53 protein-coding genes and 3 pseudogenes (1 of these 56 only partly in view) are annotated in these 55,623 nt (G+C 69.9%); 34 read left to right on the top strand and 22 right to left on the bottom strand.

Annotation, left to right across the window (positions count from 1 at the left end; genetic code table 11):
* On the bottom strand, positions 1 to 628 hold the 5' portion of the coding sequence (locus tag ABZ479_RS32905; RefSeq protein ID WP_500464961.1) for a TetR/AcrR family transcriptional regulator. It extends 2 nt beyond the left edge of the window; only the first 628 of its 630 coding nucleotides appear in the window; it begins with the start codon at positions 626 to 628; the stop codon is cut by the window's left edge — 1 of its three bases falls inside, at position 1.
* Positions 629 to 1,154: 526 nt separating this feature from the next.
* On the opposite strand from ABZ479_RS32905, the gene ABZ479_RS32900 reads away from it, so the two are divergent.
* The 5 genes from ABZ479_RS32900 to ABZ479_RS32880 all read left to right on the top strand — a co-directional run bounded on the left by ABZ479_RS32900 (position 1,155) and on the right by ABZ479_RS32880 (position 5,296).
* The gene (locus ABZ479_RS32900; protein WP_500464960.1) at positions 1,155 to 2,198 is read left to right on the top strand and encodes a zinc-binding dehydrogenase; all 1,044 of its coding nucleotides are present in this window, start codon (positions 1,155 to 1,157) and stop codon (positions 2,196 to 2,198) included.
* A 287-nt stretch (positions 2,199 to 2,485) separates the two neighbouring features.
* Positions 2,486 to 3,400: an NADP-dependent oxidoreductase gene (locus ABZ479_RS32895; RefSeq protein WP_500464959.1), complete on the top strand. Its 915-nt coding sequence runs from the start codon at positions 2,486 to 2,488 to the stop codon at positions 3,398 to 3,400.
* Positions 3,401 to 3,499: 99 nt separating this feature from the next.
* Entirely contained in the window at positions 3,500 to 3,841 is a 342-nt protein-coding gene (locus ABZ479_RS32890) for a GNAT family N-acetyltransferase (protein WP_500464958.1), read from the top strand.
* A 13-nt stretch (positions 3,842 to 3,854) separates the two neighbouring features.
* Positions 3,855 to 4,484, top strand: a complete 630-nt coding sequence (locus ABZ479_RS32885; RefSeq protein WP_500464957.1) for a TetR/AcrR family transcriptional regulator — start codon at positions 3,855 to 3,857, stop codon at positions 4,482 to 4,484.
* Positions 4,485 to 4,909: 425 nt separating this feature from the next.
* Entirely contained in the window at positions 4,910 to 5,296 is a 387-nt protein-coding gene (locus ABZ479_RS32880) for a nuclear transport factor 2 family protein (protein WP_500464956.1), read from the top strand.
* 64 nt (positions 5,297 to 5,360) lie between these two features.
* On the opposite strand, the gene ABZ479_RS32875 is transcribed toward ABZ479_RS32880, so the two are convergent.
* The gene (locus ABZ479_RS32875; protein WP_500464955.1) at positions 5,361 to 6,107 is read right to left on the bottom strand and encodes an SDR family oxidoreductase; all 747 of its coding nucleotides are present in this window, start codon (positions 6,105 to 6,107) and stop codon (positions 5,361 to 5,363) included.
* A gap of 359 nt (positions 6,108 to 6,466) precedes the next feature.
* Between ABZ479_RS32875 and ABZ479_RS32870 the strand changes: the two genes are divergently transcribed.
* The gene (locus ABZ479_RS32870) at positions 6,467 to 7,132 is read left to right on the top strand and encodes a GntR family transcriptional regulator (protein ID WP_500464954.1); all 666 of its coding nucleotides are present in this window, start codon (positions 6,467 to 6,469) and stop codon (positions 7,130 to 7,132) included.
* A gap of 76 nt (positions 7,133 to 7,208) precedes the next feature.
* On the opposite strand, the gene ABZ479_RS32865 is transcribed toward ABZ479_RS32870, so the two are convergent.
* The 4 genes and pseudogenes from ABZ479_RS32865 to ABZ479_RS32850 all read right to left on the bottom strand — a co-directional run bounded on the left by ABZ479_RS32865 (position 7,209) and on the right by ABZ479_RS32850 (position 10,927).
* Positions 7,209 to 8,204, bottom strand: a complete 996-nt coding sequence (locus ABZ479_RS32865) for a nucleotidyl transferase AbiEii/AbiGii toxin family protein (RefSeq protein WP_500464953.1) — start codon at positions 8,202 to 8,204, stop codon at positions 7,209 to 7,211.
* The gene (locus ABZ479_RS32860; RefSeq protein ID WP_500464952.1) at positions 8,201 to 8,860 is read right to left on the bottom strand and encodes a hypothetical protein; all 660 of its coding nucleotides are present in this window, start codon (positions 8,858 to 8,860) and stop codon (positions 8,201 to 8,203) included. The genes ABZ479_RS32865 and ABZ479_RS32860 overlap by 4 nt, the downstream gene beginning before the upstream one ends.
* Before the next feature lie 151 nt (positions 8,861 to 9,011).
* Positions 9,012 to 9,164: pseudogene (locus ABZ479_RS32855) on the bottom strand (TetR family transcriptional regulator); the annotation flags it as partial.
* 128 nt (positions 9,165 to 9,292) lie between these two features.
* Complete coding sequence (locus ABZ479_RS32850; RefSeq protein WP_500464951.1) at positions 9,293 to 10,927, bottom strand: ABC-F family ATP-binding cassette domain-containing protein; 1,635 nt, start codon at positions 10,925 to 10,927, stop codon at positions 9,293 to 9,295.
* Positions 10,928 to 11,666: 739 nt separating this feature from the next.
* Between ABZ479_RS32850 and rpmF the strand changes: the two genes are divergently transcribed.
* Positions 11,667 to 11,843: a 50S ribosomal protein L32 gene (rpmF, locus tag ABZ479_RS32845; RefSeq protein ID WP_500464950.1), complete on the top strand. Its 177-nt coding sequence runs from the start codon at positions 11,667 to 11,669 to the stop codon at positions 11,841 to 11,843.
* Positions 11,844 to 12,025: 182 nt separating this feature from the next.
* A complete protein-coding gene (gene arfB / locus ABZ479_RS32840; protein WP_500464976.1) occupies positions 12,026 to 12,457 on the top strand; it encodes an alternative ribosome rescue aminoacyl-tRNA hydrolase ArfB in 432 nt (143 codons plus the stop codon).
* Between the two features lie 78 nt (positions 12,458 to 12,535).
* On the opposite strand, the gene ABZ479_RS32835 is transcribed toward arfB, so the two are convergent.
* The 5 genes and pseudogenes from ABZ479_RS32835 to ABZ479_RS32815 form a co-directional block, all read right to left on the bottom strand.
* On the bottom strand, positions 12,536 to 12,781 hold the full coding sequence (locus ABZ479_RS32835) for a DUF2283 domain-containing protein (protein ID WP_500464975.1): 246 nt from the start codon (positions 12,779 to 12,781) through the stop codon (positions 12,536 to 12,538).
* A 99-nt stretch (positions 12,782 to 12,880) separates the two neighbouring features.
* Positions 12,881 to 13,090, bottom strand: a pseudogene (locus ABZ479_RS32830) (IS5/IS1182 family transposase); the annotation flags it as partial.
* 34 nt (positions 13,091 to 13,124) lie between these two features.
* On the bottom strand, positions 13,125 to 13,868 hold the full coding sequence (locus ABZ479_RS32825; RefSeq protein ID WP_500464949.1) for a GNAT family N-acetyltransferase: 744 nt from the start codon (positions 13,866 to 13,868) through the stop codon (positions 13,125 to 13,127).
* A gap of 221 nt (positions 13,869 to 14,089) precedes the next feature.
* A complete protein-coding gene (locus tag ABZ479_RS32820) occupies positions 14,090 to 14,932 on the bottom strand; it encodes a GNAT family N-acetyltransferase (RefSeq protein ID WP_500464948.1) in 843 nt (280 codons plus the stop codon).
* 1,276 nt (positions 14,933 to 16,208) lie between these two features.
* Entirely contained in the window at positions 16,209 to 16,754 is a 546-nt protein-coding gene (locus ABZ479_RS32815) for a hypothetical protein (protein ID WP_500464947.1), read from the bottom strand.
* A gap of 362 nt (positions 16,755 to 17,116) precedes the next feature.
* On the opposite strand from ABZ479_RS32815, the gene ABZ479_RS32810 reads away from it, so the two are divergent.
* Positions 17,117 to 18,469 carry a helix-turn-helix domain-containing protein gene (locus ABZ479_RS32810; RefSeq protein ID WP_500464946.1) on the top strand — a complete coding sequence of 451 codons (1,353 nt, stop codon included), beginning with the start codon at positions 17,117 to 17,119 and terminating at the stop codon, positions 18,467 to 18,469.
* An 832-nt stretch (positions 18,470 to 19,301) separates the two neighbouring features.
* Here ABZ479_RS32810 and ABZ479_RS32805 read toward each other — a convergent pair.
* Complete coding sequence (locus ABZ479_RS32805; RefSeq protein ID WP_500464945.1) at positions 19,302 to 20,426, bottom strand: transthyretin-like family protein; 1,125 nt, start codon at positions 20,424 to 20,426, stop codon at positions 19,302 to 19,304.
* 361 nt (positions 20,427 to 20,787) lie between these two features.
* Here ABZ479_RS32805 and ABZ479_RS32800 point away from each other — a divergent pair.
* Positions 20,788 to 21,042 (top strand): annotated as a pseudogene (locus ABZ479_RS32800) (hypothetical protein); the annotation flags it as partial.
* A 37-nt stretch (positions 21,043 to 21,079) separates the two neighbouring features.
* Here ABZ479_RS32800 and ABZ479_RS32795 read toward each other — a convergent pair.
* Positions 21,080 to 21,919, bottom strand: coding sequence for an SMI1/KNR4 family protein (locus tag ABZ479_RS32795; RefSeq protein WP_500464944.1), 840 nt, complete (start codon positions 21,917 to 21,919; stop codon positions 21,080 to 21,082).
* A gap of 144 nt (positions 21,920 to 22,063) precedes the next feature.
* On the opposite strand from ABZ479_RS32795, the gene ABZ479_RS32790 reads away from it, so the two are divergent.
* The 9 genes from ABZ479_RS32790 to ABZ479_RS32750 all read left to right on the top strand — a co-directional run bounded on the left by ABZ479_RS32790 (position 22,064) and on the right by ABZ479_RS32750 (position 28,500).
* Positions 22,064 to 22,282, top strand: coding sequence for a hypothetical protein (locus tag ABZ479_RS32790; RefSeq protein WP_499605833.1), 219 nt, complete (start codon positions 22,064 to 22,066; stop codon positions 22,280 to 22,282).
* The gene (locus ABZ479_RS32785; protein ID WP_500464943.1) at positions 22,266 to 22,637 is read left to right on the top strand and encodes a fic family toxin-antitoxin system, toxin component; all 372 of its coding nucleotides are present in this window, start codon (positions 22,266 to 22,268) and stop codon (positions 22,635 to 22,637) included. The genes ABZ479_RS32790 and ABZ479_RS32785 overlap by 17 nt, the downstream gene beginning before the upstream one ends.
* 183 nt (positions 22,638 to 22,820) lie before the next feature.
* On the top strand, positions 22,821 to 23,012 hold the full coding sequence (locus ABZ479_RS32780; protein WP_499605836.1) for a hypothetical protein: 192 nt from the start codon (positions 22,821 to 22,823) through the stop codon (positions 23,010 to 23,012).
* A 147-nt stretch (positions 23,013 to 23,159) separates the two neighbouring features.
* Positions 23,160 to 23,597, top strand: coding sequence for a hypothetical protein (locus tag ABZ479_RS32775; protein WP_500464942.1), 438 nt, complete (start codon positions 23,160 to 23,162; stop codon positions 23,595 to 23,597).
* Positions 23,598 to 23,908: 311 nt separating this feature from the next.
* On the top strand, positions 23,909 to 24,538 hold the full coding sequence (locus ABZ479_RS32770; RefSeq protein WP_500464941.1) for a cysteine hydrolase family protein: 630 nt from the start codon (positions 23,909 to 23,911) through the stop codon (positions 24,536 to 24,538).
* A 36-nt stretch (positions 24,539 to 24,574) separates the two neighbouring features.
* Complete coding sequence (locus tag ABZ479_RS32765; protein ID WP_500464940.1) at positions 24,575 to 26,818, top strand: FUSC family protein; 2,244 nt, start codon at positions 24,575 to 24,577, stop codon at positions 26,816 to 26,818.
* A gap of 189 nt (positions 26,819 to 27,007) precedes the next feature.
* Positions 27,008 to 27,376 (top strand): GNAT family N-acetyltransferase, encoded by a 369-nt coding sequence (locus ABZ479_RS32760; RefSeq protein WP_500464939.1) that lies wholly within the window; start codon positions 27,008 to 27,010, stop codon positions 27,374 to 27,376.
* A 255-nt stretch (positions 27,377 to 27,631) separates the two neighbouring features.
* On the top strand, positions 27,632 to 27,937 hold the full coding sequence (locus ABZ479_RS32755; protein ID WP_500464938.1) for a DUF427 domain-containing protein: 306 nt from the start codon (positions 27,632 to 27,634) through the stop codon (positions 27,935 to 27,937).
* Positions 27,938 to 28,026: 89 nt separating this feature from the next.
* Complete coding sequence (locus ABZ479_RS32750) at positions 28,027 to 28,500, top strand: GNAT family N-acetyltransferase (RefSeq protein ID WP_500464937.1); 474 nt, start codon at positions 28,027 to 28,029, stop codon at positions 28,498 to 28,500.
* Positions 28,501 to 28,572: 72 nt separating this feature from the next.
* Here ABZ479_RS32750 and pdxR read toward each other — a convergent pair whose 3' ends face one another.
* Positions 28,573 to 29,970, bottom strand: coding sequence for a MocR-like pyridoxine biosynthesis transcription factor PdxR (pdxR, locus tag ABZ479_RS32745; RefSeq protein ID WP_500464936.1), 1,398 nt, complete (start codon positions 29,968 to 29,970; stop codon positions 28,573 to 28,575).
* A gap of 551 nt (positions 29,971 to 30,521) precedes the next feature.
* Between pdxR and ABZ479_RS32740 the strand changes: the two genes are divergently transcribed.
* The 12 genes from ABZ479_RS32740 to ABZ479_RS32685 all read left to right on the top strand — a co-directional run bounded on the left by ABZ479_RS32740 (position 30,522) and on the right by ABZ479_RS32685 (position 42,487).
* Positions 30,522 to 31,760 carry an MFS transporter gene (locus ABZ479_RS32740; RefSeq protein ID WP_500464935.1) on the top strand — a complete coding sequence of 413 codons (1,239 nt, stop codon included), beginning with the start codon at positions 30,522 to 30,524 and terminating at the stop codon, positions 31,758 to 31,760.
* Between the two features lie 276 nt (positions 31,761 to 32,036).
* Positions 32,037 to 33,887 carry an AfsR/SARP family transcriptional regulator gene (locus tag ABZ479_RS32735; protein WP_500464934.1) on the top strand — a complete coding sequence of 617 codons (1,851 nt, stop codon included), beginning with the start codon at positions 32,037 to 32,039 and terminating at the stop codon, positions 33,885 to 33,887.
* 163 nt (positions 33,888 to 34,050) lie between these two features.
* Positions 34,051 to 34,512, top strand: a complete 462-nt coding sequence (locus tag ABZ479_RS32730; RefSeq protein WP_500464933.1) for a DUF5709 domain-containing protein — start codon at positions 34,051 to 34,053, stop codon at positions 34,510 to 34,512.
* 209 nt (positions 34,513 to 34,721) lie between these two features.
* On the top strand, positions 34,722 to 35,435 hold the full coding sequence (locus ABZ479_RS32725; RefSeq protein WP_500464932.1) for an RNA polymerase sigma factor: 714 nt from the start codon (positions 34,722 to 34,724) through the stop codon (positions 35,433 to 35,435).
* A gap of 94 nt (positions 35,436 to 35,529) precedes the next feature.
* The gene (locus ABZ479_RS32720; RefSeq protein WP_500464931.1) at positions 35,530 to 36,447 is read left to right on the top strand and encodes an NADP-dependent oxidoreductase; all 918 of its coding nucleotides are present in this window, start codon (positions 35,530 to 35,532) and stop codon (positions 36,445 to 36,447) included.
* Between the two features lie 131 nt (positions 36,448 to 36,578).
* Positions 36,579 to 36,962 carry an MmcQ/YjbR family DNA-binding protein gene (locus ABZ479_RS32715; RefSeq protein ID WP_500464930.1) on the top strand — a complete coding sequence of 128 codons (384 nt, stop codon included), beginning with the start codon at positions 36,579 to 36,581 and terminating at the stop codon, positions 36,960 to 36,962.
* 52 nt (positions 36,963 to 37,014) lie between these two features.
* Positions 37,015 to 37,902 (top strand): SDR family oxidoreductase, encoded by an 888-nt coding sequence (locus ABZ479_RS32710; RefSeq protein ID WP_500464929.1) that lies wholly within the window; start codon positions 37,015 to 37,017, stop codon positions 37,900 to 37,902.
* 433 nt (positions 37,903 to 38,335) lie between these two features.
* Positions 38,336 to 38,890 carry a carboxymuconolactone decarboxylase family protein gene (locus tag ABZ479_RS32705; protein ID WP_500464928.1) on the top strand — a complete coding sequence of 185 codons (555 nt, stop codon included), beginning with the start codon at positions 38,336 to 38,338 and terminating at the stop codon, positions 38,888 to 38,890.
* Between the two features lie 114 nt (positions 38,891 to 39,004).
* Positions 39,005 to 39,829, top strand: coding sequence for an isocitrate lyase/PEP mutase family protein (locus ABZ479_RS32700; protein WP_500464927.1), 825 nt, complete (start codon positions 39,005 to 39,007; stop codon positions 39,827 to 39,829).
* Positions 39,830 to 39,887: 58 nt separating this feature from the next.
* Positions 39,888 to 40,535 carry a nitroreductase family protein gene (locus tag ABZ479_RS32695; protein ID WP_500464925.1) on the top strand — a complete coding sequence of 216 codons (648 nt, stop codon included), beginning with the start codon at positions 39,888 to 39,890 and terminating at the stop codon, positions 40,533 to 40,535.
* A gap of 201 nt (positions 40,536 to 40,736) precedes the next feature.
* The gene (gene lpdA, locus ABZ479_RS32690; protein WP_500464924.1) at positions 40,737 to 42,122 is read left to right on the top strand and encodes a dihydrolipoyl dehydrogenase; all 1,386 of its coding nucleotides are present in this window, start codon (positions 40,737 to 40,739) and stop codon (positions 42,120 to 42,122) included.
* A gap of 134 nt (positions 42,123 to 42,256) precedes the next feature.
* Positions 42,257 to 42,487 carry a hypothetical protein gene (locus ABZ479_RS32685; RefSeq protein ID WP_499605870.1) on the top strand — a complete coding sequence of 77 codons (231 nt, stop codon included), beginning with the start codon at positions 42,257 to 42,259 and terminating at the stop codon, positions 42,485 to 42,487.
* Here the strand turns inward: ABZ479_RS32685 and ABZ479_RS32680 are convergent.
* Positions 42,484 to 42,843, bottom strand: coding sequence for a DUF7638 domain-containing protein (locus ABZ479_RS32680; protein ID WP_500464923.1), 360 nt, complete (start codon positions 42,841 to 42,843; stop codon positions 42,484 to 42,486). The two genes, ABZ479_RS32685 and ABZ479_RS32680, sit on opposite strands and share 4 nt — an antisense overlap.
* A 287-nt stretch (positions 42,844 to 43,130) precedes the next feature.
* On the opposite strand from ABZ479_RS32680, the gene ABZ479_RS32675 reads away from it, so the two are divergent.
* The 3 genes from ABZ479_RS32675 to ABZ479_RS32665 all read left to right on the top strand — a co-directional run bounded on the left by ABZ479_RS32675 (position 43,131) and on the right by ABZ479_RS32665 (position 45,443).
* Positions 43,131 to 44,066: an SDR family NAD(P)-dependent oxidoreductase gene (locus tag ABZ479_RS32675; RefSeq protein ID WP_500464922.1), complete on the top strand. Its 936-nt coding sequence runs from the start codon at positions 43,131 to 43,133 to the stop codon at positions 44,064 to 44,066.
* Between the two features lie 205 nt (positions 44,067 to 44,271).
* Positions 44,272 to 44,928 carry a TetR/AcrR family transcriptional regulator gene (locus ABZ479_RS32670; RefSeq protein ID WP_500464921.1) on the top strand — a complete coding sequence of 219 codons (657 nt, stop codon included), beginning with the start codon at positions 44,272 to 44,274 and terminating at the stop codon, positions 44,926 to 44,928.
* 125 nt (positions 44,929 to 45,053) lie between these two features.
* On the top strand, positions 45,054 to 45,443 hold the full coding sequence (locus tag ABZ479_RS32665; RefSeq protein WP_500464920.1) for a hypothetical protein: 390 nt from the start codon (positions 45,054 to 45,056) through the stop codon (positions 45,441 to 45,443).
* A 125-nt stretch (positions 45,444 to 45,568) separates the two neighbouring features.
* Here the strand turns inward: ABZ479_RS32665 and ABZ479_RS32660 are convergent, their stop codons facing one another.
* The 7 genes from ABZ479_RS32660 to ABZ479_RS32630 form a co-directional block, all read right to left on the bottom strand.
* A complete protein-coding gene (locus ABZ479_RS32660; RefSeq protein WP_499605880.1) occupies positions 45,569 to 46,735 on the bottom strand; it encodes an ROK family protein in 1,167 nt (388 codons plus the stop codon).
* 281 nt (positions 46,736 to 47,016) lie between these two features.
* A complete protein-coding gene (locus ABZ479_RS32655) occupies positions 47,017 to 50,343 on the bottom strand; it encodes a PQQ-dependent sugar dehydrogenase (protein WP_500464919.1) in 3,327 nt (1,108 codons plus the stop codon).
* Between the two features lie 116 nt (positions 50,344 to 50,459).
* Positions 50,460 to 51,428 (bottom strand): sugar phosphate isomerase/epimerase family protein, encoded by a 969-nt coding sequence (locus tag ABZ479_RS32650; RefSeq protein ID WP_500464918.1) that lies wholly within the window; start codon positions 51,426 to 51,428, stop codon positions 50,460 to 50,462.
* A 94-nt stretch (positions 51,429 to 51,522) separates the two neighbouring features.
* Complete coding sequence (locus ABZ479_RS32645) at positions 51,523 to 52,473, bottom strand: hypothetical protein (RefSeq protein ID WP_499605885.1); 951 nt, start codon at positions 52,471 to 52,473, stop codon at positions 51,523 to 51,525.
* A gap of 956 nt (positions 52,474 to 53,429) precedes the next feature.
* Entirely contained in the window at positions 53,430 to 53,885 is a 456-nt protein-coding gene (locus ABZ479_RS32640; protein ID WP_500464917.1) for a DUF6069 family protein, read from the bottom strand.
* A 137-nt stretch (positions 53,886 to 54,022) separates the two neighbouring features.
* Positions 54,023 to 55,060 (bottom strand): RNA polymerase subunit sigma-70, encoded by a 1,038-nt coding sequence (locus ABZ479_RS32635; RefSeq protein WP_500464916.1) that lies wholly within the window; start codon positions 55,058 to 55,060, stop codon positions 54,023 to 54,025.
* Positions 55,061 to 55,241: 181 nt separating this feature from the next.
* Positions 55,242 to 55,460 carry a hypothetical protein gene (locus ABZ479_RS32630; protein WP_500464915.1) on the bottom strand — a complete coding sequence of 73 codons (219 nt, stop codon included), beginning with the start codon at positions 55,458 to 55,460 and terminating at the stop codon, positions 55,242 to 55,244.
* Positions 55,461 to 55,623 lie beyond the last annotated feature (163 nt).

Raw genomic sequence — 55,623 nt, 5'->3', positions numbered from 1 at the left:
ACTCCACGACGAAGGAGCGTACGTAGGTCAGCGCCATCTGCATGGAGGCGCGCATCGGCTCGACGTCCTGCGCGGTCTGGGCCAGCAGATAGCCACCCTGCAGGGCGGCCATGACGGCGGTGGCGAGCTGCTCCGGGTCCGCGTCCTCACGCAGCGAGCCGTTCTCCTGCATACGCTTCAGGCCTGCCGAGATGAGCCGTTGCCACTCGGCGAAGGTGTCGGCCAGCTTGCTCCTCGACGTCGGGTCCTGCGCCGCCCGCGCGCTGACCAGCGAGCCCAGCGCGCACCCGTAGGCACCGTCCTGCAAGGAGTTGAGGTGGATGAGCTTGTCGCTCCACCGTTCGAGCGCGCGGAGGGAATTCATCCGCTCCAGCATTTGGCGATCACGGTTCAGGACCTGCTCGGTCCGCAGCGCGATGACGCTGTGGACAAGCTGGTCCTTGTCCGCGAAGTGGCGATAGAGCTGGGATTTGCTCGTCCCGCTTGTCGCCCGTACGTCGTCGAGTGAGACCGCGTTGACACCCCTCACGTAGAACAGGTCGGCAGCGGCCTGAACAATGCGGTCGCGGGTGACAGCCCCACGCGAGGTCAGGCGCCGCTCTTGCCTGGGAGCATCGTCTACGGACATGTAGCCGATATTACTACGCGCGATCACCGGGGCCGTCGAAGTGCCGGGAGCCTGCCGCCCCACGCTCGGGCGGATGAGTCGACTGCTCCCTGCCCACGGGGTGTCGAGCGCATGAGGCGCGGCCTTCGCGGGTGTGCGTGACGCGTCTGTCCCGCGGACCACCGCGACAACAGCTGGGCGGCGGCCCGCGCCGGTACGCACCAGGTTCCCGTGAGCGCGGTGAGGACCCCGACGATCGCGGCATCCTCAGGCGATCACCACATGGACTACATAGTCCCTTCGTCTGTGCTATCACGGAAGGGGAACGCGTGCTCCACGTCTGGTGGAGTTGACAACCGGCGATCAACGGTGGCGCTCCGGCGCCGACGAAAGCGCGTCGAGAATCCCGGCCGCGACATCAGCCGGAACACCGAACGGCTCTGTTTCCGCAATCGGCGTTTCCGCTGTGCGTGACGCGGTGGCGCTGCGTGGCCGGCCGATGCGCACTGTCATTCCCATCGGTGCCACCTGGAAAGGGAGTATCACGATGCGTGCAGCACTCATGTACGGCGCCGGCGACGTCCGCGTCGAGGACGTGCCCGACTCCGTCATCAAGCACCCGACCGACGCCCTGGTGCGGATCGCCGCATCCTGCGTCTGCGGCACAGATCTGTGGCCGTACGCCTCGCTGAAGCCCGAGGACGGTCCCGCACGGATGGGCCACGAGTTCATCGGCATCGTCGAGGACACCGGCGCGGAGGTGACCACCGTCGAACGTGGCGACCTGGTCGTCTCGCCGTGGAGTACCTCCGACAACACCTGCGAGTTCTGCCGTCAGGGTCTGTCCAGCTCCTGCGTCCACCCACAGGCGAACTTCTGGGACGGCGAGGCGGAGGAGGGCGCCCAGGCCGAGGCCATCCGCGTCCCTCTGGCCGACGGCACCCTCGTCAGGCTCCCCGTCGCCGCGGACTCGGCGCTCATTCCCTCCCTGCTGACGCTCTCCGACGTCTTCTGTACCGGCCACCACGCTGCCGTGTCGGGCGGAGTCGGCGAGCGCACCCGTGTCGCCGTCATCGGCGACGGCGCCGTCGGCCTGATGGCGGTCCTGTCCGCCAGGCGGCTGGGCGCCGAGCAGATCGTCCTCATGGGCCGGCATCAGGCGCGTACCGACCTCGGCCGTGAGTTCGGTGCGACCGAGGTCGTCTCCGCCCGCGGCGAAGAAGGTGTCGAAGCGGTCCGCGAGCTCACTGGCGGGTACGGCCCGCACGTGGTCCTGGAGGCCGTCGGCACCAGGCCCGCCTACGACCAAGCCCTTGGCATCATCCGACCGGGCGGGGTCATCAGCCGCGTCGGCGCCCCGCAGTACGAGGAAGCCCCCATCGGCATCGCCAGCCTCTTCCGCCACAACATCCGCCTGGCCGGCGGCCCCTCACCGGCGCGCGCCTACATCGAGGACCTTCTGCCCGACGTCCTCGGCGGCACCATCGAGCCCGGGAAGGTCTTCGACGCCACCACCGAGCTCGAAGGCGTCCCGACCGGCTACCAGGACATGGCCGACCGCAGGTGCCTGAAGGTGCTCATCAGGTTCTGACCACGGACGACGGGGGCGGGGTGTGGCCTGTCGCCACCCCGCCCTGTGGGAGGGCGGTCCGTCGTCACCAGCGTCCCGGAAACCCGACCGCAGGCGCCGGCGTGTCCGGACCGCTCCTCGGATGACGTGCGCAGAGAACAGTAGGGGACTATCTCGTCCAGTCTTGGACTTGAGTATGCTGTTGTAGTGCAGATGGCAACCATGTTGTGGACCATCAAGTTCACTTTTGAAAGCTCTCAGCGCCCGCATGCGGAGCGTTCGACGGCGAGATACGCGGAGGTAACCCGATGAAGGCGATCGTTGTGACCGATCAGGCCGCGGGGACGGCCGGGATGAGGCTGGCGGAGCGCCCCATACCCGAGGCGGCGGGGAACGATGTGCTGGTCGAGGTTCACGCGTCCGGCTTCACCCCGGGGGAGCTGACGTGGCCCTCGAACTGGACGGACCGCCTCGGCCGCGACCGCACACCGTCGATCCCCGGCCATGAGCTCGCCGGAGTGGTCAGTGCCCTGGGCTACGGAACGAGGGGACTGTCCGTGGGGCAGCGAGTCTTCGGCCTCACGGACTGGACGCGTGACGGCACACTGGCGGAGTACGCGGTCGTCGAGGCACGCAACCTCGCGCCACTGCCCGGCGACGTCGACTTCACGGTCGGCGCGAGCCTGCCGATCTCGGGCCTGACGGCGTGGCAGGGGCTGTTCGAGCACGGTCGGCTTCAGCCGGGGCAGAGCGTCCTCGTGCACGGCGCGGCCGGTGGGGTCGGATCGATCGTGACGCAGCTCGCCCGCGAGGCGGGTGCTCACGTCATCGGTACCGGACGTGCCGCCGATCGTCCGGCGGCGCTCGACCTCGGCGCGACGGAGTTCGTCGACCTGGACGGCGACACGCTGGAAGACGTCGGTGGAGTGGACCTGGTGTTCGACGTCATCGGTGGTGACATCGGGAAGCGGTCCGCGAGCCTGGTCCGCCCCGGAGGAACGCTGGTGACCATCGCCGGCCCGCCGGAGGCGCGACCTGCGGACGGTCTGGCCGTCGACTTCGTCGTCGAGGCTGATCGCGTCCAACTGCGCGAACTGGTCCAGCGGGTGCGCGACGGGCGGCTGCGCACGGTCATCGGCACCGTGGCGACGCTCGATGACGCCGTCGCGGCCTTCAACCCGAACGAGCGGGTCAGGGGAAAGACCATCATCCGCGTCCGCTGAAGGCTCACCGACCCTCCAAGAGGACGATCTCGTCCACTGGTGAGCGAGAGGAGTGCCCCGTCAACCAGGCGGGGCCGGCACAAGGTGACAGGAACGGCGATGCCCAAGGTGCTGTGGAGTGACACGAGCGGCTCGATCAGAGTCCTCAAGGACGACGACAACAGGTTCTACGAGGTTCAAGAGGACGGCAACTACGCGGGGCTGCTCGCCTACGAGCGCAAGGGCACCCGGTACAGCCTGACGCACACGTACGTCCAGGAGGGTTACCGTGGCCGCGGCCTGGGAACCGCGTTGATCCGTGAGGCGCTGTGCGACCTGGTGAAGGAGCGCGCGGCAGTCACCAACCGCTGCCCCGTCGTGGACCGCTTCATCGAGAAGCACCCTCAGTTCTGCGAGCTGTTCGACCTCGGGCGGCAGCCAGTCGACGACGTCCACGACTGAGACGCCCGAGCCCATGGCCGAAGACGACGACGCTCTGCCGAAGAGGCGCCTCACGGCGCGCGGAGCAGTAACACGTGATCGCTTGATCCAGGCCGCCGCGGACCTCTTCTACGTCAAGGGTGTCCACTCGGTGACCTTGGATGACGTGCGAGCGGTGAGCGGGACCAGCAAGTCCCAGTTCTACCGTCATTTCGCAGACAAGGACGAGCTTGTGCACAGTGTGATCGAGTTGCGTGCCCGACAGATTCTCGAACGCGACCGACAGTACTTGGAACGGATGAACTCCTTCCCTGCCCTGGAACGCTGGAGCGATGCGATCATCCGCTTCAATTCCCTCCAGGACGGGGCCTACGGATGCGCCCTGGGCGCACTGGTCGGATCCCGCGCCGCTCAAGACCCGGAGGCCCGGAACCTGCTCGCTGAGAAGTTCGGCGAATGGCAGGAGTTGATCGCCGCCGGCCTGCGCCGCATGCAGGAGAACGGCTCGCTCAAGGAGGAAGCCGATCCCGCGAAGCTCGCACTGTCCGTGATGGCGGCCCTGCAAGGAAGCTACTTGCTCGCTCAGATGGCACGCGACGTCGAGCCCATGCGGATCGCCATGGACATGGCGTTGGCCCACGTGAAGACGTACACCGTGGGCTGATGCGGGCCCGTCGGCTTGCCGGCTCCGTTCGGTCGTGGTCCAGCACGGCAAAGGCGCCGGGGCCGGCACGCGGGGGTATGCCGCCGGCGGTCGTGTCGCTCTTGGCAATTCCACCATCAAGAGGACTTGACAGTCTCGTTCGTGATTGCGAGGCTTGGTGATAGTTCGGCCGTAATGGGTGGATTTCGCTCGGAGCGGGAGCTGCCCGGCTGACTCCCGGCGTCCGGGCCCCGTGAGGCGGCAGTCGAATGCCGGCACCACTTGTTCAGATCGCGACGGCTGTTGCATTCCACGGCGAACGCGAAGCGTTCCCACGTGCGGTGCTCCCTCTGATGACGGCCTCGTTCGCCGACAGCGCGTACACGGCGCCGGAGCAGCAGCCCACCTGCAGCGAACGCCGCAACACGCAGAGAAGGAACAAGAAAGTGAACGACACCAACACCAAACAGTCCAGTGAGGACCTGGCGATCCTCGAGCAGCTCAACAACGACTACGTCCACTCCGACCAGTTCAACGACGTCCAGCGCTTCAGCGAGCTGCTCGCCGAGGACTTCGTCGTGCAGACCCCGGGTGTCACGCGCAACCGTGCCGAGTTCCTCGACTACATCGCCGAGCCGCGGCCCTTCAAGGACCTCGCCGTCCACGACGTCAAGATCCGCATCCTCAGCGATGTCGCGCTGATCCACGGCCGCGCCACGTACACCCTGCTCACCGACGGAGCGGCCCAGGAAGCCCTCTACACCGACACGTACCAGAAGCGTGAGGGTGGCTGGGTCTGCGTCTCCGCCTGTGCGATCGCCCCGGGCACCTGAGCCGACCACGTGGTCGAGGCGGTCGCACGCCGGCGCTGTGGTTCGACAACTTCCGGCGATGCCGTCAGATCGCTCCGCCGTTGATGAAGAGGGTCTGGCCGTTGATCCAGCGGCCGGGCCCGGCGAGGAAGGCGACCGCCCCGGAGACGTCGTCCGGCTCACCGAGACGCCCGAGCGGCGGCTCGGCGGAGATCCGGTCGATCACCTCCTGGCTCTTGCCCTCGAAGAACAGCGGCGTGGCGATGGGGCCGGGAGCCACCACGTTGACGGTGATGTCCCGCCCCCGCAGCTCGCGCGCGAGGATCAGGGCCATGGCCTGGACCGCGCCCTTGGTCGCCGCGTACGCGGTGTAGCCGGGCCGGCTGAACCTGGTGATGGAGCTGGAGAAGTTGATGATGGCGCCGCCGGAGCGGAGCCGTTTCGCGGCCTGCTGGTTCACCACGTAGGTTCCGCGGAGGTTGACGCGCAGCAACCGGTCGAGCTGGTCGAGGTCGAAGTCGACCATCGGGCCGACCGGCATGATCCCTGCCGCGTGGACCAGGACGTCGACGCCGCCGAACTCGGTCTCCACCTCGTCGAACATGGCCGCGACCGCGACCTCGTCCGCGACGTCCGCGCGCTTCGCCACGACGGTCCCGCCACTGGCGGCGATCTCCTCGACGGTCTCGTTCGCCTGCGCCTGGTTCCCGGCGTAGTTCACCACGACCTGGTAGCCGAGACGGGCGAGGTAGCCCGCCGTCTCCCGGCCCATGCCGCGCGTACCACCGGTGACGACGACCACGCGGCCCGCGCCTTGCCCTGTCTCACTCATGACGTGCTTGCCTCTCGTTCCTGTGCGGGGCCGCCGGCGGCCCCGTACGGTCAGCGGTCGGTAACGCGGGCCGCCGAGGGGAAAGCCCGTTCCTCATGGCCACTGCGGCGCCCTGGTGGGAGCGCCGCAGTGCACGCTGCCGAAACCCCGTCCACCGTCCCCTCATCCTGGTGGCAGACGTACGGCGGCGCATGTCCACCGACGGTGCGCCGTGCCGGTCAGCGGCCCGTGCCTCGGGCGACGGTGAGATGGAAGCGGGCCGGATCCACTTCTCACGCGTCGCCGACAGGTCGATACTCTGCCCCACGTCCGGTGAGGTCGACGCAGTAGGAGCGTCCAGGGAACCAGTGGAGGCCGAGATGCCGTTCAACGGGCTGCCGCAAGGATCCGTACCCAGGCTGCAGCGCCCCGGGCCCTTGCGGGAGCAGGTGTACCAGGCGCTGCTGGAGCTGGTCAGCTCACGGTCGCTGCATCCGGGCCAGCACTTGGTGGAGAGCGAGCTCGCGGCCCGTCTCGGCGTCTCCCGGCAGCCCGTGCACGAGGCGCTGCAACGGCTGAACACCGAAGGGTGGGTGGACCTCCGCCCCGCGCAGGGCGCCTTCGTCCACGAGCCGACCGGCGCGGAGACCGACCAGCTCTTCGTCGTCCGTGCCCTGCTGGAGACCGAAGGGGCACGCTTGGCCGCGGTCGGCTCGTCCGCCGACGGGCTCGAGCGGCTCGACGACCTGTGTACGACGGGCGAGGCGGCTGTCGCTGCCGACGACGTGGAGGGGGCGGTCGCCGCGAACGCCACGTTCCACGCCTGTGTCATGGAACTGGCAGGGAACGCCGTCCTCGCGGAACTGGCGGCACGCGTCGAGAACAGGGTGCGCCGCTACTACACGCCCGTCGTCCATCAGGCCTGGGTGGAGCACCGCGAACTGATCGCGGCCATCGCCGCCCGCGACGACACACGTGCCCAGCAGGTCATGCGAGCCCACACCGAGGACGCCAGGATCCGCTTCCCCCCGCGTCAGGTCCGCTGAGGTCCAGAGCAGTCGCGGTCCGTCATGTCCATGTGACACGCTGTGTCGGATCCGGGTCCACCACCCGGCCCGGGTCTCAGTCGGTGGCTTTGCCGAAGGTGCGCGTGACAGCGCGGACGAGCCGGTCCGCGTACTCTCGTTCGGCGTTCTTGTACTGCGGGTATTCGGTGACGAAGTGTCTCCACTCCACGTATCCGACGGCCTCGGTGACGTCTTCGAGGAGGATGGTGTCGCGGTGGTACGGCCATTCGCCGGACAGCCGGAACACTTCGTGGAGGAGTTCGTAGGGCAGCGGGTGGCGTTCGGCCAGGAGTACGGCGTCGTAGAGGTCTTTGCCTTGCGCGTGGCTGTCGTTGATCAGCCACATCAGTTTCCAGGCCAGCGAGAGTTCCGGTGTGGCCGCCTGCACGACGGCCCCGCCGGGCAGTTCGGTCGGCTCGGGTGGCTGGGGCAGGTGCTCGTTGAAGACGAAGTCGAGCTGGACGTGGCCGCCGGGCAGCCCGGGTGAGCCCCACGGCAGCACCATGCGGCGGCCCGGTACCCGCTCGTAGGTCCAGATGTCCTCGACGACCGCGCCCCGTGCCGAGACCCCGACCTCACGGCCGCGTGCGTCGGCCAGCGACTGCGCCGCCGCGGCGATGCCGCGCAGCATCCGGTCCGTGCGGCCGTCGTCGATGCGCCAGGTGTCGGGGACGACGACGAAGTCCAGGTCGCCGGGCTCGCGGGCGGCGTCCGGGAACCAGAGCGACATCAGCACGCTGCCCCGCAGCACCAGGGCGTCCACCCACGGCGAGGAAGCGATCGCGTCGAGCACGAGGTGCAGGGCCTGACGCCGGGCCGCCCGCCACGCCTGGCCCCGCGTCGGATCCGTGAACCGCGGGTCGGTCGCGCGGTAGGCGTTTCGGTGGTGCGCCAGCGACGGGTCGAAGACCGGGCGCTGCACCACGTCGTCCCCGGGCACCCACGCGAGCGTCTTCGGCAGGTCCTCGGCTCTGCGGCTGGCCTCGTCCAAGGGTTCGCGGGGCAACTCGGTGCTCCGCCAGCCGAATCCGTCCCATGCCGTCCCGCTCATGTCCGTACCCCCACAGGCTCCTCGATCCAACCGTCGTCCACGGACAGGTCGCTGTCATGGAGTACGAACTCCCGCTCCACGCTCAGCACGACGAAGGCGTCCAGTTCCGTCAGCAACCGCTCCAGCGCCTGCCCGGCCGCCTCGGCACCCACCGAGCGGCATCGCTGCGTCACGAACCGCTCGTGCCGCGCACCGTCCCGCACCCGCAGGGCGTTCCACGACAGATGGGCGCCGTGCGGTACCACCTGCGCCGCGAGCGCGGCCAGGTCCGTGTCGGCGTCGAGCAGCAGCTTCACATGGTGCTCGAAGTACCGTTCGTCGTCCTCGGCGAGCCGCGCCGGTACCTCCGCGGCCCACGGCGTCGACTCGGTCTTCACCCGCACCGGCTCGAAGCCGTCCGCTCGCAGCGCCGCCACGACGTCGCGTACGCGCGCCGTCTGCTCGACGTACGACGAGGAACCGGACAGCGTGAGCATGGGCTGCTCGCGCATCCGACCGCGCGCCAGCACGATGTGCGTCAGTTTGAGGCCACCCGAGGCCGCCCACCGGCGCAGCCGTACCCACTCGTCGGGGTCGGCGCAGCGGACCGTCACATGCGATTCGTACAGGGAAGCGGGCACCCACGGATCCTGCCAGATCACGGCTGTGCGCGGCATCCGCGTTTCCCGGGGCGGTCGCGTCGACGGCGCCCGGCGGATGCGGTGGGGCGGACCTGGGAACCCGGGTTCCGACCGGACACGACTGGAGCCGGTCACCGCCGACGAGTGGCCGGCCTGCTGTGGTGGCCGCATCCGAATCGGCGGATCCGGTTTCGACGTGCTCCCAGCTGATCTCCACCCGGCGGGCGGCCGCGGGATCGCGCGGGGCCAGTTCTGCGGCGGTGTTGGTCACGAAGCAGCCGGTCAGCCGTACTTCCGGTGAGGTGGCTTCCGCAGCGAAGCGGCGTACCACGGCGCGCACCGTGCGGCCGCGCCCCGGGCCCCTTCGTCCAACCCAGAGGTTGGACGAAGGGGATGCTCGCTCGTGCCCGGGTGCCGGACCTGCCCCGCGCACGGCCTCGGTGACGCAGCTGCTTCACGCGGGGCGGTTCACACCGCCGGTGCTGCCGCCTCTTCGAGCACCCCGTCGGCCAGCCGCAACCAACGGTTGATCCCGATCTCGGCGAGGAATCGCTCGTCGTGGCTGACCACCATGAAGGCGCCCTGGTACGAGTTGAGCGCGCTCTCCAGTTGCCCCGCACTGACCAGGTCGAGGTTGTTGGTGGGCTCGTCGAGCAGCAGCAGATGCGGGGCCGGCTCCGCGCACAGGACACAGGCCAGGGTGGCGCGCAGCCGTTCGCCGCCGGAGAGCACACCCACCGGCAGATGGGCCCTGGGGCCTCGGAAGAGGAACCGGGCGAGCAGGTTCATCCGCTCCGCCTCGGGCCGCTCCGGCGCGAACGCGGCGAAGTTCTCCGCCACGGTGCGGTCCAGGTCCAGCAGGTCCAGACGCTGTGACAGGTAGGCGATCCTGCCGTCATTGCGCTTGATCTCCCCGTCGAGCAGAGTGAGATCACCGGTGACCAGCCGCATCAGCGTGGTCTTGCCCGCGCCGTTCGGACCGGTCAGCGCGATGCGTTCGGGACCGCGGACACTGAGGTCGACGCCGCCCGCCGCGAACACGTCCCTGTCGCCGAGGCGGGCCTGCATGCCTGTGCCCAGGAACAGGTTGCGGCCGGCGGGCACCTGGGTGCCGGGCAGTTCCAGTGTGAGGCGCTGCTCCTCGCGCAGCGCCCGTCCGGCCTCGTCGAGGCGTGCCTTGGCCTCGCTGACGCGGGAAGCGTGCATCGTGCCGGACTTGCCCGCGGCCTCCTGCGCGCCGCGCTTCATGTTGCCCGCGAAGATCTTGGGCAGGCCGGCGTTCTTCAGGTTCTTGGCGGCGTTGCTCGCCCGGCGTTCGGCACGTTCTCGTGCCTGCTGCAGCTCCCGCTTCTCCCGTTTCAGCTCCTGTTCGGCGTTGCGGACGTTCTTCTCGGCGACGTCCTGCTCGGCGCGAACGGCCTCCTCGTACTCGCTGAAGTTACCGCCGTACAGGCGTAGTTCGTCGCTGCCCAGTGCGGCGATCCGTTCCATGCGGTCGAGCAGCGCACGGTCGTGGCTGACCAGGAGCAGGCAGCCGTTGAAGTCCGACAGCACGTCATAGAGCTTGTGCCGGGCCTGGAGGTCGAGGTTGTTGGTCGGTTCGTCGAGCAGGAGGACGTCGGGACGCTTGAGCAACTGGGCGGCGAGGCCGAGGGAGACGACCTGCCCGCCGCTGAGCGTGCTCAGGGTGCGGTCCAGGGCCAGATCGGCCAGGCCGAGACGGTCGAGTTGGGCGCGGGTGCGCTCCTCGATGTCCCAGTCGTCGCCGATGGTGGCGAAGTGCTTCTCGTCGACGTCCCCGGACTCCACGGCGTCCAGGGCGCGGATCACTGCGGCGACGCCGAGCACCTCGGCAACGGTGAGGTCGCCGGTCAGGGGCAGTGTCTGGGGGAGGTAGCCGAGCGTGCCGTTCACCGACACCGAGCCGGCGACGGGCTTCAGCTCGCCGGAGATCAGCTTGAGCAGGGTGCTCTTGCCGGAGCCGTTGGGCGCGACCAGGCCGGTCCGGCCGGGGGCCACGGAGAAGGACAGGTCGTTGAAGACCGGGGTGTCGTCGGGCCAGGCGAAAGAGACGTTCGAGCAAACGACGGCAGCGTCGGACATGGGAGAAACCTCGGAGGTACTGAGGGCAGAGCGTAGACCTCTGCCCTGGGCAGACATGGAAGAAAGGGGGACGACGAAAGAGGCCACATCGGCAGCGCTCCCGAGCGCAGGCCGGCGGCCGTCAGATCCGGATCTCACCCGGAGATGTCGTCTTCACCCACCACGTCTATGACTCCTCTGGATACGTTCCTCGGTCACCGATCAGCTTAACAACACGCTCGCGCCTTCTGTCCACCGTCGCCCTCTCCGTGATCGCGACCGGCGCTCATGTCGCTGCCATCGCTCGCGGCTTGCCGTGTGGTGTGCTTGTTGTCGGAGCGACAGTTGGTGCCTGCGTGATAAATCGATGCTGCTAGGGTGGGCGACATGATCGAGGTCGACAGACTCTAGCCACCGAACTGCCGGTGGCTTTCAGCCGGATGGGCCATGGCCCGCATCGGTGACCAGCCGTCCGTCTCGCGTAGGGCACGAATCCACCCTGTGGGGTGCTGATCGCTCTACGTGCCCTCATCGGCACGTTCGCACCGTACCGACCTCGGTCCTCCGCGCCCCTTCCCGCCTCGCCGTGCCTTCGCCTGCCACCGCGCACCTCTGCCTGTGGCCGCCTGGCCGTGGTGTCGCGAGCAGGCACGCTCGGTGCGTCGTACCGCACCCCTCGACGCGTCTCCCCACGGCCCGTGGTCGGTTGTCCCGTCAGCGCCGCCGGCGTCCACAACCCTTCACGAAAGGCCCTCAGGCCATGCAGCACCGCACTTCACGTTCCCGGGCCCGTCACCGTCGTGCCCACTGGAAAGCCGCCTTGCCGGTACTCGCACCCTGCACGAATCCCGAGTGCGCCAAGCCCACCCCACCGCACCAGGCTTGCCGGCACTGCGGCTTCTACCGCGGGCGAGAGGTCTATCGCCCGACGGACTGATCGCCCATGACATGTCCGGATCCTGGGTGGACGCCGTGCCCTCGACGGCGTCCACCCCACCGCCTGACCTGGTCACCGCATCGGTCGGGGTTTCCGGGGTGGTGGCCTTCCTTTCACCCGGTGGTCCGATCCGCGGCGGGAAAACGAATGACGAGAAGGCTGGAAAGAACGGCTACGGATACATGACCAGACATGCTTATGCCATCCGCGGATCGGTGTTTCTTCCGGAAGACGAACTTGTCTGGAGGTTCTCTCATTCCTCAGGCCCGGGGGGAGCGCACGTCAACTGCAGCGACACGAAGGTGGAACTGCGCTTCGACCTCGCCAGGACTGAGGCGCTCCCACCGGAGTGGAAGGCTCTGGCCCTGGAGCGACTCGCGGGCAGGCTCATCAACGGGGTGATATCGGTGCGCTCGCAGGAGCAACGTTCTCAATGGCGCAACCGGGAGACCGCAGCCAAGAGGCTCGCGGCCCTGCTCACGGTGGCGACGGCCCCGCCACCACCACCGCGCCGGACGGTGAAGGTACCGGCGGAGGTCAATGAGCGCCGACTGCTGCAGAAGAAGCGACGCGGGGCGACGAAGCGCGGCCGCGCAGGAAGCGACTGGATCTGACGCGTCCTCCGGAAGCTGCTGTGGCCCGACCTGCCGCCATTCGCGCCGCGGTCTCCGCCAGGGCGGGTACCAGCCTGTTCAGGAGCCTTCGGCGTCCAGTCGCTCCGCGGACTGGAGCAGGTACGCGGGCAGTTTCGAACTGGCTGCCAGTACCTCGATGCCAATGAGGCGGCCCTGCTCGTCGAAGTCGAGGTTGATCATGCCGTCGACGTCCACCGGATCGCAGGGATACATGCGTGCGGACTTCACGCGCACCCGCGGTTCGGTGAGGTACACGTAGGCTGCGTCCACGGTCTTGTCGTAGGTCACTCTGACGTCTGCCACGCGAGGGGCTCCCTTGCTGTCGCTTACTGGCGGCGCTGTCCTGGACGAGGGCTCCAGGCCGCACCCTGCGCAGGCTGACGGGGCGAGGCGTACGGCCAGGACGGCCAGGACGGCCCTGACGATGCCGGTGATGTGGGTGGCGCTGCAACGGAGTTCACGAAGGAGCCGCCAACTCTCCGGGGCGGCGTCGGCCCGCTCGCCGACGGCGCGGACCTTGGCACGGGAGGAGGTCACCGCCTGCTTGCCGGTTGGGCGCGTGCTCCATTGGCCCCGATAGGGCACCCGGATCGTCCCCGGTGCTGCCTGATACCACTGTTGCTCTTCCGTACAGGGGCACGTCACGCTAAACGGGACAGGTGAAGAGGCGGTACTGCGAAACCTCGGCGAAGCCGAATCGCCGGTACAGCGGTTCGCCGGCCGGGCTCGCGGCAAGTGCTGCCAGCCGCATTCCACGATCCTGTCCCACCCGGAGCGCTGCCGCGGTCAACGCCGTGCCGATGCCGAGTCGGCGGTGCGTCTCGGCCACATGGACGATGAAGATTCCCGCCACGTCGTGGGCCGTGATCACCACGGTCGTCCCGACGACACGGTCCTCGAGGACCGCCGCCAGGCGGACGATGTCCGCGTTGTCCCGACGTTGTGACTCGATCCGAACGATGTCGGACTCGAGGCCCGGGGCGACACCCATCGAGGCGCTGTAGGTGCGGACCAGCTCCCGCAAGCGGTCGTCACCGGTCACCACTTCGATCCGCAGGCCGGGCGACGGTTCCACTGGCTCCACCACCTGGTCGAGCGGTCTGACCATCACCGGGATCGTGGTGAACTCCTCCGCGCCGTGCTCGGCCAGGGCCGCCGACGTGCCCGCAGGGCTGTCCGGGCCGACCCACCACCACCAGGGCACTCCGGCGAGGTGCTCTCGCGCGGTGGCGGTGATCTGCTCGACCTTGTCCCAGGAGCGCACCCTCACCACTCCGTTGAACTGCGGTTGCGCCAGCCCACTGCGGAACCAGTCGATGTCGCTGTCACTGGGTTCCGCCACGCCCCATCCGGTCAAGTACTGGCGGAAGTTCGCGGTCACGTCGGCCATGCTCCCGGGATGCCAAAGGTCATGCGGTTCGCGCTTGCCCGGCAATGCCCCCGCCACAGACGGTTCGCCGGCTCCGCTTGATACGTTCGTCATGGGTGCTACCTCTGCTTGTCGGGCCGGTTTCACAGGCACGCTTTTCCCACCGTGTGATCCAGCCGTCGGGTCGTTGTCTCCGCGCCCGGCCATTGCCTGCGGCCGTCGACGGCGCAGGATCTGCGGTGTCAGGACAGCACGATGCGGAAGTCCGAGACGGTGCGGTATCCGACGCGTCGGTACACGCTGTTGCTCGTCGGATTGGCGAGGTCGGTGAAGAGGAGCACGTGCTCCGCACCGGCGTCACGCGCCGCTTGGGAGACGGCTGCGGTAACAGCGGCGCCGTAGCCCCGGCCGCGTTGTTCCGGCAACGTGTAGACGGGGGTGAGGCGAGCCGCGCCGGCCACCACCGACGTCATGGCGGCCATGGCCACCGGTTCGTCCCCCAACGTCCACAACCGCCAGCCGCCCCGGCTCAGCCGCTCGTCGATGAATGCGTCGAGATCGGCCCCGAGCGAGCCGGCTTCGGTGACGAAGCGGGTACACCAGTCGTGGAGGAGTGCCCGGTCGTCGTCGGTGGCCGTCCGCGGTGCCCCCGGTGGTGCGAGGGCAGGGCGCACAAGCCCGTCAAGACGGTAGAGGCGCAGGTGAGGCCCGCTCTTCGGCGGGGAGCCGGTGGTCGTCTGCCACGCTTCGGAGAAGGCACGGGCCGAGGAGTCGTCGGCCACGAGTTGTGTGAACGGCTGGGCCCCGGTGGACAGGACACGGGCCAGGTGTGCGGCCGCGTCCTGGGACAGACGGCTCGCAGCCAGCAGGTGCGGGGGCATCCACACGAACGCGGCCGTCGTCGCCGTCCCGTCCGGTTCGCGCCACCAGCCCAGCACCGTGGGCGGGGTCTTGCCCTCGGACCGCAGTCGCTCGATCGTGTCGAGACCGGACAGCAGCATGGTGTGCCAGTCGGGCCGGGCGGCGAGAAACGCCCCCGCCTCGGAACGAAACACTTCAGGTTCGTGCGTGATGAACCAGGTCACGAGAATCTGTCTCCTGCTCGCCCGGGGCGCGGTGAAAACGCACCAGGCTTCAGCGGCGGTTGGGGCTCCCAGCCACAGCACGTGCGGCCGACGAGCCGGATGGGGGCGGTCGACGTCAGGTTTTGGACCAAACCCGGGCCCGAGCCGGTGGACGGGGTCAGGAGGGAATGGCGATGGCCGATGTGGAGACGAACACGGCACCTTCGTGCATCTTGCCTTCGTCGACGTATCCCAAGGAATTGGGTCCGTGATTTCGCTCAATGGGATCGAGGATCACTCTAGTTCACGGTGCGCAGCACACGGATCGTCTTCTTGCCCGCCCGTGCAAGGATTCGTCCGCCGACTTGCCTTGCCGTGCAACATATTCCGCGCTGTTCAACCACGACCTACTGTGGCGGCCCGTCAGCTCTTCCGGCGGCCGGCTCGGCTTCTTGGGCGGTGGTGGGGCGGCGGCCGGGTGGGAACGGTTCGTGATCGCCCGTGAGAGTCGGGTGGGCCATGGCGGTGACCGCGGACCAGCCGGTGACAGTGGCGGGTGCGGTGCGGTGCGGTGCGGTGCGGTGGCGTGCGGTGCGGGGTCCGGTGGTGCCGGTGCGACGGACTGGCCTGGAGCCGCCGGACCACCGGAGGATCACGGAGAGCCATCCAGCCCGTGCCGGCGAAGGCCGGGGGAGTGCGGTCGAAGGTCAGACGCCTGGCAGCGCGGGGCCGACTGACCGAGCAGACTCCGGAAATGTTCAGCGTCCACAGGAACATCCGCTGCCTGGCCTCACCGCATGCCCCCGCACAGCACCTCTGGTGCCGGACGGAAGGGCTGACGGGTCCACCCATGATCCGCGTCACTCCGCCGGCACGGGAGAGTCTGCCCCGGCCTCGGGCCCGGCTGCACCGCATCATCCGGGACGCACCCGGCGCGCGGTGAGCCGGACACGTCCCGACATGCGAGACGGCCATCACCACCTGCCTGGGTGGCCCGGGCAATGCGGCACTGCCGACCGCATTGCCCGCACGGGCATCGAGTCCTTTACCAGGGTCGGCCGGCACCGCGAGTGGTCACCTGGGCGGCGTCACGTGGCGGGCGGCGTCCCCGAGGGCCGTGACGAGGGTCTTCGCGGCTCCGTCACGCTTACTTCGGGTAGCGAAACCGATGCCCCTGGTCGCGGCGAAGGCGGTCCGGTGATGCCCCGCGGACGGCCTTGGCCGGCAGGGCGAGGTCACCATGGTTCCCGGCTGCGGCCCTGCCGGCGGTCCGCTCGTGGGCGGTCGTGCTCCGCCGTCAGCGGGCGCTCGTGGTCTCGATGTCGACGATGTGGTCGTACCGCTCCACCAGCACGTAGAGCTTGATCTTCTGCGTCGTCTCCCCGCTGCCGAAGGTCAGGGTGACGATGACCTCACGGCTGTGTCCCACGGCGCCGTTGTCGGTCACCTTCCACTGCGCCGGGACGTTCTGGGCGCGCAGGACGCCGTCCGCCCCGTTCTCCTCCTCCCAGGCCTCCAGCCGCAGGGCGAAGTCCGCCGTCAGGTAGTGCTTGCGCAGGGCCGTGGCCAGCGCGGCGTCCGGGTCCGTGTAGTCGCCCTTGGCGTCGATGTACGCGCCGTAGAAGTCGGCGACCCGGGTCACCACGTGGCCGGGCGTGCCGGTGACCGACTGCACCGCGGCGGTGGACGCCTTCGCGGGGGCGTGGACGGCGGCCTGTGCCGACGCGGCCGGCTTGCCACTGGTCCCGCTCGGGGTCTGGGCGGTGGCCTGGATGGTGGCGCCGAGCCCGAGTGCGGTGGCGAGGACGCCGGCGGTCACGGCGGTGCGGGTCTTGCTGTTCATGTCGGTTCTCCCTTTACGAGTGATCGAGCGGTGTGACTGTGCTGGGGTCGTCGGTGCCGGCCACGTGTCCGCCCCGTGTCGGCAGGGCACGTCGTACGCGGCGCGGCGGCGGCCGGGCCCTGCTGCGCCGCGCAGGACGTCACGTCCTTGGTGCAGCCGTGCTTTTGGGCATGGGTGTCCCCGTGAGTGCCGTGGTTGCGGTGAGTGCATGAGCCGCAGCCGCCGCCCGGCCGTCCGGCCCTGGCGGGGTGCGATACGAAGAGCATCGACGGTCACCGGAGTGCGGTGCAATGACCCGCGCCCGTCTGGCGACGGTGGAACCATCCCGGCCCATCTGACGTGCAGGGATATGGGTGCCTGGGATGCAGGACCAACGGTCGGACGACGGGGGAGCGGTGTCGATGCGCGACGACGGCGAGGAGTTCGCGGCGCTGTTGCGCCGGCTGAAGGACCGCACGGACCGCAGCTACGCCTCTTTGGCACGCCGCGTCAACATGAACACCTCCACGTTGCACCGGTACTGCGCGGGCGAAGCGGTACCGCAGGACTTCGCACCCGTGGAGCGGCTCGCGGCCTTCTGCGGGGCGGGACCGCAGGAGCGGCTCGACTTGCACCGCCTGTGGCTGTCGGCGACGGCCGCTCGGCAGGACGGGCGTACCGCCGGGTCAGCGAAGGCGGCGGCACCGGCTCCGGACGGGGACGGGGACGGGGACGGGGGCGGCGACGGGACGTGCGTCGAGGAGGGCAGCCGCGCGGAGCAGCCGGGGGACGGCCCGGACCCGGACGAGCCCGCTCCCCGTCCTTGGCACCGCCGACGGGTCCTGGCGTCCCTCGCCGGCGCCTGCGTGCTGGTCGCCGCTGTGAGCACCACCTCCGCCCTGTCGGGCAGGCACTCCTCCGAGGCGGACACCTCCCGCAGCGCGGGCTCGCGGACGACCGCCCCCGGGGCACCCCACCGCTCGGCGACGCCGGCCACCGCATTCCCCTCCCCTTCCGGGAGCGCCGCGTCGCCCGGCCGTCGTGGCAAGGTCCCCGTCCCGTCCGCCACCGGCAGCGGTCCTACCTCAGCCGCGAAGCAGAGCACCGGCCTGCCCCTCACCTGGAGCGCCGACTCCCTGGTCTGGGACAAGGGCTGCGGCCACGACTACGTCATCGCCAAGCCGTCCGCACAGGTACCCGCGCCGCCGGTGGAGCAGGACGCCCGGGCGTGGGCGGCGACGCAGGGCGCGGTGGACGGGCGGCAGACGAGGGTGCAGATCTCGGTGCAGGGGCGCTCGTCCACGGCCGTGGTGCTTGAGGCGCTCCACGTCCGCATCGTCAGCCGCGGCCACCCGGCCGCCGGGAGCGCGTACGCCATGGGCCAGGGCTGCGGGAGCGACCTCACGCCCCGCCGTTTCACCGTGGACCTCGACGTCGACCGCCCGGTCACGCGCCCGAAGGACGGCGCCGACGCCGATCACGTCATCCCGGCCGCGCACTTCCCGTACCGCGTCTCCGCCGGGGACCCGGAGGTGCTGCTGGTCGACGCGACGACACAGACCCACGACGCCCGCTGGTACCTGGAACTCGACTGGTCCTCCCAGGGCCGCACCGGCACGATCCGCATCGACGACCGCGGCCACCCGTTCCGCACCACCGGCATCACGGCCGTGCCGCACTACTGGTACGGCACCAACGACGCGGGGGAGCGCGCCTGGGTCCCCTACAGCACCTGATGCAGTGGTCGCATGCTGCACGTCGCTCCGCAGACAGCAGCGATCGGACCCGTAGACCGCCGAGGGCATGTCACTGCGTGCCCACCTGGCGCGCTTGGCCGACTCTCTCCTCACCCCCCGCTGGAGTGGGCCGAGCATGCTGAGGCCGCTCGCGCCTGCTGAACGCGTGGAACGGCCGCGCCGCCACAGCCCCGCCGAGCAGGACAGCCTGGTACCGAGCCCGACGGCGCCCGTCGGCCCGCGGAGCGCATCAAGGCCCTGCCATTGCCGTTGTCGACCTCGACCTGCTCACCGCCCTGCTCCGCCCGAGGGCCCACTCGGGCGTCCGCCCCGCCGGCTACGGGTGGCTCATACGAACCGGCCGCAACCTCGCGAGTACGCCGCGCACACCCGCAACAGAGCCGACCGAGGTCTTCCAAGAAGCCGAGCAGCCTTGGCACACGTCGTCAGGAGCCGGGGCGGGCGAGCGTACGCACGCCCCACCCTGTGAGACAGGTCAGCGCCGGCAGGGCCCGGAGCGTGCTGCAGTTGCCCGGCCGTGTGCTTGCGGCCGGGCAACTGGCAGCTTCTCGTGACGTACATCAGCGTCCACGTGTTGCGACGACTCCTGAAACCCGTTCACCGTCCGGTGGGACAGATCGTGCGCGCCGTCCTGGACGACACCATCACGGCCGGCGCCAAGCGTACGTCTGTGAGCCCTCCGCTGCTCGCAGGCGATGCCCCGTCAGTCCATCTCGTGCAGAGATGTGCTCAGTTCCTCCGGGGGCCCCGGAGCGGCCCCGGACGACGGAGCCGAATCGCACTACGGGCCTGTGCGCCCGTGTGGGCGGTGTCAGGCACGCGCCTGGTTCCGGTGCCTTCGCCACCACATCAGGCCTGCGCCGGAGCCCAGGAGAAGCAGGGCGAGACCGGCGGCGAGCCCGGCCTCGGTCCCGGTGCCGGCCAGGTCACCGCCGGTGGAGCCGTCCGGCGGGTCCATGGGAACCGGGGTGGTGGTCGCCGAGTCCGTTGCCGACGGCTGCGAGGTCGGGGAGTGGGTGGGCCCGGCTGTGGCGGTGGGGGTGTGCGTCGGCTTCGGCGTGCCGCCGCCGGTGCCGATCTTCACCGGCAGCGTGTGTTCCGCGCCGCTGATGTAGTAGTCGTGGGGAGCCGAGAAGATCACGAAGTCCCGGTCGTACGACTTGATCTTGGCGCTGACGGTGAAGTTGCCCTGGCCGTCCGTGGTCGTCTGTGCGTTGTACTGGTTCTCGTAGTAGGTGCGCAGGAACACCCGCGTGCCGGCGACCGGCCCGTGTCCGGCCGGCCAGCTCACCCTGCCCGTGACCGTCAGTGTGTCACCCGCGCGCACCGTGTTCTTGCTGACCTTGTAGGTCAGCGTGCTGGTGACGGGCGAGGTGTTGACCGTGGCGTCGGCGTAGACGACGTCATGGTCCGAGGGGTCCTCTGCTGGGTCGTAAGTGGCGTAGAACTCCACCTGGTCGAGCGGGGACAGCAGGACGCTGTTCTTGTCCAGCCAGCGGTCGGCCGCAACGTTGGCGAGTGTGAACCGTCCGCTGTCGTCGGTGTGCAGGGTGCCGAGGCTGCGGCTCTCGCTCTCGACGGGGTTGATGGGGTCGCCCCAGGGGTTCCAGGTCGCGTACATCACGCCCTGCCCGACGGAGATCGCAGCATCAGCCACGGGCGATCCGTCGGACCGCGTCAGGGTGCCGGACAGGTCGACCTTGCGCTGCCCGAATTCGGTGTGGTCGGGCGCCGCGGACAGGCTGAGCCGGTAGGAGGCAGCGACTGGTGCCGTGGTGGGCGATGAGGTGTTGGTGGGCGCCGTGGTGGACGCGTTGGGCGAGGAGGGTGTGGCGGGCGGGGTCGGCGTCGCGTGGGCGGGCGCCGAAACGCCGGCTATCAGGAGGGCCAGCAGGGCGGTTGCGGTCGAGCGGCCCGCCGTCGGGCGTGAGCTCACGTGAACTCCTTGGATCCAGGGTCGGGTTGTGGGACGGGACGAGCCGGAGGATCGGTCGTCCCGGTGCAGGTTGGACCCTTGAAGGACCGGCGGTGGTTGTATCGGATGGTGGGGAAAGCCAACTGCACACGCGCTGTTCAACCACAGGACTCCTGTGTGTCGCGTGGAATGCGTACGTCCGGGGCTGTGTGGCCGGGGGTACGCTCACGGACGGCTGCCCCCCTGCACCCGCGTGGAGTACCCATTGCGGTGGTGCTGGACCTCTGACTCCTGACTGGTGCGACCAGCAGGAGCAGCGGACATGTTGGTGCCGGTGGTGTCCCACCCGCTGGTGCCCACCAGGCGGCGGCACCGGCTCCGGAGGGTATCCGCGCCGCCGGTGGAGCAGGACGCCCGGGCGTGGGCGGCGACGCAGGGCGCGGTGGACGGGCGGCAGACGAGGGTGCAGATCTCGGTACAGGGGCGCTCGGACACGGCCGTGGTGCTTGAGGCGCTCCACGTCCGCATCGTCAGCCGCGGCCACCCGTTCCGCACCACCGGCATCACGGCCGTGCCGCACTACTGGTACGGCACCGACGACGCGGGGGAGCGCGCCTGGGTCCTCTACAGCGCGTAGTGTCGCGACCGCCCAGAGGTCCACCTTCGAGGCCCGCTCAGGTCCTCATGGGTCGCCCAGGGTGTGTCGTGGTGGAGAGCACGTCGCAGCCCATCCGTCGGACCGCGTCCAGGAGGATCGAGCGGACCTGGTCCTCGTCCGCGTGCGGGAAGGCGACCCGGATCCGGTGCCCGCGGGCCGTCTCGTAGGTGAGCCTCCAGCCGTGGGCTGTGGCGGCGAAATGGTCCTGCCGCCGATCTCCTCTGGCGTACCCCCCTCGATCGGCGGTCGGAGCGAGCGCCTCGCGCAAGATCTGCAAGCGCTCGGGGTACGGCAGTTCGCCGTCGGTCAGCTTGATGGAGACGTGCTGGAGATCGCGGAACGGCTCGAACCACGGTGCGGTGCCGTACGTGTTGTCGGAGAAGACCGTGGTCGTGAGCCGACCGCTCAGCCAGCGCACGAGGAACTCGACCGCACCCACCCCGTGGGCGTCGTAATGCCACCCGCGTGGGTTCCATACGACGACGGTCCAATCGTCCGGCTGTCCTTCGGTCACCCAGCAGAGGCGGTCGCCGTTGTCGGTTCCGCCCCACTCGAGCAGCCCGCCGGGCTCCGGGTAGTAGCGGTAGGCGTTCTCGTCCGGGTGCTGATCACGGAAGGCGCGCTCACCGTCGAGGAGCCGTCGGGCGGACCGGACCAGCAGGTCACGGGTGCCGAACGGGGTCAGCGGGGTGATGAAGTCGACGAACTTACCCAGCCCGTAGTGCTCGATGAGCGCCTTGAAATCGGAGGGGAGCGCCAAACCGAGGGCGGCTTCGACCTGATGCCAGTCCCCGGTTGCGTCGACGGGGTCCGGGGGTGGCGCGACCAGGCGCACGAGGTGGTCGATCGGCGTCATGGCCGAGAGGTTATCGAGCGCCGGGAAGGTCGACTGCCAACGCCTGCCGATCGGGCAGCAGCCCGTCCTTCCCAGGCCGGAACAACACTCGCACATGGTGGGAACCACTATCCATCAGCGGCTAGCGAGAGCTAGCATCGCTGCATGGCCAAGACACAGCTGAACGTCCGCCTGGACGAGGACACGGTGGAGGCGGCCCGCCAGGCGGCGGGCAACCGTCACATGTCCTTGCAGGAGTACATCGAGCACCTGGTGCGGTCCGACACCGATCCCATCCGGAACACGTTCCTCGCGTCCGCGACGAACGTGATCGAGGAGTTCGGGGACCTCATCGAGGAGCACGTGCGTGAGCCTCGCGGTTGACCTCAGCTGGATCCTGAGCGTCGCGGCTCAGGCGGGGGAAAACGATCCGGCCCCGGACGACTTCGGGGTGCCCCTGTCGGCGGTGGAGCGGCACAAGGCCCAGCTGTTCGAGCGGGACGTCTACGACGGGCCGGTGGCGCGCGCGGCCGCGCTGGCGCACTCGCTCGGGCGGCTGCGATGGCTGGAGCGGTCCAACATGACGGTCGCCGTGGCGGTGACCGTGGCGTATCTGCAGGCCGCCGGCCGCCAGGTGAAACCGACCTGGGACGAGGTGCGGGCCCTGGTCGACGAGCTGCGCGACGAGGCGTGCACGGTACAGAGCGTCGCGGCGGTGCTGCGCGCCTGGCCGGCTTGACGTGGCCCTGAGGAGGACCCCGGCCCGAGAGAAGGCCGGGGTTCTCTGCCTTTTGTCGTGATGCGCAGCGACGTCCACGGGGGAGCCGTCGGGGCCGGAGCGCCTTCGGGAACCGGCAGCTCGTGAGGCGCGTCCGCCAGATGACGGGTCGGCGGGACCCTCTGTTCACGGAGAAGGAGAGACATGGTCGTTCTGGTGCTGCTCGGCGTGCTGGCGCTCGTCGTCGGCGGGTGCGTATGCGTGGTGTGGGCGGAGCGCGGCGGGCCCCGCTGGGTCCGCGTCGTTTCGACCGTGACGCTTGCCGCGGGCGAGTTGCTCCGCCGATCGGAAAGGAGCCGGCGCCGGAGCATGAGTCAGGCAGGCGGCGACGACTAGGAATCCCCGGACGCGACCCCGGGACCGCGGTCGTACCACCGTCGGCCCGGACACGTGGAGCGACCAGCCTTCTCGGCCCTGTATGCCCCTTGGCAGGAAGTGACCCACTGAGGGCCATCGTCGGTGGCGGATGTCAGAATCCGTGGCGTGCCGGACGCCGACTACTTCTCTGCCGCCGATGATGAGTCCGCCGTTGCCGTGATCGAGGCCGGCGGCCCGTCGCGTGCCGGGCTGGACGTGATCTTCCTCAAGGACATCGATCCGGTCGATGCCATCGCCCAGGTCGAGGCGGTGATGACCGGCTGCGGTCACCAAGAGGCGAGCCGGCGCCCGAGAGTGGGGCAGTTGCTGTCCTCTGAGGACCTCGACAGTCCGTTCGTCCTGACCGTGTCGGACACGCTGTGCGATGCCCTGGTCTCCGCCTCCGAGGATGAGGTCGTGGCCGCGGCCGAGGCTTGGTCCGGGGCCGGCGGAGTCGTCGGCCTCGATGCGGCGACGGCAGCGGTGGTCCTGGAGGCCCTGGTAGGCCTGGCCCGGCGGGCTCGCGCCGCGGACCTGCGCCTCTACTGCTGGTGGACGTTGTGACAAGTCACGCCCGTCCGGCCCGGTAGCACACGCCCTTCCCACGCGCCCCCCGAGGAACGTCCGTCGCCCTTCCTGAGACCATGACGCGGCTTGGCGCAGGCCCGTGCCGGACGTGAGGGTGCGGACGCGGTGGCGCCGTCCGCCGCCTGCCCGTGGCCGGCCGTTCGACGCGCTCTGCGGTCGGACGGGGCGCATCGTGGAAATCGCGGGTCCGTGGTCCGGGGTCCGTGGTCCGGGGTCCGTGGTTCCGGGATCCGTGGTTCCGGGATCCGGGGTCCGGCGATCGATGACCTCTGCGCTGGAGGTTGATCATGGCGAGCAGCTATGAACGCGGCCGAGTGGGACTGCTTCTCATCGACCTCGTCAACGAGAACTTCGCGAGGGACGGCAAGGCCTATGCCATCTACGCGCCGGAATACGAGAGGCTGGGCACGATCGACGCCCTGGCCAGACTCATCGACGGGGTGCGACGGCACAAGGACGTGCCCGTCTTCTACTCGACGACCGCGTTCACCGGCGAGGACTACTCGACGTGGAAACACGTCTGCGGGGTGCACCGCGCGATGTTCGACCGCCGGATGTTCGAGGCCGGGACCTGGAACACCGACTTCTACGAGGATCTGGCACCCCGGCCGGGTGACGTGGTCCTCGCCCCGCACAAGGGCCTCGACGTCCTCCTTCACACCGACCTCGAGTTCCTGTTGCGCAAGCGCGGCGTCGAGTACCTGGCGATCGCCGGCGTCTCCGGGATCATGGCCGTGGAGTCGACTGCCCGCACCGCGATGGAGCGCGCCTTCCACGTCACGACGTTCACCGACGCGATCGCCGCTCCCGGTGGCCTGGTCACGTACCAGGCGATGATGCGCGGCCTGAACATGATCTCGCACAGTGTGGTCGGCGTCGACGAGTTCGTGTCCGCGCTCGACACCCTGGGCCCGTGACCTCCCACCATCCGCGCGATGAGGAGGGCAGCCAGGATGCATCGGGCCCGTACGGCCTTCGCGGATGTCCGGGACCGGTTCGCGGCATCCGACCCCGGACTGATCCGGCTGGTGTCCGCGCTGAGTACGGTCTGCGCGGTGCTGCTGACGCTCGGTGTCCTCGCGGCCCTGCACGCCCCCGTTCCGGTCCTGGTGACGGGTGCCCTGACCGCGATCGTCAGCACGGTGGCGGTCACCGAGTCCCGGCCGCACGACCAGGCGCTGACCCTGGCGGCCGGAGTACCCGTCACACTGGCGACCATGGCGGTCGGCAGTGCGCTGACGCCGTACCGGATCGCGGCCGACGTGGTGTTCGTGCTGTTGATCTTCTCCGCCATCTACATCCGGCGGCTGGGCCGGCGCGCGACCACGTTGGGCATCTTCGCCTTCCAGCTCTTCTTCGTGACCCAGTTCGCCGAAACCCGCGTGGAGCAGCTGCCGCAGCTGTCCCTGGCGGTTCTGGTGGCCTTCGGCAGCTGCGCTCTGGTCCGGTTCGTCGTCCTGCGGACGCCGCTGGAGCGTACGTGGGCACGGCTGCTGCGGTCCTTCCGGCTGCGTCTGGTGCTGGTGCTCGACGCGCTGATCGAGGTGGCCGAGGGAGGACCGCGGGCTCCACGGGCCGAGCGGACGGTCGACGATCTGCGCCGGTACGTGGCCCGCCTGCACACGGCCGCGTTGATGATCCAGACCCGGCTCGGAACCGGAACGCCCGACGAGCGCACCGCCGGCGCGATCCAGCGACGCGTCGCGGAAGCGGAGACGGCCGTGGAACGGCTGGCCGTCCTCGTATTGCGGGTCCTGTGGCCGGCTGCCGGTGTCGACAGCCTCACCCCCCATTTGACGAAGCTCCGGCGTTCCGGACCGCCCGACGACCCCCGCGACGCGATGACGCTTCCCGTACTGGTTTCGGAGCTGCGCGCACTGCGCACGGTGATCGGCCCGGACCGGCTCCGGCCGCCGGGCACCGATCTTGAGACGCGCGACCGGCTGCTCGGCTACCGCGACGACGAGGACCTGCCCGAGGCGTCCCCGGCGATGCTGGACGTCTTCCGCTCCGCCGGGGACTTCGCCGGCGCCCTCTTCGGCCTGCGCCAGGCACTCGAAGGGGACACCCCGACATCGCAGGGCACCCCCGAGGCCGCACCCTCGCGAGAGAAACCGGCGGCTGAGCACCCCGGCCCGCCGGAGGACAGCGCGCCCCTGCGGGACGGCCCCCGTATCCGGCCCACCACGAGGACGGCGCTGCAGGTCGCGACCGGGTCGGCCCTGGCCGTCGTCGGTGGTGAACTGCTGTCGCCGCAACGCTGGTACTGGGCGGTGTTCACGTGCTGGGTGGTCTTCATCAGCACCACCTCCACCGGCGAGATCCTGTTCAGGGGATACCGGCGGCTGGTCGGCACGGTGGTGGGCGTCGTCGCCGGACTCGCGCTCGCCGCCCTGATCGGCGACGACCCTGTGCTGGCCTTCACCTTCGCGATCCTCAGCGTGTTCGGCATGTACTACACGACCGCGGTGTCCTACACGCTGATGTCCTTCTTCGTCACCACCATGATCGGCATGCTGTACTCGCTGCTCCACGCCCTCACCCCGGGTGTGCTGATCGTGCGGATCGAGGAGACCGCACTCGGGATCGCCTGCGGGCTGGCCGCCGCTCTGCTCGTACTGCCGGTGCGGACCGGGGAACGCACGGACCAGTTGCTGCGGGACGCACTGGAGCGCCTGCGCGCGGTGCTCTCCCAGTCGCTGGCGCAGCTGAGCGGCGAGCCGGGCCGGGATCTCCTCGGTCAGGCCCGTGCGCTGGATTCGGCTGTGGACAGCCTGCGCCTGTCGGTGCAGCCGCTGATCACCCCGCTCAGCCCGTTGCGTGCCCGGCGGCGCGACGCGCTCCGCGTGCTGGGGCTGCTGGAGACGGTGGCCCTTCACACGCGCAGCCTGGCCGTCACGGTGGAAGCGATGCCGCCGAGCGTGCGCATCGGCACCGATCCGGGCCTCGTGCACGAGGCCGGCCGGATCGACCGCAACCTGGCGGCCCTGATCGGCCGGGTCGCCGCCCGAGGCGAGGACCGCACCCCCCTCGAGCGCGGTCGCGGCGTTCCCACCGAGCTCGCGGTGGGTCCCGGCGGTGCGCGTGCCGTGGACGTCCACGTGACGCGCCGTGTGCTCCGGCACCTGCGACACGTGGACGAGAGCATCCAGAACCTCGGTCGGACCCTTGACCTGCCCGTCCGCGAGACCGCCTGACGCGGGCGCCGCGGTGGCCGGTAGGGCGGGCCGTAGCACGCTGCTGCCGGTACTCAACGTCGGCATGTGAAGGGACTGTATAGTCCAACTAACCGTAAATCTCGCTGGGAGATGGCGGCATGCCGGACCATAGAGTCCAATGTTTCTTGTTCACATACTCGGCGTGACGACAGTTGGAGAGGTGCAGCGATGAGCAGCGAAGAGCACGTGCCGGCGGCTGAGCAGCTGATCGACAACATCGAACTGGGCCGCTTCGAGCTCTGCCGTGACGGCGAGCTGGCCGGCTGGCTCTACTACACCCACTTGAAGCCCAACCGGTACGCGCTCCGGCACACCGAGGTCGAGGCGAGTCATCAGCACCAGGGTGTGGGGGGCGTGCTGGTGGGGCGGGTGTTCGACGAGGTTCGCGCCCGCGGAGGCACGATCACCGCGATCTGCCCCTTCGTGGTCGACTACCTCTCGCAGACGACCGCCCATGCCGATCTGGTCGACGCCCGCCACCCGGGCTACTCCGATCGTGCCACTGCCGAGGCGGCGCTGACAGCGGCCGGCGGTTGAGACGATCAGGCCAGGTGAAACGGTGCGCGGCCGGCCAATACCGATGAGCGCACACTGGTAAGAGGCGGGGTGCGCCCGACGCCAACCTCCGGCCGTATGCGCGAGCCGGCTGACCGCACCGACGTGACGTCCCAGGAGGGCGCCCGTCGCAACCGGTGAACGGACCGGGAAAGCCGGCGCGCAACAGATGGTGCTCTCGGGCGGACCCGAGGGCGGATCAGGCCCAGTCAAAGGGATCGACGAGGGGAAAGACCGATGAAGGCAGTGGTTGGGGAGACCGTCGTGGCAGAGGCCGAGAGTGAGGCGGTCATCCGCATCGAGGGGAACGTCTACTTCCCTCCGGACTCGATCGCGGCCGGCGCGCTCCGCGAGAGCCCGACCCCCTACACCTGCCCGTGGAAGGGGCGGGCGCAGTATCACGACGTCGTGGCCGGTGAGACCGAGGTTCGGGACGGGGCCTGGTCCTACCCGGACATCAAGGAGTCGGCGGTGAGCCGTGTCGGTCGCGACTTCAGCGGTTACGTCGCCTTCGACGCACGCCAGGTCCGGATCGAGGTCTGAGACGGTCACCGATCGCACCCGGCAGCACAGATGAAGGTCGAAACGCATGAAGATCGGCCACGCGGTGGTCCACAACGGAAAGTGTGACAATGACGTTCGATTTCGAGGCCGAGGCGTCCGCCCGTGAAGAGAACAACGCCGCGCTCATCGCTGCGTTCGACGAGGCACGTCCGGGCGAGGCGGAGTCCCGCTGGGTGCTCGACGTCCTCAACGACGCGGAGCACGGCCGTTGGATCGCCGCGCTCGGCGATGTGGGGATCGCCGAACTCTCGTACCGGTTCGTGGGCGGCCGCGTGGTGCTGTTGACGACCTGGGTCGACCCTGCCTACCGCAAGAACCGGGTGGCCACGGAGCTCATCTCTCGTGTGCTGGACGAGATCCGCGAGAGCGGGAAGAAGATCACCGTCATCTGCCCGGTGGTGGGTGAGTTCATCGACCGCAACCGCGAGTACGCCGACCTGATCGACGAGGTCCATCCCGGCGCCGGCGCCTACCCCGAGCACCAGCCCGTGAAAGACCGTCACGAATGCGAGATCACCGCGATCGAGCACGACTTGGCGTAGCTCATCGGTATCCCGGACACGGGTCACTCGTCACGGGAACGGGCGTGAGGGGGCTCCGCACTCACCGAGGGATCAGTCCGAGTGCCGGGAAAGGATCCCCACGAGCGCCGAGAGTGCCTGAGGCCACGCGGCGTCGGTGGGCACCCCGTATCCCACGACGAGGGCATCGGCCAGGGCGTTCGGGGACCGTTCGTGGCGGTATCGCGACAGGCCGGTCACCGCGACGCCCTGCCGGGCAGCCTCCTGAAGGACCCGCTGCTCGGCTCCGGGTGGCAGACGCAGCACGGTGTGCAGGCCGGCCGCCGCTCCCATGACACGCACCCTTGGGGCATGCTGGGCCAGGGCCGTCACGAGAGTCTCCCGTCGGTCGCGGTAGCGCCGGCGGACAGCGCGTACGTGACGGTCGTAGGCGCCGGAGGTGAGGAATTCCGCCATCGTCAGCTGGCTGAGCACTTCGCACGAGTCGATCTGCCCCTTGGCCGCCACGGCTTCCGCAGCGAGCGCGGGAGGCATCGCCATCCACCCCAGCCGCAGGCCGGGAGCCAGGGTCTTGCCGGCGGCGCCCAGGTAGACCACGCAGTCGGGGTCGAGTCCCTGGAGCGCGCCGACGGACTGGCGGTCGAAGCGGAACTCACCGTCGTCGTCGTTCTCCAGGACCAGCCCGCCGGTTCGTTCGGCCCAGTCCACGACGGCTGTCCGGCGATCGCCCCGCAGCGCCGTGCCGACGGGGAACGGGTGTGCCGGGGTGAGCAGCACCGCGTCCGTGCCCGCCGGCGGTACCGGGTTCGTCCCGTGGGCGTCGAAGGGAAGCGGCCGGGTCTCCAGCCCGGCCGCCGCGAGCAGGTCCCAGTACCGGGGCAGGCCGTAGGACTCGACGCCGACGTTCGATGCCCCGCGACCGGTCATCACTCGGCTCAGGATCTGAAGGCCGTGAGAGACGCCGGCGCAGATCAGTATGTGCTCCGGGCTCACGGACACGCCGCGGGTTCGAGCGAGGTGCTCCGCGAGTGCGGCCCGTAGTTCCGGCCGGCCGCGGGGGTCGCCGTAGCCGAGCGCGTCGTCGGGGGCGGCGGCCAGGGCACGGCGTGCGGCCTTCAGCCACGCCGCGCGAGGAAAGGCGGAGAGGTCGGGGTTACCCGGGATCAGGTCGTGACGAGGGCTGTCGGACGGATCGACGGCCGGGCGCGCCACGACCGGCCGGGTGACCATCCTGTCGGCAACCACCGTGCCCGAGCCCCTCCGGGCGGTGAGCCATCCCTCCGCGACGAGGTCGGCATAGGCGTCGGCCACCGGGTTGCGGGCGAGTCCGAGGTCGCCCGCGAGCCGGCGGGAGGAGGGCAGTCGTGTTCCTGGCGCCAGGCGGCCGGTGCGGACAGCTTCGCGTACACCTTCGACCACCGAACGGCGCACACCTCGTCCCGCTCGTATCGCACCAGGGGCGATACCCGAAGCAGCCCAGAACACCGACATGGGCGTGCGCAGTGCTTGCGAACCGCGGTGGTCGTCACGGGCCGGCATCACGAGCGGGCAGAGCCACTGATCGGTGCGGTCGTGCCGACGAGCCCAACTGGCATGGTTTCGGGTTCCCTTCGGGGATGTGCGCGATGGGCTCTCCGTCGCCCCGTGGAGCACCACGCGACGTCGATGTGCGAGCGGGAAGGCCTACCGGATCGCGGGTGCAACTGTCTTATGTGCGTCGATCCGTCGTGCCGTCTTACCGGCATCACGCTGTCGCAGTTGTTCCTCGCAGCCCTCACGCCTGTGGATCAGCGTGGCAAGACGTCGAGCGGGACGGCGACGAGGAACGGGGGAGGCCGCGTTGGTAAGGCGGCGCCGCTGAGCGCCGCTAATCACACGCAGCGGGGCACTGTTGTGCCTGCTCCCTGACACGTGTCGTCTGCTGCGCCGTGTGATCCGGTGCGCCGGCCTGCCCCTGCTCGGGGTCGGCCCCTTGCGCGGAGTCCCAGCCCGGACACGCAGGAACCTCCTGGTGATCCAGAACGATGGAAAGGTACTGCTCGATGCATGACGTGGCACCGGTGACCCACCTCGCCCGCCCGGGCAGATCGCTCAGGCCGGCATTCCCCTCCGCGGTGGTCTCCCTGGTGGCCTCGTTCGCCGCGTCGGCCGCACCGATCCCCCTGTTCAACACCTATCGGGCCGAGGACGGGTTCACCAACGCCGGCGTCTCGCTGGCCGTGGTGTCGTACTCCTTCGGCACGATCGCCGCACTACTGACCCTGGGCCGGCTGTCCAACCATCTGGGTCGACGGCCCACCGCGATCGCCAGCCTGGGCATGCTCCTGCTGGGTTGCCTGCTGCTGCTGAAGGTGCACGACATCGGCGCCCTGATGGCCGGTCGGCTGCTGATGGGCGTGGGCGCGGGCCTGGCCAGCAGCAGCCTCACCTCCTACATCGTCGACACCGCACCCGCCAGGCCGGAATGGTTGGCCTCCGTCGCCTCCAGCCAGGGGCCCATGCTCGGCCTCACGCTCGGCGCCGTCACCTCCGGCGCCCTGGTCCAGTTCGGCCCCTGGCCCCGCGACCTCGTCTACCTGGTGTGTGCCGGTCTCCTCGTACTGTCCGCCGCACTCATCGTCATCAGCCCGGAAACCGCGAAGCCGACGCCGGGCGCTTGGCGATCACTGATACCCCGCGTCCGCGTACCTGCCCGGGTCAGGCACCTGCTCCCGGTCGCCGCCGCGCTGTACCTGGCCACGTGGGCGACCGGGGCGTTCTACCAGGCATTCATGCCCGCACTGGTCGCAGACCGCCTCCGGACCCACAGCCCGCTCGTCCTCGGGCTGGTGTTCGCCGCCTACATGGCCCCCAGCGTTCTCGGCGCCCCCATCGGCGGCCGGTTCACCTCCGCGGCGGCCCAGCGCATCGGCATGACGATCTTTCTGGCCGGATGGATCGGCATCATGACGGCGATCACCATCGGCACTCTGGCGTTGTTCATCGCCGCGACCGTCGTCGCAGGCGGCGGTCAGGGCATCGCGATCAGTGCCGCCACCCGCGGCTTGCTGCACGACAGCGCCCTGGCCGACCGGGCGCCGATCTTCAGCGCGATCTACCTCCTCTGCTACAGCGGCGCGGCCTTCCCCAGTCTCCTCTCCGGCCAACTGTCGAAGGCCGTCGCGCTACCGGACATCGCCCTCGGATACGGCGCACTCGCTCTCGTCGCCACCGTGTTCACCGTCCTCGCCGCACGCAACCCGCGCACCGTCACGACCCCGGACACCGCACACATGGTGTGATCGCCTTCGGGCTCACCGTCACTGCGCGGCGGCCGCCCGCGACGGGCGGAGGCGGCCCAGCGGGGTGCGGTATCGCGGGAGGACGAGTTCGTCCAATTTGGTGAGCGCTCGGTCGCGGCACGCGACCATCACCTGCACGGACGTCGCATCTGCCGGCCAGAGCATGCGAGGACTATTTGGTCCTGAAAAGTGGTCGATCTGAGGTACGTTTGAGGAAGGCAGTTCCCCGCGGACAGCCACGCAAGCGTCACAAGGATCTCCAAGGCGGTAGGCACCATGCATGCAGGCGTCGAGTTCTCCGTGCTCGGCCCGGTCCGGCTCCACAAAGAGGGCGTCGAGGCCGCAGCCGGCCAGCCGAGGCAGTGCGCCGTGCTCGCTTCGCTGCTGCTCAGGGCGGGCAAGCCCGTGAGCCTTTCGAGGCTGGTGGAGGACGTGTGGGGCGACGACGCCCCACCGTCGGCCGTGGGCTCCGTGCGCACCTACGTCTACCGGCTCAGGCAGGCCCTGGGGGAGAAGAGCGACAGCTCCGTGAGCCGGGTCGACGGGGGCTACCTGCTGCGCATACCACCGGACGCCCTGGACCTGAACAGGTTCAAGGAGACGATGGCGAAGGCGAGGGAGGCCCGCCGCACCGGCGACCTGGAGGTCGCGGCGAGCCTGCTGACGAAGGGCCTCGAGATGTGGAAGGGAGCGGCCCTCGCGGGGGTCCCGGGGCCGTTCGCGGACCAGCAACGCAGCGTCCTCGGCGAGCTGCGCCTCGCCTGTGCGGAGGAGCAGCTCGCGTGCGAGGTGGAGAGAGGGCGCTACACCGAGGCGGCCGCAGAACTGTCCGCCCTGCTGGCGGAGCACCCGCTTCGGGAGCGTGTGTGCGGCCTCCTCATGACCGCGCTCTACGGTGCCGGACGGCAGTCCGAGGCCTTGACGATCTACCACACGACCAGCCACCTGTTGCGTCAGCGCCTCGGCGTCAGCCCGTCGACGGAACTGCAGCAGGTCCACGAGCGCATCCTCTCCGGGCGGTTCCAGCTCCCACAGAGCACCGAGCGCCCGAAGGACACGACACGGACGCCTCGGCCCCACGTCCCGGCCCAACTCCCGGCTGCCCTGCCGAGCCTCGTCGGTCGCGGCAGCGAGCAGGCACAGGTCGAACGCCTGGCCGCCGAGGCGGAGGCGTCGTCCTCCGTGGCCATCTGCACGGTCGGCGGGCTGGCCGGGGTGGGGAAGACGGCTTTCGCCATCACCGTCGCCCACCGGCTGGCCGACCGCTTCCCCGACGGCCAGCTCTTCGCGGACCTGCAGGGAGTCGGACCGGAGCCGGAGCCGAGGGACCCGGCGCACGTGCTCGAGGACTTCCTGCAGGCCTTGGGGGTCCGCCTCGAGGACATGCCCGAGACCGCGCAGGCACGGGGTCTGATGTTCCGCGGCCTGCTGGCCAAGCGGCGCGTGCTCGTCGTGCTCGACAACGCGTCGAGCACGGAGCAGCTGAAGCATCTGCTCCCCGGAAGCGCCGGCTCCATGGCCCTGGTCACCAGCCGCATGCAACTGCACGCGCTCGTCGCCGCCTACCAGGCACTTCCCCTCACCCTCATGCCCCTGAGCCTGAGCGACGCACGCACCCTCCTCGCGCACCGGCTCGGCGCAGCGAGGACGGCAGCCGAACCGGAGGCCGTCGACCGCATCATCCGCCTGGCCGGGCAGCTCCCCCTGGCCCTGGCCAACGTCGCCGCCCGCGCGGCGTATCGTCCGCAGCTGCGTCTGGCGGGCCTGGCCGACGAGTACGAGGTGCCGGAACACAGCACTCTCGACGCCTTCGCGAGCGAGGAGGACCGGGCGCTCGACGTCCGCGAGTCCATCACCCGCTCGTACCGCCTCCTCGACACGGAGACGGCCGCGCTCTTTCGCGACCTGAGCGCCTGTCCGGACCCCATGTTCGCGGCATCGCAGGTCGCGGACCTGGCCGGACGGCCCGAGGGCCGCGTCCGGCAGGTCTTGTCGCGCCTCACCCGATCGCACCTCGTTTCGGAGATCGGCCCCGGTCGGTACAGCTGGAACCGGCTGGTGGCCGCATACGCGGTGGAGCAGGCGGGGCAATGGTTCCTGGACCAGGGCAATCCGGCCCGGTTGTAGGGCGAGCAGGGCCGGCGACGGCCGGGGTCGACGACCTGCCTGCCGGGAGACCATGCCGGATAGACGCCGCGTCGACACCCGGCCGCTTGGATGGTCGTCACCCGCCGCGCCGTCGAGGCGCCGGCACCGAGATGCCGTGGGATCCGACGGCATGGAGGCCGTGATGACTTCACCAGATGATTTCCCGTCCTACGAAGACCTGGCCGAATCCAACCCCCTGCGCTCGCAGGAGGAGTACGACGAGGACGAGCTGGGAGAGGACGTCCTGGACCAGGGCTATTCACCCGCCGACGCGCCCCTCGCCGTCAACGACTGGGGCGTCACCGCGAGGGAGGGTGCCTCCCACGAGGACCTCGCCCATCGGCTCAGGCGCGAGGTGCCGGACGTCAGCGCACCGGAGGAGGGCGACGGACTGGGCGACACGATCGGCACGGACGGAGAGCTCATCGACGACCAGGTCGGCGACGAGCGGGCGGGACGCCTCGTCGGCTGGGACACGGACGTTCTCACCGCCGGATACGACGGCGACGACTACTGGGCGCGGGACGTGGGCATCGACAACGGCGCCGCCTCCGCCGAGGAGGCGGCTGTCCACGTGGTGCCCGACACCCAGGAAGGCTCCTGAGGGACTGCGGCACCGGCAGGGCCGGGAAGCCTCGACGGAACGGCATCCCGGCCGCACGTGGGTCGCTCGCCGGAATCCGAGGGGACCCCGTCCCGGAAATACGGGGGATGCGGGCCCGGCAAGAGAGAAAACAGCGACTTCGCGTAGACGCCCTGTAGATGGTCTCGTGCTGGGATTGTTCACACGAGATAACCTGGGGACTGAGAACCATGCGCTGTGCAGATGGTGGAAAAACGTGCCGCCCGGCCCTGAATGGACAGGCCGGAACCAGCGGAAGTGCCCCGGCAGCAGCACCCGCCGCGAGCCGGGGGCAACTCGACCCGGAGTCCGCCGCCTGGGTCGATGCACTCGAGGGCGGCCGCGGGCCCGAGTACGAGCTGGCCTGCACGCGGCTGCACGAACTGCTGGTGCGGATTGCCCTGGACGAAGTGTTCCGCCGGGGCCCTCGCTACCGAATTACCGGGCCCGAGCTGAACGATCTCGCCCACCAGGCGGCAGCCGACGCGCTGATGAGGATTACGAAGAAGATTCGGCAATTCCGAGGCGATGCCAGGTTCACGACGTGGGCGTTCCGATTCGTCGTGCTCGAGGTTTCCAACGCTCTGGGCCGCCAGTTCTCGCGTGTTTCACATACCGGGTTCGACGTCGATGAATTGGCACAAGTGCCCGACCGCTCCGGTAGCGACCCTGTCAGCCACTGGCAGGCGCGGGAGCTGGTCGAAGCCGCGCGCCGCGCGGTCGAGACGGCGCTGACGGCCCGCCAGCGGCAGGTCTTCACCGCCGTCGTCAACGGGGTCCCCCTGGAGACGCTGGCCGGCGAGCTGGAGACGAACCGCAACGCGCTCTACAAGACGATGTTCGACGCCCGCAAGAAGCTGCGGGCCCAGCTGATAGCCGGCGGGCATCTGAACGCCGCGGGCTGAGGCGGCGGCGACGGCGTCCCGCTGACCGGGGGGCTCGGACGGGCGTTGCACACGTCACCAGAACCCCAACACCTACACGGAAAGAGGCATGTCGATGAAAGCCATTGTGGTCACCGACCAGGCCGCGGGAACGTCCGGAATGACGCTGACGGAGCGGCCCGAGCCGCTCGCGGCGATCAACGACGTCATCGTCCGGATCCATGCGTCGGGCTTCGTCCCCACGGAGATGGAGTGGCCGTCCACCTGGGCCGATCGCGCCGGCCGTGACAAGACACCGTCGATCCCCGGGCACGAGCTGGCCGGAGTGGTCTCCGCCCTCGGCTACGGAACGACGGGGCTCTCGGTCGGGCAGCGGGTGTTCGGCCTCGCCGACTGGCACCGCGACGGCACCCTTGCGGAGTACGTGGCGATCGAGGCGCGCAACCTCGCACCGCTGCCAGGCGACGTCGACTTCACGGTGGGCGCGTCGCTGCCGATCTCAGGGCTGACCGCGTGGCAGGGCCTGTTCCAGCACGGCCGCCTCCAGGCCGGCCAGACCGTCCTCGCCCATGGCGCGGCCGGAGCGGTCGGGACGATGGTGACCCAGCTCGCCCGTGAGGCCGGCGCCTACGTCGTCGGCACCGGACGTGCCGCCGACCGCGAGAAGGCGCTCGACTTCGGCGCGCACGAGTTCGTCGACCTCGAGAACGACTCGCTGAAGGACGTCGGCGGCGTCGACCTGGTCCTCGACGTCATCGGCGGCGAGGTGCAGAAGCAGTCCGCCGCCCTGATCAAGGCCGGAGGAACACTGGTCTCCGTCGTCGGCCCGGTGGAAGCACGGCCTACCGACGGTCTGGCCGTCGACTTCGTCGTCGAGGCCGATCGCGCCGCGCTCGGTGAGATCGTGCAGCGAGTGCGGGACGGACGGCTGCGGACCAACATCGGTGACGTCGCGAGCCTCGACGATGCCGTCAGTGCCCTCAACCCGACCACGCGACGCCTCGGGAAGACCGTCATCCGCGTCCTCCCGTAGGCAGTGGACGGTCACCGTCCGACCCGGCAGGTCGTGGTCCTGATCCACGCCACGGCGATCGGCCACCGACCGGCGCAAGGACCCGAACCGACACACGCCGGACACCCGGACCGGCAGAGGAGTTGATCACCTTGGACGGACAGGAAGTGCAGAAGATCGCCCGCGACTGCACCGCGGATCTTCCCGGCACCGACCAGGAGCTTCGTTTCGGCCCCGACTGGGAGCTGCACAAGGTGGGTGGCAAGGTCTTCATGCTCATGACCGACATGCCCGGACGCCCCGTCGTGATCCTGAAGGCCGATCCGGACGACGCCACAGCCCTGCGAGAGCAGTACCCGGGCATCACCGCGGGCTACCACATGAACAAGAGGCACTGGATCACCGTCGAAGGCGGGGACGCCGTCGACGACAAGCTGGTGAAGGAACTCGTGACCGACTCCTACCGCCTGGTGGTCGGCGGGCTTCCCAAGTCCAGGCAACCCGTGGACCCCCACACCTACAACCGGCGGGCCTGACCCTCGGCCTGCCATCCTGCGACGCAGCGTCGCAGGAGTATTGGAGCCTCCCATGCGCGTTTTCGTCACCGGAGCCAGCGGCACCGTCGGCTCGGTCGTCGTTCCCGAACTCATCGCCGCCGGTCACGAGGTGCTCGGTCTCGTCCGCTCCGATGCCGCGGCCACGGCCGTCGCCGCCGTCGGCGGGACGCCGCTCCGCGGCGACCTCACCGACCTCGACAGCCTCCGCGCCGGCGCCACGCAGGCCGACGGCGTCATCAACCTGGCCTTCAGCAACGACTGGAGCAACATCGAGCCGGGCATCGAGGAGGAAGCACGCGCCGTCAAGACCTTCGCCGCCGTACTCGCGGGCAGTGGCAAGCCGTTCGTGCACGCCGGCCTCACGCCGATGCAGCCGGGCCACACCTCCACCGAGGACGACCCCGACACCACGCACGGTCCGGTCGGCGGCCGCGGCCGCACCTCCCAGGAGGTGCTGAGCCTGGCCTCGCAGGACATCCGGTCCTCCGTCGTGCGACTGCCGCGCTCCGTGCACCAGCGCGGGACGACGTACGGCTTCTGCTCGGTGCTCATCGCCGCCGCGCAGGAGACGGGCGTGTCCGCGTACGTCGGCGACGGCACGCAGCGATGGCCGGCGGTCAACCTGCTCGACGCCGCCACACTGTTCCGGATCGCACTCGAGGACGCCGCGCCGGGCACGGTCCTGCACGCGGTGGCCGACGAGGGCGACACCATGAGGTCGCTGGCCGAGGCCATCGGCGGCGTTCTGGCGGTGCCGGTCGAATCGGTGCCGGCGGAGCGCTTCGGCCTCATCGGACAGGTGTTTGCCCTGGACATGGCGTCGTCGAGTGCCTTGACCCGGGCAAGGTTCGACTGGAAGCCCACCCACCCGAGCCTGATCGACGACCTCAGTGCCGGCGACTACCCGGCACTGGCCTGAGGACCCGGGGTTACCTGCCCCCTATCCAGAAGTTGGACTAAATGGTCCACTACGGAAATCCGGTCACGATCGAGGTGTGCGGCCTGAACGCTGCTCGACCCGACTGATCGATCGGCTCGCGAGGTGGCCAGATGGCGACGTTGAGCTGCAGTTTATTGTCCCAGTGCGACGTCGACCCAGGTGTGGCCGGCGCGGCTTGCCCGACTCGGCGGGAGGGGTTTGGCGCTGTAATTATTGGTCTGTATAGTCCTTCTTGGGGCAGCGTCCCGGGTGAAGGAGATCCGGGACACGAGGCCGACAGCGTCATCCCCCGTACGTCAGGTCGCCAGGCGCCAGGCGCAGGTGAGGCCCGCGACGCAGCCGGGGCAGCCCTCCGAGGCCCGACGTGGACTCGACAACGACTACTCACACCCCGACCGGAGGTCGGTTCGCCGTGTCACGACTGAAAGCTCCCGCACCAGAGGACGTCCCCGCCGGCGCGCAGCGGATACTCGACAACGTCGGTGCGCAACTCGGCTTCGTCCCGAACATGTTCCAGGCCATCGCGTCGAACCCGACCGTCCTCGAGGGCGTCACTACCCTGCAAGGCACCTTGAGCCGGGTTCTGGACGCGAAGACCCGGCACAGCATCGCGCTTGCCGTGTCCCAGGCCAACGGCTGCGACTACTGCCTGGCGATTCACAGCCACGTCGCGACCGCGTTCGGCGGCATGTCAGGCGCCGACATCGAGCTCGGCCGCAGCGGCAGCTCGGTCGACCCCCGGCGCGCCGCAGCCGCTCGCTTCGCGCAAAGGGTGGTCGACAGCCGCGGGCGCGTCAGCGATGCCGAGCTCGAGGAGGTGCGAAGCGCCGGGTACACCGACTCCCAGATCCTGGCGATCGTCGCTGTGGCGGTGCAATTCCTGCTCACGAACTTCATCAACAACGTCAACCAGACCGACGTCGACATCCCCACCGTCGACTCGGTCGGCACGGCCGTGGCCCCGTGAGCACCCGCACCCGGCGCGTACGACGCCCGACACGGCCGGCGGGGGCGCGATTCAGCCCGCCCACCCGGTCGACGGACCCCTCATCAACTCGACGATGATTCAGGAAGGCTCGACATGGCGGGCTCCGAACTCTACGAGAACTTCATGGCGTTGCACACCCGCGACGGTGGTCTCGTCATGCCGAACGCCTGGGACGGCCTCTCGGCGCTGATGCTGGCCGACGCCGGCTTCGAGGCGATCGCCACATCGTCGGCGGCGCTCGCCTTCTCACTCGGCCGCCTCGACGGGCGTCACGAAGTCACCCGCGACGAACACCTCGAGCACGCGCGGCTGCTCGGCCGGCTCACGCGACTGCCCGTCAACGGGGACTTCGAGGACGGTTACGGCGACTCGCCCGAAGACGTCGCCGCCACCGTTGAGGCCGCCGTGGCGTCCGGACTGGCCGGTATCGGGATCGAGGACACCTCGGGCCGTCCCGAACAGCCCATCCGTGACTTCGACGAAGCGGTCAGTCGCGTACGCAGCGCTGTCGTCGCGGCCAAGAGGCGGATCGTCGTCACCGGCCGCACCGACAACTTCATCCAGGGCCGGCCCGACCTCGACGACACCATCCTGCGGTTGACCGCCTTCGCCGAGGCCGGCGCCGATGTGCTCTACGCCCCGTACCCGCCCGACCTCGACGCACTCGTCGCGATCGTCACCGCGGTCGCGCCGACACCGGTCAACGTCCTCGTGTCACCGTCCGACACGGTGCTGACCGTCCCCGAGCTGCAGAAGGCCGGGGTGAAGCGCATCAGCCTGGGACCGGCGCTCTACGCCCACGCCATGGGGGCACTCGAACAGGCCACGAAGGCGCTGGTCGCGGGCGACCTCGCCTCGGCCACGACAGGCATGAGCTTCGACCGCATCCAGGAACTGCTCTCCGCCACCACGAACTAGCCCGCACGCCACTGTCACCGGCTCCTCGCCCACGACCACAAGAAGAAGGAACGTCGCAATGGATCTCGACAAGCTCATGAACAAGCACCTCACCAGGTACTTCGACCCCAGCAAGACCATCCCGGAGGAGACCCTCCAGCAACTGCTGAGGTTCCTGCGCTCGACGCCGTCGTCGACGAATGTGCAGCCCAATCACTTCTACGTCCTCGCGACGCCCGAAGGAAAGGAGCGGCTGGCGGCCAACCTTGGAGAACGGTTCCAGGACAACGGCGAGAAGATCCTCAACGCCTCACACACCGTCATCCTCACCACCAGGGCGGACCTTCCCGAGAGCCACCTCGAGGCGGTGTTCGCCAAGGAGCGGGGCGACGGACGGTTCCCCGACCCGGCGAAGCAGGCGCTGTGGGAGTCGATGACCCGCGACTTCCTCAACCTGCGCAACTACGGCTACAAGGACCTGAACCACTGGATGGAGAAGCAGACCTACCTGGCGATGGGTCTGACCATGATGGCGGCCGCCGAGCTCGGTGTCGAGGCCATGCCGCTCGAAGGGTTCGACCCGACCAGTGTCGACAAGGCCTTCAAGATCCGCGAGACCGGGCACACCACGACCGTGCTGATGGCGCTCGGCTACCCCGATCCGGCGAAGGTGTACACCAGCCCGGTCTCCCGGTTCGAGCACGACCAGCTGTTCACCTTCGTCTGATCATCCCCGGCCACCGGACCTGCCGTGGCCGACGTGCGAAGACCCGCGGACACCTCGGTCGTTGACGCCGGCCCGCCCCGGACCACCGGGCCGCCGACAGGGGCCGCTGGTCATGACGACCCGCCCAGGACCGGGCGGGCCGTGAAACGCCGCGCGGCGGTCGGCTCCATCCACACAGTCAATGCGAAAGGGAGGGCCCTCATGTCGGGAGCCACCGAAATATTCGATCTCGTCGTCCTCGGCGGCGGCAGCGCGGGCTACGCCGCCGCTCTTCGCGGTGCCCAGCTCGGCCTGCGCACGGCGATGGTCGAGAGACACAAGCTGGGGGGCACCTGCCTGCACAACGGGTGCATCCCCACCAAGGCGCTGCTGCACGCCGGCGAGATCGCCGACCAGGCCCGCGACGCGGAGTCGTTCGGGGTGAAGGTCTCTTACGCGGGCATCGACATGGCGGCCGTGCAGCGCTTCAAGGACGAGACGGTCGACGGCCTCTGCAAGGGCCTGACAGGCCTGGTGAAGGCACGCGACATCACCTACATCGAGGGCGAGGGCCGCCTGTCCTCCGCTACCTCCGTCGACGTCAACGGCCGGCGCATCGAGGGCCGCCACATCGTGCTGGCGACCGGTTCCGTACCGAAGTCCCTGCCGGGCCTGGACATCGACGGCGACCGGATCATCTCCTCCGATCACGCCCTCGTCATGGACCGGGTGCCGAAGTCGGCGATCATCCTGGGCGGCGGTGTCATCGGTGTCGAGTTCGCCTCCGCCTGGAAGTCCTTCGGCGCCGACGTCACGGTCGTCGAGGGGCTCGGACACCTCGTGCCGCTCGAGGACGAGAACTCCTCGGTCCTCCTCGAGCGCGCCTTCCGCGAGCGCGGCATCAAGTTCAACCTGGGCACCTTCTTCTCGAAGGCCGAGTACACCGACGACGGTGTCAAGGTCACCCTCGCCGACGGCAAGGAGTTCGAGGCGGAGATCCTCCTCGTGGCCGTCGGCCGCGGCCCGGTCTCGCGTGGTCTGGGCTACGAGGAGCAGGGGGTTGCCATGGAACGGGGCCATGTCCTGGTCGACGAGTACATGCGGACGAACGTCCCGACCATATCCGCCGTCGGCGACCTGGTCCCCACGCTCCAGCTCGCACACGTCGGCTTCGCCGAGGGCATCCTGGTGGCGGAGCGTCTGGCCGGCCTGAACGTCGTTCCGATCGACTACGACGGTGTGCCGCGGGTGACCTACTGCCACCCCGAGGTCGCTTCCGTGGGCCTCACCGAAGCCAGGGCCAAGGAGGTCTACGGCGCGGACAAGGTCGTCTCGACGAAGGTCCCGCTCGGCAGGAACGGCAAGAGCCGGATCCTGAGGACCGCGGGTGAGATCAAGCTCGTCCAGGTCGAGGACGGAGCCGTGGTCGGCGTCCACATGGTCGGCGACCGCATGGGCGAGCAGGTCGGCGAGGCACAGCTGATCTACAACTGGGAGGCGCTGCCGGCCGAGGTCGCCCACCTCATCCACGCCCACCCGACGCAGAACCAGGCGCTCGGCGAGGCCCACCTGGCCCTGGCAGGGAAGCCCCTCTTCACGCACGACTGAAGCAGGACGGGGCGTAGTAACAGGTCCTGGGACCCCGCCGGCCCGGTGGACAGCGTCGTCGTCAGCAAGGCCACCGTCACAGGCAGGCAGACCATTCCCGGCTGCCGTGGACAACAGATACCGCGAGGTCAGTCATGCCGCAGCCATCGCCCAGGCGTCCGCACATCGTGGTGCACAGCCCAGCCCTGGACGGCTCCCGCCGGGTCACCAACGGGGACGTGATCGTGGGCATCGCCTCCCACCTGGATGACGTCATCGAGATCCTGCGACTCGCCGACCTCGACCGGATGGCGGTCGAGGAGAGTGACCTCATCGAGTGGCAGGGAGGTGGGCCGGACGAGTGGCCGGGACTTTCCGAACCCTAGTCGCAAATCGTGCCGTCGCGCGGGCGGCCGGGGCTCCGGCTCGCACCGTCAGCCGCATCCCGCGACGCCACGACGGCTCCCCTCCCGGACTCCGCCGAGCGGGTTCGGCACGCCCGCCCCGGTGATTCCTGCACGGTTGCCGGGGCGTGGCCACCCGGCGCTGGGGCCAGACGCTCAGGGGCGCTGAGAGCGATCGATCCGGACGTCAGCCGCTCCTGGAGCCCCTGCACATCCATCGCACCCACGCAGCGGATCGCGCTGTCGGCACAGACGAAGCGATCAGCCAGGCGGTAACCCTCGCACGTCGTGGTCCACACCTGGCACCACGCTCCGCCGACCCGTTGCCCATCCACCAAGCGGTACGTCGGCCCGCAGCCCGATCGTCTTCACCCGAAGCGGGGGCCGCCGTGTGGCGCTTATCACGTCAGGGGTCAACCAGGTGCGTGCGCCCGCCTCGCGCTGCGGATCGCCGTTGCCTTCGCGGACCGTCCCCATGGTCCGGACCGCGTGCCTCACGTCGCTGCCGGACCAGAACGCGAGTCTGAACACCATGTATGGTTTCGTTCGTGATGCCTCGGCCGAAGCCGTGGGAGACCCCACCGGCCGGGCAAGGAACCAGCTCTTTTGAAGGCAGGGCACAGCCATGACGCTCACCACCACGTCGTTCGGGATGCGGGCCACCGCCGCCGAGGTACTTGACGGAGTCGATCTCAGCGGGCGCCGGATGATCGTGACCGGAGGGGCGTCCGGTCTCGGTGTCGAGACGGTGCGCGCGCTGGCCGGTGCGGGAGCGCAGGTCACGATCGCCACGCGGAACCCCGCTGACGCGGAGCCGCTGCTCAAGGAGCTGCCGGGCACGCGGGCCGTCGCGGTCGACCTCGCCGACCTCGCTTCCGTCCGCGCCTTCTGCGACGACTGGAACGGGCCGCTCGACGGCCTCATCGCCAACGCCGGCGTGATGATGCTCCCCACGCATCAGGTCAACGCACAGGGGTGGGAGATGCAGCTCGCCACCAACTACCTCGGCCACTTCGCCCTCGCGGTCGGCCTGCACAACGCCCTGCGGGCCGCCGAGAAGCCGCGCGTGGTCGTGCTCAGCTCCGGTGCCCAGCTGCGGGCCGGGTTCGACTTCGACGACCCCCAGTTCGAGCGACACCCCTACGACGCGTTCGTCGCCTACGCGCAGTCGAAGACCGCGGACGTGCTGCTCGCCGTCGGGATCAGCCGCCGGTGGGCCGAACACGGCATCACCGCCAACGCCTGCGCGCCGGGGTGGATCCACACCAACCTGGCTCGCCACATGGACCAGGCGACGATGCAGGCCCTCGGTGCCATGGACGCGGACGGCAACCTGGTCACCCCCGACTACTTCAAGACCCCGGCCCAGGGAGCAGCCACCACGGTGCTGCTGGCCGCCTCCCCGCTCCTCGACGGTGTGACAGGGCGGTACTTCGAGGACAACCAGGAATCGCCCGTCGTCGACGGGGGCCCCGAGGTGATGGCGGGCGTCGCGAAGTGGTCGGTGGACCCGGCCGCCGCGGACCGGCTGTGGGACTACGCCCTGCCCGTGGTGCGCTGACCCGGAAACCTCCAGGCACAATGGGGGGCCGGCCCCCGCGGCCGCACGAAGCCGCAGGCAGGCCCCCCATCGGCACGGGTCCGCTTCCACCTCGGGCAAGGTGGGGGCGAGCCGCTGCGGAGGACAGGATCCCTGTCACCATCGCGGACCTCCCTCGCACGAGCCCGGGTCGATGCGAGGCACGACACACACTGGAGGACGCCTGATGCGACCCATGACCCGCCGCCAGGCCGACAGCTACGCTGCGCGTTCGGCCGCGACCCGGGCTCAGGTGACGTCCACCCTGGAGCGCATGCTCGCTTCCGGCACGGCCTTCTCCGACATCAGCGTCCAGAAGCTCCTGGAAGCGGCGGGCGTGTCCCGCGCCACGTTCTACGCCCACTTCCCGAGCAAGTCGGACGTCCTGGTGCGGCTTGCCGACGGTCTCCGGGAGTCACTGCTCGCGCTGGCACGACAGTGGGACCCCGCCGCTGGCGAGGACGGGGCCGACCGCTTCGCCCGGTTCTTCGAGGAAGTCATCAGGATCCACCGCGCCCACCAGGGCGTGCTCACCGCGGTCCGGGAGGCGGCGGCCTACGACGCTGCGGTGAGCGACTTCTACACGGCCAACCTCGAGGGCTTCGAGGAGACGACGCTGCGCACCGTACTGTCCGAGCAGGCCGGCGGTACGACGCCGGCGGACGTCGACGCTGTCGCCGCGAGCCGGATCATCGTCTGGGGCGGCTCCCAGGCGATCGCACACCACATCAGCGTCGACGACGGCAGCCGGGACGCCGCCTTCGCCCGGGAACTCGCCCGGATCTGGTGGTACGGCGCCTACCGTCGCCCCGCGCAAGGCGAACACGGCACGCGGCCCGACTGAAGTACGGAAGCGTTGCATCGGGTGCCGGCGCGAGGGGCGCCGCGTCATTCGTCGCAAAACGATCCTGGAGATCCTCGTACTCGTCTCCGCAGGCACCCCTCGGACCACACCACCAGGAGGAACCGGTGTCACAGCCGCAACGACTCACCCCCGAGGAGACGCTCGCCGACGCGAAGGAGCTGTTGAGCCTCCCGCGTATCGTCGTGATCTGCGGCTCCACCCGCTTCATGGCCGAGATGACCGAGGCCGACCTGCGGGAGACCGCGGCCGGAAGGATCGTCGTCAAACCGGGCTGTGACATGAAGTCGCCGCACGAACTGTGGGCCGATCCTGTTGAGGCCGAGGCGCTGAAGGTCCGACTCGACGATCTGCACCGGGCGAAGATCCGGCTCGCCGACGAGGTGCTCGTGGTCGGCGACTACATCGGAGACAGCACCCGGGCCGAGATCGCCTACGCCCGGTCCCTGGGCAAGCCCGTGCGGTTCACGCACCCCGAAGTCGACCCCGACGCCTGACCGCCCGCTGCGCCGGATGGGCAGTGGGTAGGGCACTGGGCCGGCTGCCGAGCACCGTGCTCGTCGGCGCCGGCCGCGGGCAGTTCGTGTTCCCTGTGGGGTGGCCGACGGAACCGCCCTGGTCGTCAGAGATGGTTCTCGAAGTCGAGTTCGCTGGCCAGCAGTGCCGCGCCGGCCACTCCGGCGCGCGGGCCGAGTTCGGACAGCACGATCTGCAGGTTCCCGGTGGCGAGTGGGAGCGAGCCCTTGTAGACGACGCTGCGGATCTCGGCGAGCAGCAGGTGGCCGAGCCCGGAGACGCCCCCGCCGATCACGATCATCGACGGGTTGATGAAGCTGACCAGCGTGGCGAGGACCTGCCCCACCCGGTGGCCGCCGTCCCGGATCAGGTTGACGCACGTGACGTCGCCGCCGGCTGCGCACTCCGCGACGTCCACCGCGGTGAGGAGGCCCTCCGCGGCGAGGCGTTCGGCCAGCGCCGGCGACTGCCCCGAACGGGCGGCGGCGGTGGCGTCCCGGGCGAGGGCCACACCGCCGAAGAAGGCCTCCAGGCAGCCGGTCTTGCCGCACGCGCAGGCCGGTCCCTCGGCCTCGACCTGGATGTGGCCGATGTCGCCCGCGGATCCCTCCGACCCTCGGTAGATGTGGCCGTGGACCTGGACGCCGCAGCCTATGCCGCTGCCGATCTTGACGAACAGCAGGTTGTCGACGGCCTTGGCGACCCCGGCGTACCCCTCGCCGAGGGCCATCACGTTCACGTCGTTGTCCACCACGACCGGGCAGCCGTGGGCGCGGGTGAGGGTGTTCCGGACGGGAAAGCGGTCCCAGCCCGGCATGATCGGCGGGGAGACCGAGATCCCCTCCTTGAAGCTGACCGGCCCGGGCAGCCCGATGCCTATGGAGTTGAACCGCGCGCAACCGGCCTGGTCCGCCATCTTGTTCAGGAGTTCGTTGACCCTGTCCAGGACCGCACGCGGGCCTTTGCGGATGTCGGCGGCCTCGGCGTAGGAGGCGATCGGGTTCAGTCCTCCGTCGGTGATCTCGATGTCGATCGAACTGGCCCCGAGGTCCACCGCCGCGAAGCGGATGTCGGGATCGAGTTGGACGAGGGTGGAAGGCCGGCCGCCGCGAGAGGTGGCCCGCCCTGCCTCGAGCACCTTCCCGGCGGCGATCAGGGCTTCGAGTTCCGCCAGTAGCCTCGGCCTCGCCACTTCCAGCTCGTCGGACAGCTGTGCGCGCGACAGCGGCCCGAGGTCGCGCAACAGGCTCAGCACGCGGTACTGGATGCTCACGGGCCCACTTCCTGGGTATCGGCCGAATGTGTGACAAAACGTTAGAGGCGTCACTTAATAAGCGTCAATGGCTTTCACGCGAATCGCCGAAAGTTAAATCCGAAACGAAGAAAGCGCCGGTGTGCCGGGAAGTCCCCCGACGGGAATCCCCGTTGGGACGGCCGGGCACGTGGACGGACTCCAGGGCGGGCGGCCGCCGTCCCGCGACGGCCACCGGAGAGCCCTGGAGCCACCGGCGGGGTGCTGCCCGGCCCCGTGACGGCCGGGCAGCACCCCTCATGTCAGCCGGCCAGGCCTCCCTTCACGGCGAGGGCATCGCGGGCCAGCGCGGTCCGCGCGGTCGCGTCGGTCACCAGCTTGGTGTCCGCCGCCAGTTGCGCGACCTGGTCCAGGACGGCGGCCGCCTGGTTGGTGCGCCCCGCGTCGGCGTGGGCCCGGGCCTGGTCGAGCCGGACCGTCAGCCGCTGCCGGCCCTGCTCGGTGAGCCGGTTCTCCGCACGCAGCTGGGTGATCAGCGCGTCCAGCTCGTCGAAGGAGGTGGTGGTGGTGAAGTGCACCGTGCGCGTGGTGGTGTTGCCCGCCGCGTCACGACCCGTGACCACCAGGTCGTGGCCGCCCAGCGGCAACCGCCACAGCAGCAGGGGCTGCCCCGGGGTGACCGCCGTACCGTCCAGCGTCGCCGTCGCGGTCGGCCCGCCGGAGACGGCGTCCGTGACCGTGACCACCGGCGTCGGGCGCTGGGAGTCCCCGTAGGCGGTGTCGGCCGTGACACCGGTGACCGTCACCGCGGGTCCGGTCTTGTCGATCCGGACGGCGACGGTGCCCACGGTGGAGATGTTGTTGGCGGTGTCCGTCGCCCGGTACCGGATGGAGCTCATGCCCTCCGTGGAGAGGGTGACCGCGCTGTTCGCGCTCAGCCAGGTCGTTCCGCCGTTGAGCGAGTACTCCCGGCTCTTGATGGCGCCGTTGTCGGCGGCGTTGACGGTCAGCGACACGTTGCCGGTGTACCAGCCGTTACTGCCGTTGGGTTGGGCCGGGTTGAGGGTGGCCGTCACCGTCGGCGGGGTCCTGTCGGCGATACCGGACCCCTGGAAGGTGAAGGAGTCCACGTCGACGCCGCCCGAGGAGGTGATGTACAGCTGCCCGGAGCCGGTGGGAGCCGAACCCAGCGCCGTGTTGACGGTCTGCCAGCCGTCGCCCGCCGGGACCGTGATCGTGGCGAACGGGTCGGACCTGGGCGTGCCCCAGCGCAGCGACAGCGTTCCCGCGCCGGTGGCACGGGTCTGCACCCCGGTGATGCCCGCGAAGGACACCGGGTCGTAGCCGATCCAGTCGCCGTTGTCGAAGGCGGTCAGCTTGCGCTGGCCGGAGGCGGTGGTGTCATCGGTGATCGTGACGCCCTGAGCCGAGTCGTAGTGCTCGCCCTGCATGAGCGCGGGGTTGAGGACGACCTGGGCGTCGCTGGTGGCCGGGGGCACACTGCCGGCGCCGCGGTCGGTGTAGGTGAGACCGAGGACGCCGAAGACGTTCTCCGTGTCACCGTGGCCGGCGTCGGCCGGGGTGGTGATCGCCCCTGAGCAGCCGGTCCCGCTGGTCACCGGGTGGCCGTGCTGGTTGTGGCCGAGGCCGAGGGTCCAGGCGGCCTTGGTGCAGTCGACGTTGGTGCCGTCCTCGGGATCGTCGATCCGGGTGGCGTACGGCACCACGTCGCCCCAGGTGAAGAAGCCACCGTTGGGCGGGGAGGTGAACGCCACCGTCGGGGCGGTGTTGCCCACGGTGATCTGCTTGCTGGTCAGGCCGGTCTTGCCCTCGGGGTCGGTGACCTTGAGGCGGGCCTGGAGCTGCCCGTTGTCGGGGTACGTGCGGCTTGCCGTCGGGCCGGTGGTCTCGAACGTGCCGTTGCCGTCGAGGTCCCACTGGTAGGTGAGGGCGCTGCCCTCCGGGTCGCTGGAACCCGTGGCACTGAAGGAGACGGTCAGCGGCGCCTGGCCCGAGGAGGGACTGGCGCTGATCACCGCGGTGGGGGCCTTGTTGCCCTCCGCGTAGTCGATCCGGTAGAGGCCCGCGTCGGGGTTCTGCCGGAAGAAGCCGTCGCCGTAGTCGAGGACGTAGAGCGCGCCGTCGGGGCCGAACTCCAGGTCCATCGGGTTGTCCCACTGCGGGATGCCGTTGCCGGAACGTTCGCTGTTGGGCAGGACGTTCTCCAGCTTGGTGACCGGTCCGTCCGGGCCGGCCAGGGTCAGGGCGGCGACGTAGTCCTGGGAGAACTCCCCGAAGAAGGCCTTGCCGTCCCAGTAGGCCGGGAACTTGCCCGGAGCGGGGTTGGACGCGTCGTAGTGGTAGACCGGCCCGCCCATCGGGGCCTGGCCGCCGGGGCCGCCGGGACCGCGGAAGGCGGTCAGCTCCGGCCAGGGCTGGTCGGTGTCGCGGTCGCCGTACCACAAGGTGGCCGCCCTCGCCGGGGGGAGGTCGGTGAGGCCGGTGTTCCAGCGGGAGTCGTTGACCGGCGCGGCGCAGTCGAAGGCGGGGCCGGGGGTGAGGGTGGCGAAGTCGAAGTCCCGGTAGGGACGGGTGTTGTCGCCGGTGCAGAACGGCCAGCCGCTGTTCATGGCGGTGGTCGTGGTGTCCCACTCGACGTAGCCCATCGGCCCGCGGTTGGCGTCGGCGTTGCCGGCGTCGGGGCCGTAGTCGCCCCACATCACGGCGCCCGTGGCCTTGTCCACCGTCATCCGGTACGGGTTGCGCAGGCCCATCACGAAGATCTCGGGACGGGTCTTGGCCGTGCCGACGGGGAACAGGTTGCCCGACGGGATGGTGTAGCTCCCGTCGTCCTGGACGTGGATGCGCAGGATCTTGCCGCGCAGGTCGTTGGTGTTGCCGGAGCCGCGGCGCTCGTCGAGGCCGGGGTTGTAGGTGGCCGCGTCGTTGATCGGCGTGTAGCCGTTCACATTGGGCCCGGAGGCGGGGGTGTTGCCGCCGGTGGACAGGTAGAGGTTGCCCTGCGCGTCGAAGTCGACGTCGCCGGCGACGTGGCAGCACTGACCGCGGTTGGTGGTGACGCGGATGATCTCCTGGGCGGTGGACAGGTCGAGTTGGTCACCGGTCCACTTGAAGCGCGTGAGGGTGTCGTAGCCCTCCCACTGCTTCCAGTAGGCGTCGGTCTGCCCGGCCGGCAGCCGCTCGGGGGCCGAGCCGGTGGGAGTGCTCAGCGGCGGCGAGTAGTAGAGGTAGACCCAGTGGTTGGTGGCGAAGTCCGGGTCGAGGGTGACGGTCTGCAGACCCATCTCTGAGTTCTGGTAGACGTCGAGGTGGTTCACGACCTTGGTGATCCCGGTGCCGGGGTCGGTCATCCGCAGATCGCCGTTGCGGGCGGTGTGCAGGACCCGCAGATCGGGGAGCACGGCGAGGTCGATCGGCTCGCCGGTGTTCTTGCTGAGCGTGACCTTCTCGTAGTTCGACCAGTCCACGGCGGGGTCGTCGGCGGCGGCGGCGGTCGCGAGCGCGTCGTCCGGGTGTGCCTGCGCGGCCGGTGCCAGGGCGAGACCGCTCAGCATGGGCAGCGATGCGAGGAGCACCCCGGCCATGAGGCCTCTCAGGGTACGGTACACAGTGATGCGTCTCCTTGGTCTGTGCGGGTCAGGAGGTGCGCAGCCGGGCCGGCCCGCCGGTCGCGCCGTGGCAGCGGTACGCCGACGGCGGGCCGAACCCGGTGGGGTGCCTGCGATCAGGCCAGCAGCTGCTGCAGCGCCGTGAAGCTGCGCTGCGCGGCGCCGAACGAACCCGGCGGGTTGGGCTGGGTGTTGGGCGCGGTGTCCTGCTCCCAGATGCCGACGTGGCTGCCGCGGGCCCCGATGTCCCGGATGAACTGCTGGTACGGCAGGACGCCGGCGCCGAACTCGACGATGGAGTAGCCGTCCGCGCTCGAGTTGGCGGCGCCGTCCTTCATGTGGAACAGCGGGTACCGGTAGGGCTGGTTGCGCACGTAGGCCGCGGGGTCGAAGCCCGGCCAGCGGTGCTGGCCCACGTAGGCCCAGTACACGTCCATCTCCAAGTAGACGTAGCGCGGGTCGGTGTTGCGCAGGAAGACGTCGTACAGCCGGACCGACGGCTGGTCGGTGGCGAACGCGAACTCGCCGGCGTGGTTGTGCTGGTACAGCTTCAGACCGCGGGCGGCGGCCGCCTGCCCCCAGGTGTTGAACTCCTCCGCGGCGGCGAGGTAGCCGGAGACCGTGTTGGAGTTCGACGGTGCGTTGGCGGTGCCGACGTGCGGCATGCCCAGGATCTGCGCCGCGTCGAGCTGGCCCTGGAGGTTGGAGCGGAAGTCCCCGATGCCGACGTGGCTGCCGATCGCCTTCAGGCCGTTGTCGTCGAGCAGCTTCCGGATCTCCTGGAGCGTGATCTGCCGGCCGAGGATCGAGGTGTTCTGGGTGTAGCCCGCGAACTCGATCTCCTTGTAGCCGATGCGTGCCATCTCCTCCAGGACGACCCGGAAGCCCAGCGAGGTGACCTTGTCACGGACGCTGTAGAGCTGCAGGGAGATGCGGTCCTTCGGGATGGACAGGATGCTGGGCGCGGCGGCGGCGGACGACGCCGTCGCGGCGCCGACGACGGAGGCGGCGGCGAGCGCCACGGTGGCGCCGGCGGTGGCCCGCAGGAAGTCTCTGCGGTCGAAGGATTTGTCCAGGTGGCCCACGGTCACTCCTTGGGGGATGCGGCGAAGAAGAGTGGGGTGTGAGGTGTGCTGTGGTGACGCTGCCGAGCGCTGGTCGTCCGTGGACGGGCCGGGATCACAGCCCGCTGCCCGCGGCGGCCGCCTCGGTCTTCGCCTGCGCGGTACGCTCCGCCACCTTCGCGGCGAGGTCGGCGCCGCGGTCCTGCGGGGCCGCCTTGGCGGCCCGGGCGAGCGACGCCGAGGGGGCGGTGGTGGTCGCCGCGATGCCGCCGCGCACGCGGGCCAGCGGGCCCACCTGGAGTGCGGGGCTGTTGTCGGTGGCGGTGAGCTTGCCGCGGACGATGGTGTTGTCCAGGACCGCGTTCGCGTTGTTGCCGGTGACCGCGAGGTCGCCGCCGAGGTAGGTGGCCTGCGCGCAGGAGCTGAGCGGGCCGTCGCCGCCGAGCTGCAGGTTGTCGGAGTTGTCCTTGTACACCGTGTCGCCCTCGACCTCGCTGGCGCACAGGACGCCGCCGAGCGTGTTGGCGCTCACCGTGAGCGTCTTGCCGACCGTGGTGTCGTAGACGTCGGTGTAGAGGTTCGCGTCACCGGCGACGGCGCCGGAGACGGTGGTGCCCGAGATGTACAGCTCGCCGGACGAGGCTCTGATGTCTCCCTTGACCGTGGCGTCGACGCTGTAGAGGAAGCCGTCGACGGCCGAGATGCCGCCGCTCGCCGTGGTGTTCTGCACGTGGACGCCGAAGGCTCCCTGCTGGGTCACCGCGCCCTTGACGCTGCTGTCGGTGATGTCCAGGTAGGCGTTGTTCCCGACGGCGACGGTGCTGCTGAAGGTGACGCCCTTCGCGACGAGGTCGGCGCCGGCCTCGATCGTCACCGTGCCCTTGACCTTCGTACCGGTCAGCGTGCAGGACGCACCGGCCGGCACCACGAGGGCGCCGCTCACGGTGACGGCCCCGCCTTCTCCCACACAGGTGGTCGTGAGCGCCGCCTGCGCGGGCGCCGCAATCGTGACCAGCCCGCCCGAGGCCACCAGCGAGGCTGCGACGAGGTACGAACGGATCTTCATGGGGCTTCCCTTTCTGCTGCGGTTACGGCCACGGCGACATGCCGCGGCCGGGAACCCCCGCCGGGGCGGGGTGCTGCGGAGTGCGGGACATCTGTGACGAGGGAAGGCCGCCGCTCGCGGGCGGGTGGAGGTCGGCTGCTCGTCGGAGGTGAGGATGCGTCACATATGGCCCCGTCATGCGGGGCGGGTGGGTTGCAAGGCCGCACTGTCGTTACATCGGCGCAACATCGTGTCGATCGGCTGGAACGCTAAACCGGGGTCCCCAGTGGTGTCCAGAGCTTTGGACGCAGTCACCAAAATCTTTTTGGCGAACCGTCAAAAGATCGCCGTCATCCGCGAATTGAATCCAATGAACGGTGGATAGCACCTTGACAGGGGTGACGCTCTGCACCACGCTCGTGACGCTTCGCCACTTGGCGAGCGGTTCCACGTACCACCGTCATCCCTGACAGGAGCGCGCATGCCGACCGGAGTGTGGATGACGGGCGCCCGTGGCTGCGTCGCCACCACGGCGATGCTCGGCCTGCTCGGGTGTCCAGGCCGGACCGGCCGCACCCACCGGAGGCGCGACCGGGCCTCCCCTCCGCCGATGCCGGCCTTCCTCGCTGGTCCGACCGGGTCATGGGCCGCTTCGGCGTAGCCGGGCCCCGCCCGGCGGCCTGCGTAGGGCATGACCGGACCGTGCGAGGCCCCTGTCGTCGTGGCCTGCGGCCTTCCGTGCGGTCGGCGGAGGATCCTGTTCGTGACCCGCAGACCCGTATGGCTCGTCGTGAGTCGGGTCGCTGGACGGGTGCCGGCGCAGCTGCCCGCGCGGCGTGGACGCATCGCGGCGGCATCGGCTGGACCCGCTGGGGCGAGAGCCCTGAACAGCGTGCGGACGCAGGCCGGTTCCTCGCGCGAGCGGGTGTAGGCGCTCGCGTGTGCCTTGTGCTGTGCGGTGTCGTGTTGCCGGTCCGTCAATCCGTCCGGGCGTGGAGGGTCCGTGCCAGGGTGGGGATCATCACCGCCGCGGGGACGAGGTGGAGCCCGAGGAGGGCGGCGATGGTGGCGGTGTTCGCCCCGGACAGCAGGGGCGGTGCCAGGGAGATCACGGTCAGCGACACTGCCGTCCACGCGAACCGCTTGGCGGGGCGGGCGCTCCAGCGACGAAGAGCAGCGGCCACCACGACGCCCACGGCGGAGAAGAAGCCGGTCACCACGGCGAACCCGGGCAGGGGGATTGCCTGGCCTCCGTCGGGGACCTCGAAGTCGACGCCGGCGGCCTGGGCGAGCACAGCGGCAAGGGTGGTGGTCGCCGTTGCCGCGAGTGCGGCGATGAGGCCGGTTCGGGCGAGCTTGCGGAGTCGGCGGGTGCGGCTGGTCCGGCCGGGTGCCGGGCCTGTGACGACCCCGCTGTCATGGGTCTCGTTCAACTCGCTTCTCCCTCATCCGCTGAGTGACCTACGGCGTGTGCTGACCGGCATGTGACGGCTGGGCTGTGCAGGGTGCGGGCACCGGTGCGCCGCGACCACGGCGACACGGGCGTCACCGTCCGGTGTCCGTACCGGGGCTACCGTGTACCGTCGGCCGGCAGGCGTTCCGGCAGGCGTTCCGGCAGGCGTTCCGGCAGGCGTTCCGGCAGCGCGAGGTGCGGGAACCGGTCGGCGTGGAAGGTGACGATCTCGGTGATCAGCCCGCCGGTGATGCGCAGGACGTCGAGGGTCAGCGGCAGGTAGGCGCTCGCGCGCTCGTTCCAGAGGTAGAAGGCGACGGCGGGCTGCCGGTTGACCGACGTGGGCACGCCGCGCAGTCCCTGCATGCCCTCGAAGCCGTCCTCGATCCAGCCGGTCACCACCGCGTCGCGTCCCACGGACAGGCCCGGCGTGGGCGGCATCGAGCAGCGGACGTCGTCACGGAGCATGCCGGCGAGCCGGGCCACGTCCGTGGCGACACTGGCGTCGGTGAAACGGCGCACCAGCTCGCGCGTCCCGCAGTCCTCGGCGCCGCCGCTCCAGTCCTGCCGCTCGGCGGGCAGGTGTTCCCGCATGCCGGCGCGGGCCCGCTGCAGCGCGCTGTTGACGGAGTGGACGGAGTCACCGAGGAGCTCCCCGACCTCTTTCGCCGGCCAGTCGAGCACGTCGCGCAGGATGAGTACGGCGCGCGGGCGTGGCGCGAGGTGCTGGACGGCGACGAGGTACGCCAGCTCGATCGTCTCCCTGGCGACGGCGACGGCCTCCGGCTCGTCGGTGCCGGCCGCGGGCAACTCGTCGAGCAGCCGGTCCGGGTAGGGCTGCAGCCACGGCACCTCGCCGCCGGTCGCGGGCTCCGGACGGCGCTTGGCGAGCAGGTCCAGACAGGCGTTGGTGGCGATCCGGTACAGCCAGGCGCGGAACGTCGACCTCCCCTCGAAGGTCGCTCGCCCCCGCCAGGCACGCAGGAACGTCTCCTGCACGGTGTCCTCGGCGTCCTCGAGCGACCCGAGCATCCGGTAGCAGTGCACGTGCAGCTCCCGCCGGTGCCGCTCCGCCAGCCCTGAGAACGCCGGCTCGTCGGCCTCGCCGAGAAGACCGCTCCCGCCCAGCTCCTGAGGCCGTGTGTCCGCACCCATCACGTGATCCTTCCGTCTCGTGGAGTCCCGTTGTAGGTGTGACGGGTACGGGCGCGACAACTCATCACCAGGGCCGCCGGGGAGGGGATGCCGTCCTCGACGAGCGGGCCACTGCGGTCATCGCGTTCCAGAGGGATGCCCCGGACCTTGGACAGCGGGGCCGCCTGCTGCGTCTGAGCGGTTACGGGGATGGCCTCTTCGATCCGAGGATGATGCCGATCAGCCCGCCGGTGGCTGTGCCGAGCCACGGACCGAGGTAGGCGAGGGCGGGGACATCGACGTCCCAGGTTCGGACGGCCGTGATGATCAGGATGAGCAGAATCGCCTGCGCGATCAGATAGACCGTGATCTTGCGCTGTGTGGTCCAGGCTCGCATGTGCTCTACGAGCTTTTGCCTCATCAAGCCCCGTTATGTTTTTCGCGGTCCTGCAAGAGGGCCGCTGGCCTCCGGGCCCGGTATGACTGTTGCCCCCTGTCGAACGGATGACCTGGGGGGTGGTGTCACCGGGCCCGAGGGGTGCCGTCGGAGACGCTGATGAGAGGTCCGACCGCCGCCTGGCCGG

The organism is Streptomyces sp. NPDC005722 (assembly GCF_040630935.1).
GTDB lineage: Bacteria > Actinomycetota > Actinomycetes > Streptomycetales > Streptomycetaceae > Actinacidiphila.
Note: the sequence above shows the minus strand (reverse complement) of the source record. Positions and strands in the feature narration are given on the sequence as shown.

What these genes read in the sequence shown, in the direction of transcription:
- ABZ479_RS32635 (WP_500464916.1), bottom strand. Translation starts at nt 55,060, where the DNA reads ATGGGTGCGGACACACGGCCTCAGGAGCTGGGCGGGAGCGGTCTTCTC.
- ABZ479_RS32750 (WP_500464937.1), top strand. Translation starts at nt 28,027, where the DNA reads ATGACGTTCGATTTCGAGGCCGAGGCGTCCGCCCGTGAAGAGAACAAC.
- ABZ479_RS32770 (WP_500464941.1), top strand. Translation starts at nt 23,909, where the DNA reads ATGGCGAGCAGCTATGAACGCGGCCGAGTGGGACTGCTTCTCATCGAC.
- ABZ479_RS32735 (WP_500464934.1), top strand. Translation starts at nt 32,037, where the DNA reads ATGCATGCAGGCGTCGAGTTCTCCGTGCTCGGCCCGGTCCGGCTCCAC.
- arfB (WP_500464976.1), top strand. Translation starts at nt 12,026, where the DNA reads ATGACCAGACATGCTTATGCCATCCGCGGATCGGTGTTTCTTCCGGAA.
- ABZ479_RS32760 (WP_500464939.1), top strand. Translation starts at nt 27,008, where the DNA reads ATGAGCAGCGAAGAGCACGTGCCGGCGGCTGAGCAGCTGATCGACAAC.
- ABZ479_RS32810 (WP_500464946.1), top strand. Translation starts at nt 17,117, where the DNA reads ATGCAGGACCAACGGTCGGACGACGGGGGAGCGGTGTCGATGCGCGAC.
- ABZ479_RS32725 (WP_500464932.1), top strand. Translation starts at nt 34,722, where the DNA reads ATGCGCTGTGCAGATGGTGGAAAAACGTGCCGCCCGGCCCTGAATGGA.
- pdxR (WP_500464936.1), bottom strand. Translation starts at nt 29,970, where the DNA reads ATGTCGGTGTTCTGGGCTGCTTCGGGTATCGCCCCTGGTGCGATACGA.
- ABZ479_RS32670 (WP_500464921.1), top strand. Translation starts at nt 44,272, where the DNA reads ATGCGACCCATGACCCGCCGCCAGGCCGACAGCTACGCTGCGCGTTCG.
- ABZ479_RS32815 (WP_500464947.1), bottom strand. Translation starts at nt 16,754, where the DNA reads ATGAACAGCAAGACCCGCACCGCCGTGACCGCCGGCGTCCTCGCCACC.
- ABZ479_RS32765 (WP_500464940.1), top strand. Translation starts at nt 24,575, where the DNA reads ATGCATCGGGCCCGTACGGCCTTCGCGGATGTCCGGGACCGGTTCGCG.
- ABZ479_RS32890 (WP_500464958.1), top strand. Translation starts at nt 3,500, where the DNA reads ATGCCCAAGGTGCTGTGGAGTGACACGAGCGGCTCGATCAGAGTCCTC.
- ABZ479_RS32895 (WP_500464959.1), top strand. Translation starts at nt 2,486, where the DNA reads ATGAAGGCGATCGTTGTGACCGATCAGGCCGCGGGGACGGCCGGGATG.
- ABZ479_RS32900 (WP_500464960.1), top strand. Translation starts at nt 1,155, where the DNA reads ATGCGTGCAGCACTCATGTACGGCGCCGGCGACGTCCGCGTCGAGGAC.
- ABZ479_RS32720 (WP_500464931.1), top strand. Translation starts at nt 35,530, where the DNA reads ATGAAAGCCATTGTGGTCACCGACCAGGCCGCGGGAACGTCCGGAATG.
- ABZ479_RS32740 (WP_500464935.1), top strand. Translation starts at nt 30,522, where the DNA reads ATGCATGACGTGGCACCGGTGACCCACCTCGCCCGCCCGGGCAGATCG.
- ABZ479_RS32885 (WP_500464957.1), top strand. Translation starts at nt 3,855, where the DNA reads ATGGCCGAAGACGACGACGCTCTGCCGAAGAGGCGCCTCACGGCGCGC.
- ABZ479_RS32795 (WP_500464944.1), bottom strand. Translation starts at nt 21,919, where the DNA reads ATGACGCCGATCGACCACCTCGTGCGCCTGGTCGCGCCACCCCCGGAC.
- ABZ479_RS32860 (WP_500464952.1), bottom strand. Translation starts at nt 8,860, where the DNA reads ATGCCGCGCACAGCCGTGATCTGGCAGGATCCGTGGGTGCCCGCTTCC.
- ABZ479_RS32710 (WP_500464929.1), top strand. Translation starts at nt 37,015, where the DNA reads ATGCGCGTTTTCGTCACCGGAGCCAGCGGCACCGTCGGCTCGGTCGTC.
- ABZ479_RS32825 (WP_500464949.1), bottom strand. Translation starts at nt 13,868, where the DNA reads ATGGCCGACGTGACCGCGAACTTCCGCCAGTACTTGACCGGATGGGGC.
- ABZ479_RS32685 (WP_499605870.1), top strand. Translation starts at nt 42,257, where the DNA reads ATGCCGCAGCCATCGCCCAGGCGTCCGCACATCGTGGTGCACAGCCCA.
- ABZ479_RS32645 (WP_499605885.1), bottom strand. Translation starts at nt 52,473, where the DNA reads ATGAAGATCCGTTCGTACCTCGTCGCAGCCTCGCTGGTGGCCTCGGGC.
- ABZ479_RS32755 (WP_500464938.1), top strand. Translation starts at nt 27,632, where the DNA reads ATGAAGGCAGTGGTTGGGGAGACCGTCGTGGCAGAGGCCGAGAGTGAG.
- ABZ479_RS32675 (WP_500464922.1), top strand. Translation starts at nt 43,131, where the DNA reads ATGACGCTCACCACCACGTCGTTCGGGATGCGGGCCACCGCCGCCGAG.
- ABZ479_RS32870 (WP_500464954.1), top strand. Translation starts at nt 6,467, where the DNA reads ATGCCGTTCAACGGGCTGCCGCAAGGATCCGTACCCAGGCTGCAGCGC.
- ABZ479_RS32695 (WP_500464925.1), top strand. Translation starts at nt 39,888, where the DNA reads ATGGATCTCGACAAGCTCATGAACAAGCACCTCACCAGGTACTTCGAC.
- rpmF (WP_500464950.1), top strand. Translation starts at nt 11,667, where the DNA reads ATGCAGCACCGCACTTCACGTTCCCGGGCCCGTCACCGTCGTGCCCAC.
- ABZ479_RS32875 (WP_500464955.1), bottom strand. Translation starts at nt 6,107, where the DNA reads ATGAGTGAGACAGGGCAAGGCGCGGGCCGCGTGGTCGTCGTCACCGGT.
- lpdA (WP_500464924.1), top strand. Translation starts at nt 40,737, where the DNA reads ATGTCGGGAGCCACCGAAATATTCGATCTCGTCGTCCTCGGCGGCGGC.
- ABZ479_RS32865 (WP_500464953.1), bottom strand. Translation starts at nt 8,204, where the DNA reads ATGAGCGGGACGGCATGGGACGGATTCGGCTGGCGGAGCACCGAGTTG.
- ABZ479_RS32850 (WP_500464951.1), bottom strand. Translation starts at nt 10,927, where the DNA reads ATGTCCGACGCTGCCGTCGTTTGCTCGAACGTCTCTTTCGCCTGGCCC.
- ABZ479_RS32790 (WP_499605833.1), top strand. Translation starts at nt 22,064, where the DNA reads ATGGCCAAGACACAGCTGAACGTCCGCCTGGACGAGGACACGGTGGAG.
- ABZ479_RS32700 (WP_500464927.1), top strand. Translation starts at nt 39,005, where the DNA reads ATGGCGGGCTCCGAACTCTACGAGAACTTCATGGCGTTGCACACCCGC.
- ABZ479_RS32630 (WP_500464915.1), bottom strand. Translation starts at nt 55,460, where the DNA reads ATGAGGCAAAAGCTCGTAGAGCACATGCGAGCCTGGACCACACAGCGC.
- ABZ479_RS32780 (WP_499605836.1), top strand. Translation starts at nt 22,821, where the DNA reads ATGGTCGTTCTGGTGCTGCTCGGCGTGCTGGCGCTCGTCGTCGGCGGG.
- ABZ479_RS32730 (WP_500464933.1), top strand. Translation starts at nt 34,051, where the DNA reads ATGACTTCACCAGATGATTTCCCGTCCTACGAAGACCTGGCCGAATCC.